Source organism: Arenimonas terrae, from assembly GCF_006265115.1.
Lineage (GTDB): Bacteria > Pseudomonadota > Gammaproteobacteria > Xanthomonadales > Xanthomonadaceae > Arenimonas > Arenimonas terrae.
Genome location: NZ_SMDR01000001.1, coordinates 1 through 56,790, shown reverse-complemented (window position 1 = coordinate 56,790; position 56,790 = coordinate 1). Strand labels below are relative to the sequence as shown.

51 protein-coding genes are annotated in these 56,790 nt (G+C 69.8%); 35 read left to right on the top strand and 16 right to left on the bottom strand.

Translation table 11 applies throughout. The features are described 5' to 3' along the window. Positions 1-37: 37 nt before the first annotated feature. Positions 38-736, bottom strand: coding sequence for an AIM24 family protein (locus E1B00_RS00255; RefSeq protein WP_176693069.1), 699 nt, complete (start codon positions 734-736; stop codon positions 38-40). 91 nt (positions 737-827) lie between these two features. Between E1B00_RS00255 and E1B00_RS00250 the strand changes: the two genes are divergently transcribed. The 21 genes from E1B00_RS00250 (at position 828) to E1B00_RS00150 (ending at position 22,999) form a co-directional block, all read left to right on the top strand. After that, positions 828-1,187: a cupin domain-containing protein gene (locus E1B00_RS00250; protein WP_139444669.1), complete on the top strand. Its 360-nt coding sequence runs from the start codon at positions 828-830 to the stop codon at positions 1,185-1,187. Positions 1,188-1,269: 82 nt separating this feature from the next. Next, positions 1,270-1,992, top strand: coding sequence for a UMP kinase (gene pyrH / locus E1B00_RS00245; protein ID WP_139444668.1), 723 nt, complete (start codon positions 1,270-1,272; stop codon positions 1,990-1,992). 60 nt (positions 1,993-2,052) lie between these two features. Then, complete coding sequence (gene frr, locus E1B00_RS00240) at positions 2,053-2,610, top strand: ribosome recycling factor (protein ID WP_139444667.1); 558 nt, start codon at positions 2,053-2,055, stop codon at positions 2,608-2,610. Positions 2,611-2,624: 14 nt separating this feature from the next. Next, entirely contained in the window at positions 2,625-3,371 is a 747-nt protein-coding gene (uppS, locus tag E1B00_RS00235; RefSeq protein WP_139444666.1) for a polyprenyl diphosphate synthase, read from the top strand. Next, on the top strand, positions 3,368-4,195 hold the full coding sequence (locus tag E1B00_RS00230; RefSeq protein WP_139444665.1) for a phosphatidate cytidylyltransferase: 828 nt from the start codon (positions 3,368-3,370) through the stop codon (positions 4,193-4,195). Before uppS ends, E1B00_RS00230 begins: the two co-directional genes overlap by 4 nt. After that, positions 4,180-5,364, top strand: coding sequence for a 1-deoxy-D-xylulose-5-phosphate reductoisomerase (locus E1B00_RS00225; protein WP_139444664.1), 1,185 nt, complete (start codon positions 4,180-4,182; stop codon positions 5,362-5,364). Before E1B00_RS00230 ends, E1B00_RS00225 begins: the two co-directional genes overlap by 16 nt. Then, positions 5,361-6,710, top strand: a complete 1,350-nt coding sequence (gene rseP / locus E1B00_RS00220; RefSeq protein WP_139444663.1) for an RIP metalloprotease RseP — start codon at positions 5,361-5,363, stop codon at positions 6,708-6,710. The genes E1B00_RS00225 and rseP overlap by 4 nt, the downstream gene beginning before the upstream one ends. Before the next feature lie 50 nt (positions 6,711-6,760). After that, entirely contained in the window at positions 6,761-9,259 is a 2,499-nt protein-coding gene (bamA, locus tag E1B00_RS00215; protein ID WP_139444662.1) for an outer membrane protein assembly factor BamA, read from the top strand. A 10-nt stretch (positions 9,260-9,269) separates the two neighbouring features. Next, the gene (gene lpxD / locus E1B00_RS00210; RefSeq protein ID WP_139444661.1) at positions 9,270-10,292 is read left to right on the top strand and encodes a UDP-3-O-(3-hydroxymyristoyl)glucosamine N-acyltransferase; all 1,023 of its coding nucleotides are present in this window, start codon (positions 9,270-9,272) and stop codon (positions 10,290-10,292) included. Positions 10,293-10,309: 17 nt separating this feature from the next. Continuing rightward, complete coding sequence (fabZ, locus tag E1B00_RS00205; RefSeq protein ID WP_139444660.1) at positions 10,310-10,774, top strand: 3-hydroxyacyl-ACP dehydratase FabZ; 465 nt, start codon at positions 10,310-10,312, stop codon at positions 10,772-10,774. Between the two features lies 1 nt (position 10,775). After that, positions 10,776-11,546, top strand: a complete 771-nt coding sequence (lpxA, locus tag E1B00_RS00200) for an acyl-ACP--UDP-N-acetylglucosamine O-acyltransferase (protein ID WP_139444659.1) — start codon at positions 10,776-10,778, stop codon at positions 11,544-11,546. A 16-nt stretch (positions 11,547-11,562) separates the two neighbouring features. Then, positions 11,563-12,759 carry a lipid-A-disaccharide synthase gene (lpxB, locus tag E1B00_RS00195; protein WP_139444658.1) on the top strand — a complete coding sequence of 399 codons (1,197 nt, stop codon included), beginning with the start codon at positions 11,563-11,565 and terminating at the stop codon, positions 12,757-12,759. Further along, a complete protein-coding gene (gene rnhB / locus E1B00_RS00190; protein WP_139444657.1) occupies positions 12,756-13,343 on the top strand; it encodes a ribonuclease HII in 588 nt (195 codons plus the stop codon). Before lpxB ends, rnhB begins: the two co-directional genes overlap by 4 nt. Before the next feature lie 131 nt (positions 13,344-13,474). Beyond that, a complete protein-coding gene (locus E1B00_RS00185) occupies positions 13,475-14,095 on the top strand; it encodes a YkvA family protein (protein WP_139444656.1) in 621 nt (206 codons plus the stop codon). Positions 14,096-14,260: 165 nt separating this feature from the next. Then, positions 14,261-14,884 carry a YkvA family protein gene (locus E1B00_RS00180; RefSeq protein ID WP_139444655.1) on the top strand — a complete coding sequence of 208 codons (624 nt, stop codon included), beginning with the start codon at positions 14,261-14,263 and terminating at the stop codon, positions 14,882-14,884. A gap of 105 nt (positions 14,885-14,989) precedes the next feature. Then, on the top strand, positions 14,990-18,508 hold the full coding sequence (gene dnaE, locus E1B00_RS00175) for a DNA polymerase III subunit alpha (RefSeq protein WP_139444654.1): 3,519 nt from the start codon (positions 14,990-14,992) through the stop codon (positions 18,506-18,508). Between the two features lie 685 nt (positions 18,509-19,193). Next, positions 19,194-20,153: an acetyl-CoA carboxylase carboxyltransferase subunit alpha gene (locus E1B00_RS00170; protein ID WP_139444653.1), complete on the top strand. Its 960-nt coding sequence runs from the start codon at positions 19,194-19,196 to the stop codon at positions 20,151-20,153. Between the two features lie 58 nt (positions 20,154-20,211). After that, the gene (locus E1B00_RS00165) at positions 20,212-20,520 is read left to right on the top strand and encodes a hypothetical protein (protein ID WP_139444652.1); all 309 of its coding nucleotides are present in this window, start codon (positions 20,212-20,214) and stop codon (positions 20,518-20,520) included. 40 nt (positions 20,521-20,560) lie between these two features. Further along, on the top strand, positions 20,561-21,841 hold the full coding sequence (gene tilS, locus E1B00_RS00160; RefSeq protein WP_139444651.1) for a tRNA lysidine(34) synthetase TilS: 1,281 nt from the start codon (positions 20,561-20,563) through the stop codon (positions 21,839-21,841). Positions 21,842-21,873: 32 nt separating this feature from the next. Continuing rightward, positions 21,874-22,131 carry an exodeoxyribonuclease VII small subunit gene (locus E1B00_RS00155; protein WP_139444650.1) on the top strand — a complete coding sequence of 86 codons (258 nt, stop codon included), beginning with the start codon at positions 21,874-21,876 and terminating at the stop codon, positions 22,129-22,131. Beyond that, positions 22,121-22,999 (top strand): polyprenyl synthetase family protein, encoded by an 879-nt coding sequence (locus tag E1B00_RS00150; protein WP_139444649.1) that lies wholly within the window; start codon positions 22,121-22,123, stop codon positions 22,997-22,999. Before E1B00_RS00155 ends, E1B00_RS00150 begins: the two co-directional genes overlap by 11 nt. A gap of 19 nt (positions 23,000-23,018) precedes the next feature. Here the strand turns inward: E1B00_RS00150 and E1B00_RS00145 are convergent, their stop codons facing one another. Together E1B00_RS00145 and pmbA are read right to left on the bottom strand one after the other, a co-directional pair. Next, positions 23,019-23,360 (bottom strand): DUF4870 domain-containing protein, encoded by a 342-nt coding sequence (locus E1B00_RS00145; protein ID WP_139444648.1) that lies wholly within the window; start codon positions 23,358-23,360, stop codon positions 23,019-23,021. A gap of 92 nt (positions 23,361-23,452) precedes the next feature. Continuing rightward, positions 23,453-24,811 carry a metalloprotease PmbA gene (gene pmbA, locus E1B00_RS00140; RefSeq protein WP_139444647.1) on the bottom strand — a complete coding sequence of 453 codons (1,359 nt, stop codon included), beginning with the start codon at positions 24,809-24,811 and terminating at the stop codon, positions 23,453-23,455. A 35-nt stretch (positions 24,812-24,846) separates the two neighbouring features. Here pmbA and yjgA point away from each other — a divergent pair, with 35 nt between their 5' ends. Further along, the gene (yjgA, locus tag E1B00_RS00135; protein WP_139444646.1) at positions 24,847-25,473 is read left to right on the top strand and encodes a ribosome biogenesis factor YjgA; all 627 of its coding nucleotides are present in this window, start codon (positions 24,847-24,849) and stop codon (positions 25,471-25,473) included. 2 nt (positions 25,474-25,475) lie between these two features. Here the strand turns inward: yjgA and tldD are convergent, their stop codons facing one another. The 10 genes from tldD to leuS form a co-directional block, all read right to left on the bottom strand. Beyond that, on the bottom strand, positions 25,476-26,918 hold the full coding sequence (gene tldD / locus E1B00_RS00130; protein WP_139444645.1) for a metalloprotease TldD: 1,443 nt from the start codon (positions 26,916-26,918) through the stop codon (positions 25,476-25,478). 185 nt (positions 26,919-27,103) lie between these two features. Further along, positions 27,104-30,937 carry a YhdP family protein gene (locus tag E1B00_RS00125; RefSeq protein ID WP_139444644.1) on the bottom strand — a complete coding sequence of 1,278 codons (3,834 nt, stop codon included), beginning with the start codon at positions 30,935-30,937 and terminating at the stop codon, positions 27,104-27,106. 7 nt (positions 30,938-30,944) lie between these two features. Beyond that, the gene (gene rng / locus E1B00_RS00120) at positions 30,945-32,429 is read right to left on the bottom strand and encodes a ribonuclease G (protein ID WP_139444643.1); all 1,485 of its coding nucleotides are present in this window, start codon (positions 32,427-32,429) and stop codon (positions 30,945-30,947) included. 12 nt (positions 32,430-32,441) lie between these two features. Next, positions 32,442-33,011: a Maf family protein gene (locus E1B00_RS00115; RefSeq protein ID WP_139444642.1), complete on the bottom strand. Its 570-nt coding sequence runs from the start codon at positions 33,009-33,011 to the stop codon at positions 32,442-32,444. A 64-nt stretch (positions 33,012-33,075) separates the two neighbouring features. Continuing rightward, entirely contained in the window at positions 33,076-33,546 is a 471-nt protein-coding gene (rlmH, locus tag E1B00_RS00110) for a 23S rRNA (pseudouridine(1915)-N(3))-methyltransferase RlmH (protein WP_139444641.1), read from the bottom strand. Next, positions 33,543-33,932 (bottom strand): ribosome silencing factor, encoded by a 390-nt coding sequence (gene rsfS, locus E1B00_RS00105; RefSeq protein WP_139444640.1) that lies wholly within the window; start codon positions 33,930-33,932, stop codon positions 33,543-33,545. The genes rlmH and rsfS overlap by 4 nt, the downstream gene beginning before the upstream one ends. Before the next feature lie 30 nt (positions 33,933-33,962). Beyond that, positions 33,963-34,622 carry a nicotinate-nucleotide adenylyltransferase gene (gene nadD, locus E1B00_RS00100; protein ID WP_139444639.1) on the bottom strand — a complete coding sequence of 220 codons (660 nt, stop codon included), beginning with the start codon at positions 34,620-34,622 and terminating at the stop codon, positions 33,963-33,965. Further along, the gene (holA, locus tag E1B00_RS00095; RefSeq protein ID WP_139444638.1) at positions 34,619-35,665 is read right to left on the bottom strand and encodes a DNA polymerase III subunit delta; all 1,047 of its coding nucleotides are present in this window, start codon (positions 35,663-35,665) and stop codon (positions 34,619-34,621) included. The genes nadD and holA overlap by 4 nt, the downstream gene beginning before the upstream one ends. Continuing rightward, the gene (locus E1B00_RS00090) at positions 35,665-36,156 is read right to left on the bottom strand and encodes an LPS-assembly lipoprotein LptE (protein ID WP_139444637.1); all 492 of its coding nucleotides are present in this window, start codon (positions 36,154-36,156) and stop codon (positions 35,665-35,667) included. Before E1B00_RS00090 ends, holA begins: the two co-directional genes overlap by 1 nt. A 13-nt stretch (positions 36,157-36,169) precedes the next feature. Continuing rightward, positions 36,170-38,788 carry a leucine--tRNA ligase gene (leuS, locus tag E1B00_RS00085; protein WP_139444636.1) on the bottom strand — a complete coding sequence of 873 codons (2,619 nt, stop codon included), beginning with the start codon at positions 38,786-38,788 and terminating at the stop codon, positions 36,170-36,172. Positions 38,789-38,902: 114 nt separating this feature from the next. Here leuS and E1B00_RS00080 point away from each other — a divergent pair, with 114 nt between their 5' ends. From E1B00_RS00080 to E1B00_RS00070, 3 genes are all read left to right on the top strand, one after another. Further along, positions 38,903-40,201, top strand: a complete 1,299-nt coding sequence (locus E1B00_RS00080) for a metal-dependent hydrolase family protein (RefSeq protein WP_139444635.1) — start codon at positions 38,903-38,905, stop codon at positions 40,199-40,201. A gap of 84 nt (positions 40,202-40,285) precedes the next feature. Continuing rightward, positions 40,286-41,203, top strand: coding sequence for an ABC transporter ATP-binding protein (locus tag E1B00_RS00075; protein WP_139444634.1), 918 nt, complete (start codon positions 40,286-40,288; stop codon positions 41,201-41,203). Further along, positions 41,200-41,997: an ABC transporter permease gene (locus E1B00_RS00070; RefSeq protein WP_139444633.1), complete on the top strand. Its 798-nt coding sequence runs from the start codon at positions 41,200-41,202 to the stop codon at positions 41,995-41,997. The genes E1B00_RS00075 and E1B00_RS00070 overlap by 4 nt, the downstream gene beginning before the upstream one ends. 21 nt (positions 41,998-42,018) lie before the next feature. On the opposite strand, the gene E1B00_RS00065 is transcribed toward E1B00_RS00070, so the two are convergent. Then, positions 42,019-42,231 (bottom strand): helix-turn-helix transcriptional regulator, encoded by a 213-nt coding sequence (locus tag E1B00_RS00065; protein WP_139444632.1) that lies wholly within the window; start codon positions 42,229-42,231, stop codon positions 42,019-42,021. Then, complete coding sequence (locus E1B00_RS00060; RefSeq protein WP_139444631.1) at positions 42,228-42,854, bottom strand: hypothetical protein; 627 nt, start codon at positions 42,852-42,854, stop codon at positions 42,228-42,230. Before E1B00_RS00060 ends, E1B00_RS00065 begins: the two co-directional genes overlap by 4 nt. Before the next feature lie 139 nt (positions 42,855-42,993). Here E1B00_RS00060 and trxA point away from each other — a divergent pair, with 139 nt between their 5' ends. Beyond that, positions 42,994-43,860, top strand: coding sequence for a thioredoxin (trxA, locus tag E1B00_RS00055; protein WP_139444630.1), 867 nt, complete (start codon positions 42,994-42,996; stop codon positions 43,858-43,860). A gap of 1 nt (position 43,861) precedes the next feature. Here the strand turns inward: trxA and E1B00_RS00050 are convergent, their stop codons facing one another. Next, positions 43,862-44,746: a DUF3667 domain-containing protein gene (locus tag E1B00_RS00050; protein ID WP_139444629.1), complete on the bottom strand. Its 885-nt coding sequence runs from the start codon at positions 44,744-44,746 to the stop codon at positions 43,862-43,864. Positions 44,747-44,792: 46 nt separating this feature from the next. Between E1B00_RS00050 and E1B00_RS00045 the strand changes: the two genes are divergently transcribed. The 9 genes from E1B00_RS00045 to E1B00_RS15490 all read left to right on the top strand — a co-directional run bounded on the left by E1B00_RS00045 (position 44,793) and on the right by E1B00_RS15490 (position 52,351). Then, complete coding sequence (locus tag E1B00_RS00045; protein WP_139444628.1) at positions 44,793-45,257, top strand: DUF4442 domain-containing protein; 465 nt, start codon at positions 44,793-44,795, stop codon at positions 45,255-45,257. Positions 45,258-45,383: 126 nt separating this feature from the next. Further along, positions 45,384-47,669, top strand: a complete 2,286-nt coding sequence (locus E1B00_RS00040; RefSeq protein ID WP_176693068.1) for a bifunctional serine/threonine-protein kinase/formylglycine-generating enzyme family protein — start codon at positions 45,384-45,386, stop codon at positions 47,667-47,669. An 18-nt stretch (positions 47,670-47,687) separates the two neighbouring features. Then, positions 47,688-48,338 (top strand): DUF502 domain-containing protein, encoded by a 651-nt coding sequence (locus tag E1B00_RS00035; protein ID WP_139444626.1) that lies wholly within the window; start codon positions 47,688-47,690, stop codon positions 48,336-48,338. After that, on the top strand, positions 48,335-49,099 hold the full coding sequence (locus E1B00_RS00030) for a queuosine precursor transporter (protein WP_139444625.1): 765 nt from the start codon (positions 48,335-48,337) through the stop codon (positions 49,097-49,099). Before E1B00_RS00035 ends, E1B00_RS00030 begins: the two co-directional genes overlap by 4 nt. 20 nt (positions 49,100-49,119) lie before the next feature. After that, positions 49,120-49,377 carry a hypothetical protein gene (locus E1B00_RS00025; RefSeq protein ID WP_139444624.1) on the top strand — a complete coding sequence of 86 codons (258 nt, stop codon included), beginning with the start codon at positions 49,120-49,122 and terminating at the stop codon, positions 49,375-49,377. A 94-nt stretch (positions 49,378-49,471) separates the two neighbouring features. Continuing rightward, positions 49,472-51,274, top strand: coding sequence for a DUF885 domain-containing protein (locus E1B00_RS00020; RefSeq protein WP_246048440.1), 1,803 nt, complete (start codon positions 49,472-49,474; stop codon positions 51,272-51,274). A gap of 37 nt (positions 51,275-51,311) precedes the next feature. Further along, a complete protein-coding gene (locus E1B00_RS00015) occupies positions 51,312-51,554 on the top strand; it encodes a hypothetical protein (protein WP_139444622.1) in 243 nt (80 codons plus the stop codon). Beyond that, a complete protein-coding gene (locus E1B00_RS00010) occupies positions 51,544-52,173 on the top strand; it encodes an HAD family hydrolase (protein ID WP_139444621.1) in 630 nt (209 codons plus the stop codon). Before E1B00_RS00015 ends, E1B00_RS00010 begins: the two co-directional genes overlap by 11 nt. Before the next feature lie 13 nt (positions 52,174-52,186). Continuing rightward, positions 52,187-52,351, top strand: a complete 165-nt coding sequence (locus E1B00_RS15490) for a hypothetical protein (RefSeq protein ID WP_176693067.1) — start codon at positions 52,187-52,189, stop codon at positions 52,349-52,351. Positions 52,352-56,790 lie beyond the last annotated feature (4,439 nt).

The window sequence follows — 56,790 nt, the reverse complement described above, 5'->3', positions numbered from 1 at the left end:
GATCGTGAAGCAGGCCCTCGCCGGGAGCAAGGGCGGCTCAGCCGCCGCGCTGCTGGAAGTAGACCTCTTCGTAGGGCTGGACGACCACCCAGCCTTCGCCGTGGAACTTGAGCTGGATACTTTCGCCCGAGCCGCGGCCGAACAGCGTGCCGAGCGTGATGTCGGTCGCCACTTCCGGGCGCAGGCCGCCGGACCAGGCCACGGTGGCGTTGGGGTCGGTGAAGATCGGGCCGTCCTTGCGCGAGACCCGCAGCGTCAGCGGCTCGTAGTGCGACGTGATCGCCACCAGGCCGCTGCCGCTCAGGCGCACGTTGAACAGCCCGCCGGACATCATGCCGGCCATGCGCTTCATCATGGTGATCTCGGACTCGATGCCGTCCTCGAAGGCCAGCACGTCGTTGCCGTTGACGAAGATGGTGTCGCCCTGCAAACGCAGCAGCGTGACCTTCTTGCCGGAATCGGCGACGTAGACCCGGCCCTTGCCCTCGGCCTTCATCAGCCGCATGCCCTCGCCGCTCACCGCCTTCTTCAGCAGCGTCGCCAGGCCCTGCTCGGCCAGCCCCTGGCGGGTGAAGCGCACGTCGCCGTGGTAGGCCACCATGGCCCCCGCCTTGGTCCAGACCCGGCCGGCGAGGCGGACCTCGAGCATGCGCGGATTCTCGAGCTCGAAGGCGTCGGGCGAGGCGTCCTTCTGGGCGGATTCGGCGAGGAACTGGTCGAGCGTCTTGATGGCCAAGGGCGGAACTCCGGCGGCGGGAAGTCCGAACACTAGGCCAGGGCCGCGCGCGGCGGCAATATCGCCGGGAACCCGAAGAGGATGCCCGACCATGACCGCACTGACCCGGATCGCTCCCGCCGGCGACATCGCCCTGGCGCCGGCGGTCGCCGCCGACCGCCTGCTCGCCGGCGACCCGCGCCAGGGCGTGGCCAATGCCTATTCCGACGCGTCCGGGCAGTTTCATGCCGGCGTCTGGGCCGCCGAGCCGGCGACCTGGCGGGTGCACTACACCGAACACGAGTACTGCGAGATCCTCGAGGGCCGCATCCGCATGCGCCACGAGGACGGCACCGTCGAAGAAGTCGGCCCCGGCGACCGCTTCGTGGTTCCGGCGGGGTGGATCGGCACCTGGGAGGTGCTCGAACGGGCGCGCAAGGTCTACGTGATCTTCGAGCCGGCGCTGCGCTGAGCGCCGCGCGCGGCGCACGCGCGCCACGGCAGGCGGCCCGATCGGCTAGAATTCCGGCGTTTGCCCGCCTCCGGAGAGCCCCATGAGCGACACCCCCCTGAAGTACCGCCGCGTCCTGCTCAAGCTCTCCGGCGAGGCCCTGATGGGGAACGTGGACTACGGCATCGACCCGGCGGTGATCAAGGCCCTGGCCATCGAGATCGTCGAGGCCCAGCGCGCCGGCGCCGAGATCGGCCTGGTGATCGGCGGCGGCAACATCTTCCGCGGCGCCGGCCTGGCCGCGGCCGGCATGGACCGGGTCACCGGCGACCACATGGGCATGCTGGCCACCGTCATCAACGCCCTGGCCATGGCCGACGCGCTGGAGAAGCAGGGCGGTTTCGCCCGGGTGATGAGCGCGATCAAGATCAACGAGGTCTGCGAGGACTACATTCGCCGCCGCGCCATCCGGCACATGGAGAAGGGCCGCATCGCCCTGTTCGCGGCCGGCACCGGCAATCCCTTCTTCACCACCGACTCGGCCGCGGCCCTGCGCGCCAGCGAGATCGGCGCCGACCTGCTGCTCAAGGCCACCAAGGTGGACGGCATCTACGACGCCGACCCGAAGAAGTTCCCCCATGCCAAGCGTTTCGAGCGCCTGAGCTACGACGAGGTGATCGCCCGCAACCTGCAGGTGATGGACACCGCCGCCTTCGCCCTGTGCCGCGACAACCAGGTGCCGCTGCGCATCTACGACATGATGCAGCCCGGCGCGCTGATGCGGATCCTCAAGGGCGAAGCCCTGGGCACCCTGGTCGCCGCCTGAGCGGCCCTGCCGCCCTGCCCCTATAATGCCCGACTGCCTGGAATCGACGCGGAGCCCGCGATGCTGAACGACATCAAGAAAGACGCCACCACCCGGATGAACAAGAGCGTGGAGGCCTTCCGCCAGGATCTCACCAAGCTGCGCACCGGCCGCGCCACCACCGCCCTGGTCGACCACCTGAAGGTGAACTACTACGGTTCGGACATGCCGCTGACCCAGGTCGCCTCGGTCGCCATCGCCGACGCGCGCTCGCTGACGATCACGCCCTGGGAAAAGGGCATGGTCGCCGCCGTCGAGAAGGCCATCCTGGCCTCGGACCTGGGCCTGACCCCGAACACCGCCGGCACCGTGATCCGCATCAACCTGCCGCCGCTGACCGAGGAGCGCCGCAAGGAGCTCACCAAGCACGTGCACGCCGAGGGCGAGAACGCCAAGATCGCGATCCGCAACGTGCGCCGCGACGCGATCCAGCACGTCAAGGAACTGCTCAAGGACAAGAAGGTGACCGAGGACGACGCCCGCCGCAGCGAGGACGAGATCCAGAAGCTCACCGACAAGCACGTCAAGGACGTGGACGACGTGGTCAAGGCCAAGGAACAGGAACTGATGGCGGTTTGAACCTCGCCGCCGCAATGTCCGCCTCCCCGCCCGCCGCCCGCATCCCGCGCCACCTGGCCATCATCATGGACGGCAACGGCCGCTGGGCAGAACGCCGCCAGCGTCCGCGCACGCTCGGGCACCGCGCCGGGGCCAAGGCGGTGCAGGTCTGCGTCGAGTTCTGCCTGGCCCGCCGCATCGAGGCCCTGACCCTGTTCGCCTTCTCCAGCGAGAACTGGAACCGGCCGCAGGAGGAAGTGGGCGCGCTGATGAAGCTGTTCCTGCGCATGCTCAACCTGGAAGTCGACGAACTCGACCGCCGCGGGGTGCGCCTGGCCTTCATCGGCGACCGCAGCGGCTTTCCCGAGGCGATCCGCCTCAAGATGGCAGAAGCCGAGACCCGGACCGCGCACCACCGCACCCTGGCGCTGACCATCGCCGCCGGTTACGGCGGCCGCTGGGACATCACCCAGGCCTGCCGGCACCTGGCCGCCGAGGCCGCGGCCGGCCGCCTGGACCCTCAGGCCATCGACGACGCCATGGTCGAACGCCAGCTCGGCCTGGCCGGGCTGCCGGCTCCCGACCTGTTCCTGCGCACCGGCGGCGACCTGCGCATCAGCAACTTCCTGCTCTGGCAGCTCGCGTACACCGAACTCTGGTTCACCGAGACGCTGTGGCCGGACCTGGACGAAACGGTGCTGCAGATGGCCATCGACGACTTTGCCGAACGCGAGCGCCGCTTCGGCCTCACCAGCGCCCAGGTCGCCGGGGGCGCCGCATGAGCCGGCGCCAGCGCATCACCACCGCCCTGGTGCTGGCGCCGCTGCCGATCGCCGCGGTGCTGTGGCTGCCCACGCCCTGGCTGGCCGCCGCGGTGGCCATCGTGCTGCTGGCCGGCCTGTGGGAGTGGACCGCCTTCGCCGGCATCGACGAAACCCTGCCGCGCACCCTGTTCCTGACCGCCAACGCCCTGCTGATGGCCGCCCTGGTCTGGGGCGGCGGGCCCAGCCTGTTCACGCTCAAGCTCGCCAGCCTGATCGGCGTGCTGTGGTGGGCCTTCGTGCTGCTGTGGCTGTCGCGGCCGGCCTTCGGCTCTGGCGACACCCAGGCCGCGCGCGGCCTGAAGCTGCTGGCGGCCAGCCTGTGCGTGGTGCCGGCCTGGTGCGCACTGGGCTGGCTGCATGCCGAGGACCCGCTGGGCCCGCGCTGGACCCTATTCGCGATCGCGCTGTGCTGGGCCGCCGACAGCGGCGCCTATTTCGCCGGCTCCAAGTTCGGCAGGCGCAAGCTGGCGCCGGCGATCAGCCCGGGCAAGACCTGGGAAGGCGTCTGGGGCGGCCTGGCCACCGCGGTGCTGCTGGCCGTCATCGCCCTGCCCCTGCTCGGCCTGGGCTGGGGCTCGCTGCCGGCCCTGGTGCTGCTGACCGTAGTCACCGCCGCGATCTCGGTGGTCGGAGACCTGTTCGAGAGCCTGATGAAGCGGCATTCGGGCGTGAAGGACTCCGGCGCGCTGTTCCCCGGCCACGGTGGCCTGATGGACCGGCTCGACAGCCTGCTGGCTGCATTGCCGGTGTTCGTGGTGGGCAAGGCATGGCTGGGCCTCTGAAGACCATCGCCCTGCTGGGTGCGACCGGGTCGATCGGCGGGTCCACGCTCGACGTCGTCGCCCGCCATCCCGACCGCTTCCGCATCGGCGCGCTCAGCGCCCACGGCCGTGTGGACGAACTGCTGGCGCTGTGCGAGCGCTTCCATCCCGATGCCGCCGTGCTGGCCGACCCGGCCGGCCATGCCGCCCTGCGCGACGGCCTGGAGGCCCGCGGCCTGCGCACGCGCGCCCTGTCCGGCCCGGCTGCACTGGACGAGATCGCCGCCGACCCGGCCAACGACACCGTGGTCGCCGCCATCGTCGGTGCCGCCGGCGTCGCCTCCACGCTGGCGGCCGCGCGTGCCGGCAAACGCCTGCTGCTGGCGAACAAGGAATCGGTGGTCGTGGCCGGCCAGCTGCTGATGCAGGCGGTGCGCGAGGGCGGCGCGACCGTGCTGCCGGTGGACAGCGAACACAACGCCATCTACCAGTGCCTGCCCGCCGACGGAGGCCGCCGTGGCGTACGCCGCCTGCTGCTGACCGCCTCCGGCGGGCCCTTCCGCGGCCGCCGCCGCGAGGACCTGGCCGGCATCACGCCCGACCAGGCCTGCGCGCACCCGAACTGGGTAATGGGCCGCAAGATCTCGGTCGATTCGGCCACGCTCATGAACAAGGGCCTGGAGGTGATCGAGGCCTGCCACCTGTTCGGCCTGCCCGCCGAGCGCATCGAAGTGGTGGTGCACCCGCAGAGCGTGGTGCACTCGCTGGTGGACTACGTGGACGGCTCGGTGCTGGCCCAGCTCGGCAACCCGGACATGCGCACCGCCCTGGCCTACGGCCTGGCCTGGCCCGAACGCATCGATTCGGGCGTGCCGCCGCTCGACCTGGCGGCCCTGGCCCGCTTCGATTTCGAGCGCCCCGACCTGGAGACCTTCCCCTGCCTGGCCCTGGCCTATCGCGCCCTGGCGGCCGGCGGCGGCGCCCCGGCGGTGCTCAACGCGGCCAACGAAGTCGCGGTTTCAGCCTTTCTTCAGGGCGAACTGGGTTTCCTAGGCATCCCGGACCTGATCCAGGCCTGCCTCGACGCCCTCCCCGGCGGCCCGGCCGACTCGCTGGAGCAGTTGATGGACACCGACGCCGCGGCCCGGCGCATGGCCCATACCCTGGTCCCGAGGATGCGGCGGCGATGACGGAATTCTTCGGCTCGGTGTGGTGGCTGATCGTCAGCCTCGGCATCCTCGTCACCTTCCACGAGTTCGGCCACTACTGGGTGGCCCGCCGCTGCGGCGTGCGCGTGCTGCGCTTCTCGGTGGGCTTCGGCCGGCCGCTGTGGACCCGGGTGGGCAAGGACGGCACCGAATACGTGGTGGCCATGCTGCCCCTGGGCGGCTACGTGAAGATGCTCGACGAGCGCGAGGTCGAAGTGGCCCCGCACGAGCGCCACGAAAGCTTCAACGCCAAGTCGGTCTACCAGCGCATCGCCATCGTCGCCGCCGGCCCGGCCGCCAACCTGCTGCTGTGCATCGGCCTGCTGTGGCTGATGTTCGTGGTCGGCAAGCCCGACTTCCAGCCCGACATCGGCCGCGCGGAGGGCCTGGCCGCCGAGGCCGGGTTCCAGGCCGGCGACCGCCTGCTCGATGTGGACGGCCGCCCGATCCGGACCTTGACCGAGGCCGGCACGGTGTTCGCCGCCGCGGCGATCGACCGCGAGCCGCTGGCCGTGCGGGTCCGCACCGCCGACGGCGACGAGCGGGTCCGCACCCTGCCGCTGGACCGCCCCGGCCTGGTGCTCGATGAAAAGAGCCCCTTCGCCAGCCTGGGCCTGATGCCGGCGCAGTTCATGTTCCCGCCGGTGGTCGGCGACGTCGCCCCCGGCAGCGCCGCCGAGGGCCGGTTGAGCCCCGGCGACCGCATCCTGGCGATGGACGGACGGGCGATCGGACGCTTCGAAGAGGTCGGGCCGCTGCTTCAGGACCTGGCCCGAAACGGCGAGCCTGTCCGAATCCGGATCGAGCGGGCCGGCGCCACGCGGGAAGTCCTGGTGGACCCGAAACTGGCCGGCGACGGCGACCGCAAGCGCTGGGTCCTGGGCATCCTGCCGGCGGCAGCGACCGCCCAACCTGATGCCTTGCTGCGTTTCGGCCCCCTGCAGGCCATTCCGGCGGCCCTGTCGGAGACCCGCCAGATGACCGGCGACACCCTGGGCATGCTCTGGCGCATGGTCAGCGGCAAGGCCTCGCTGGACAACATCTCGGGCCCGATCACCATCGCCCGGGTGGCCAACGGCAGCGCCGGGCTGGGCCTGGCCTGGTTCCTGAATTTCCTCGCGATCCTGTCGCTCAGCCTCTGCATAATGAACCTTCTGCCCATTCCCGTCTTGGATGGGGGGCACCTGCTGTATTACCTTATCGAGCTGGTCAAAGGCAGCCCGGTCGGCGAGCGTGCGCTCGTGGCGGGCCAGTACGTCGGTCTGGTGCTGCTCGCCGGCCTGATGGGGCTGGCCTTCTACAACGACATCTTCCGGCCCAGCTTCTGACACCCACCCTCTTCGCGGGCGCCCCGGCGTCCGTCACCAACGGATTGATGATGACGCGACCCACTGTTCGCCGCTGCCTCCTGAGCCTCGCCCTCGCCGCCGCCCTGGCCGGCCCGGCCCAGGCCCAGAATTACGAGCCCTTCACCGTCGCCGACATCCGCGTCGAGGGCCTGCAGCGCATCTCCGCCGGCACCGTTTTCACCTACCTGCCGGTGGAAAAGGGCGACACGCTCGACCGCAGCCGCTCGTCCGAGGCGATCCGCGCCCTGTTCAAGACCGGCTTCTTCAGCGACGTGCGCTTCGAGCGCCAGGGCGAGATCCTGGTGGTGACGGTGACCGAACGCCCCGCCATCAACACCATCACCCTGACCGGCAACAAGGACATCGAGACCGAGGACCTGCTCAACGGCCTCAAGGGCATCGGTCTGACCCAGGGCGAGACCTTCAATCCTCTGAACCTGGACCGCGTCACCCAGGAGCTGATCCGCCAGTACAACAACCGCGGCAAGTACAACGTCTCGATCACGCCGACGGTGACCAACCTCGACCGCAACCGCGTCGACATCACCATCGCGATCGCCGAGGGCAAGGCGGCCCGCATCCGCGACATCAACCTGGTCGGCAACACCACCTATGTCGAGGACGACATCCGCCGCAGCTGGGAATCGAATACCAGCAACTGGCTGTCCTGGTACAAGCGCGACGACCAGTATTCGCGCGAGAAGCTCTCGGGCGACCTCGAGAAGCTGACCAACTACTACCTCGACCGCGGCTACGTCGACTTCAACGTCGAATCCACCCAGGTGGCGATCAGTCCGGACAAGCGCGACATCTTCGTCACCGCCAACATCGCCGAGGGCGAGGTCTACACGATCTCCTCGGTGAAGGTGTCGGGCGACACCGTGCTCCCGCAGGAAGACGTCGAGAAGCTGGTGCTGGTCAAGGAAGGCGACACCTTCTCGCGCGGCATGATCGAGCTGACCTCCGACACCATCATCGCCACGCTCGGCAACATCGGCTACGCGTTCGCGCAGGTGAACCCGGTGCCGGAGATCGACCGCGAGAAGCGCACCGTCGGCCTGAACTTCTTCGTCGACCCGGGCCCGCGCGTGCAGGTCCGCCGCATCAGCTTCAAGGGCAACACCAGCACCGCCGACGAGGTGATGCGCCGCGAGATGCGCCAGTTCGAAGGCGCGTGGTTCTCGCAGGCCGCGGTGGACCGCTCCAAGATCCGCCTGCAGCGCCTGGGTTACTTCGACACCGTCGAGATCGAGACGCCGGAAGTGGCGGGCCAGCCCGACCAGGTCGACGTCGTGGTCAACGTCAAGGAGCGCAACTCCGGCCAGTTCACCTTCGGCCTGGGCTACCAGCAGAGCTACGGCCTGATCACCAGCGTGCAGCTGAGCCAGTCCAACTTCCTGGGCACCGGCAACCGCTTCAACCTGGCGGTGCAGAACAACAGCTACTCCAAGCAGTTCTCGTTCGGCATGACCGACCCGTACTGGACCGACAACGGCGTCAGCCTGGGCTTCAACATCAGCTACACCGACTTCGACTACTCGGACCGCGACGCCAACCTGGCGCAGTTCGACAACGCGGTGTCGTCGGGCGAGATCCTGCTCGGCATCCCGCTGACCGAGACCGACAGCATCAGCATGTCGCTGGGCATCGACCGCAACCAGATCACCACCGACGACTTCAACACCCCGCCGCTGCTGATCGACTACCTGGTCGATGCGCTCGGCGACCGCGCGCGCTTCCCGCAGTACCACGTCGACAACGACCGCGACGAAGACACGCCGATCGAGGACGACGACGGCACGCCCGGCACCGACCCGCTGACCCTGGGCCCGTACCGCAAGTGGAACGTCAACGCCTGGCGCCTGCAGGCCGGCTGGCAGCGCGACTCGCGCAACGACTTCCTGATGCCGACCCGCGGCCTGTACCACCGCATCGGCGCCGAGATCGTGCTGCCGGGCAGCGACCTCGAGTACTACCGGGTCAACTACAACTTCGAGCATTACTGGCTGATCCGCCCGTGGCTGGGCCTGAAGTCGGCGGCCGAACTCGGCTACGGCGACGCCTACGGCGTCACCAAGGACCAGACCTGCCGCGTGTACGACGACTTCGGCGCCATCGTGCCCGGCCAGAGCACGGACTGCGGCCTGCCCTTCTTCCGCAACTACTACGTCGGCGGCCCGAACTCGGTGCGCGGCTTCGAGTCCAACTCGATCGGTCCGTTCTACCGCTACTCCGACGACTTCCGCCAGCCGATCGGCGGTTCGTTCAAGACCGTGGGCACCTTCGAGCTGTACTTCCCGACGCTGTTCGACAGCCGCGGCACGCGCCTGTCGGCCTTCTTCGACTACGGCAACGTCTACCGCTCGGTGGACTCGTGGGAAGCCAAGACGCTGCGCCTGTCGGCCGGCATGTCGCTGCAGTGGCAGTCGCCGATGGGTCCGATCTCGATCAGCTACGCCATCCCGCTGCAGTACGAGCGTCATGACCAGATCGAGCGCCTGCAGTTCACCTTCGGCGGCACGTTCTAAGGCGGCCTGATTGGCCGGCCAGGAAAAGCAATTCACGCTGGCCGGGCTGGCCGAGACCTTCGGCCTGGTCCTTCAGGGTGACGGTTCGGTCGTCGTGCACGGTGTCGGCACCCTGGCCGGCGCCGGACCGGGGCAGCTGAGTTTCCTGGCCAATCCGCGCTACCGCCGGGAGCTGGCGGCCACCCGCGCCGGCGCCGTCGTGCTGTCTGCCGACGACGCCGGAGATTCGCCGGTGCCCTGCCTGGTCGCGAAATCGCCCTACGTCGCCTTCGCGAAGATCTCCGCCCTGTTCGAACCGGCGCCGGCACCCGCGCCCGGCATCCACGCCAGCGCCGTGGTCGCCGATGATGCCCTGGTCGACCCGGGCGCGCAGATCGGCCCCTTCGTCAGCATCGGCGCGCGTAGCCGCATCGGCGCCGGCGCGGTGATCGGGCCGGGCTGCGTGATCGGCGACGACTGCGAGGTCGGCCCCGGCAGCGTGCTGGTGGCGCGCGTGACCCTGGTCACCCGCGTTCGCCTGGGCGCCCGCGTGCGCGTGCATCCCGGCGCGGTGCTCGGCGCCGACGGTTTCGGCCTGGCCATGGACGCCGGGCGCTGGATCAAGGTGCCCCAGGTCGGCGGCGTGGTGGTCGGCGACGACTGCGAGATCGGCGCCAACACCTGCATCGACCGCGGCGCCATCGAGGACACCGTGCTCGAGGAGGACGTACGCCTCGACAACCAGATCCAGATCGGCCACAACGTCCGCATCGGTGCCCACACCGCCGTGGCCGGCTGCGTGGCGGTGGCCGGTTCGGCCCGGATCGGCCGCTACTGCCTGATCGGCGGCGCCGCCGGCATCACCGGCCACCTGGAGATCTGCGACAAGGTCACCATCACGGCCATGAGCCTGGTGACCCAGTCCATCACCGAACCCGGCGAGTACTCCTCGGGCATGGCGGTGCAGGACAGCCGTTCCTGGCGCCGGAATGCCGCCCGTTTCAGGCAATTGGACCAGCTGGCGCGTAGAATGGGCGCCCTGACCAAGGATTGAACCTGAAGGACCGAAGGATGAGCGAAGACGCCATCAAGCTTCCCGTGGATGTCTCCTGCATCCTGCACCTGCTCCCGCACCGCTACCCCTTCCTGCTGGTGGACCGGGTGATCGAGCTGGAGCCGCACCAGCGCATCCGCGCGATCAAGAACGTCACCTTCAACGAACCCTTCTTCCAGGGCCACTTCCCGGGCCGGCCGGTGATGCCCGGCGTGCTGGTGATCGAGGCGATGGCCCAGGCCGGCGGCCTGCTCACCCAGCTCTCGGCCAGCAAGGACAGCCACAAGGAAGGCCAGCTGTTCTACCTGGTGAAGGTCGACAACTGCCGCTTCAACCGCATGGTGGTGCCGGGCGACCAGCTCGACATCGAGGTCAAGGTCAAGCGCCTGATCCGCAACATGGCGCTGTACGAATGCGTCGCGCGCGTGGACGGCAAGGACGTCGCCAGCGCCGAGATCCTCTGTGCCGAGGGCAAGGGCTGACATGGTCCATCCGAGCGCGCAGATCGACCCGGGCGCCACGCTCGGCGCCAACGTCCATGTCGGCGCCTATGCCGTCATCGGGCCCGACGTCGAGATCGGCGACGACACCCGGATCGGCCCGCACTGCGTGCTCACCGGCCCGACGCGCATCGGCCGCGGCAACGTCATCCACGCCCACGCCACCGTCGGCAACGACCCGCAGGACAAGAAGTTCCGCGGCGAGCGCACCGAGCTGGTGATCGGCGAGCGCAACACCATCTTCGAGTTCACCACGATCAGCCGCGGCACCGCCGACGGCGGGGGCGTCACCCGCATCGGCGACGACAACTGGATCATGGCCTACGTGCACATCGCCCACGACTGCGTGGTCGGCAACCAGTGCATCCTGGCCAACAACGCGACCCTGGCCGGCCATGCCGTGCTGGGCGACTGGGTGATCCTGGGCGGCTTCGCCGGCATCCACCAGTTCTGCAAGATCGGCGCCCACGCCTTCGTCGGCATGGGCAGCCTGGTCAATGCCGACGTGCCGCCCTTCGTCATGGTGGCCGACAAATACGCCGAGCCACGCGGCATCAACAGCGAAGGCCTCAAGCGCCGCGGCTTCGACGCCGAGCGCATCGCCGCCATCAAGCGCGCGTACCGCGCCCTGTACATGTCCGGCAAGCCGATGGCCGAGGTGCGCGAGCAGCTGGCCACGAGCGCCGACCAATCGCAGGACGTGCGGCTGATGCTCGAGTTCATCGAGCGCAGCGAGCGCGGGCTGCTGCGCTGAACCCGGGCGCCCGGCCGTGTCCGGAATCCGCCTGACCCCGTCCCTGGAACTGGCCATCGCCGCCGGCAAGCGCCTGCGCGTGGCCGTGGTCGCCGGCGAGGCCTCGGGCGACCTGCTGGGCTCGGGCCTGGTTCGCGAGCTGCGCCTGCGCTTCCCGGAAGCCGAGTTCGCCGGCGTCGGCGGCGAACACCTGCGCGCTGCCGGCGTGGACTGCTGGCACGACAGTTCGGAGCTGGCGGTGATGGGCCTGGCCGAAGTGCTGCGGCACCTGCCGCGCCTGCTGCGCCTGCGCGCCGCCCTGCACCGCCGCCTGCTCGACTGGAAGCCCGACGTCTTCATCGGCATCGACGCGCCCGACTTCAACCTGGGCCTGGAGCGCCGGCTCAAGCAGGCCGGCATCCGCACCGTGCACTACGTCAGCCCCTCGGTCTGGGCCTGGCGCGAGGGCCGCGCCGCCAAGATCGGCCGCAGCGCCGACCTGGTGCTGTGCCTGTTCCCGATGGAACCGCCGATCTACCAGCGCCACGGCGTGGACGCGCGCTTCGTCGGCCACCCGCTGGCCGACGCCTTCCCGCTGGAGCCCGACCGCGAGGCTGCGCGCGAGCAGCTGGAGTTGCCGGAGCAGGCGCCGGTGCTGGCCCTGCTGCCCGGCAGCCGCCTGGGCGAGATCCAGCGCCTGCTGCCGACCTTCCTCGAGGCCGCGCGCCTGGTCACCGCGCAGGTGCCGGGCCTGGCCGTCGCCATTCCCGCCGCGACCCCGGAATGCCGGACCGCGATCGAAGCGCTGCTGCACCGCTCGTCGCTGGCCAATGCGGTGGTGTTCAACGGCCGCGCGCACGCGACCCTGGTCGCCGCGGACGTGGTGCTGCTGGCCTCGGGCACCGCCGCACTGGAGGCGATGCTGGCCAAGCGGCCGATGGTGGTGGGCTACCGCATCTCGGCGCTCACCTACCGCATCGTCATGGCCCTGGGCCTGATGAGGGTCAACCGCTACAGCCTGCCCAACGTATTGGCCAACGAGCCGATCGTGCCCGAGCTGATGCAGCGCGACTGCACGCCGGAAAACCTGGCGTCGGCGGTGATGCACTGGTTCAACCTGCCGGACGCGCGCGCCGCGCTGCTGCCGCGCTACCTGCACATCCACCACAAGCTGCGCCAGGACGCGTCCTCCAGCGCCGCCGACGCCGTCGCCGAACTGCTGGCGCGTCCATGACCCTGCGGCGCATCGCCGGCGTGGACGAAGCCGGGCGCGGTCCGCTGGCCGGCCCGGTGGCGGTGGCGGCGGTGATTCTCGACCCGGCGCGGCCGATCGCCGGCCTGGGCGACTCGAAGGCACTGAGCGAAGCCCGCCGCGGGATGCTCGAGCCGCTGATCCGGGAACGCGCCCTGGCCTGGCACGTGGTGCTGGTCAGCGCCGCCGAGATCGACCGGCTCAACATCCTGCGCGCGACACTGGAAGGCATGGCGCGCGCCGTGCATGCGCTCGCGCCGTCGGCCGAACACGCCCTGGTCGACGGCAACCGCCTGCCGCCCGGCCTGCCCTGCCCGGCCGAAGCGCTGGTGAAGGGCGATGCGCGCGAACCGGCGATCATGGCCGCCTCGATCCTGGCCAAGGTGGCGCGCGACCGATGGATGCGCGAACTCGACGCCCTGCACCCGGGTTACGGCTTCGCCGTGCACAAGGGTTACCCGACCCCGGAGCACCTGGAAAACCTGCGCCGGCTGGGCCCCTGCAGCGAGCATCGGCGCAGTTTCGCGCCGGTCCGCGCCTGCCTGGAAGCGGGCACGCCAGGCTGAACGACGGGGCATTTGACACGGTGTTTTTGCAGGCGTAGACCAAGGCCTGCATCCCGGCAGATGCGGCTGCGTGCCTCCCGCGCCGACCAGTCGCCCGCAGTCCCCTCACCTGGCCGGCAGCGAGCACTGCCATGCGCCACAACACCCCCCTTCCGGCGGAATCCGCCCTCCCCCTGCATGCCGTGCGCCACGAACCACCCGGTTCGCCGATGCCGTTCGACGGCGCCGCCATCGCCGATTTCAATTCGCTGCTGCACGAGCTGCATCCCGATGCGCCGCACGTGGACGCCTATGCGGTGTCGAGCGTGGCGCGCTGGCTGGTCGAACTGCCGACGGCGCAGGCCGAGTCCCTGCTGCAGGCGCGCCTGGGCCGGCTGCAGGAAATCAAGGCCATGGCCGCAGACCGCGACTGGGCCCTCGACGCGGCGCTGGCCAAGCGCATCTACCGCCTGCTGGACTACGTCGACCAGGCGCGCGACCTGATCCCGGACGACGTGCCCCTGGTCGGCCGCCTCGACGATGCCCTGCTGGTCGAACTGGCCTGGCCGATGGTCGCCGAGGAGCTCGAGGACTATCGCGATTTCTGCCGCTTCCGCGAAGAATCCGGCGCCGGTTTCGGCGGCCACCCGGGCCGCGACGACTGGCTGCGCGTACGCCTGGACGAAGGCGCGCTGTGGGAACAGCTGCACCGCGTTCGGCACCAGCACTACGTCGATTACGGCCCGCTCGAAGGAGGACTGCGCGTGGTGTGATGCGCGCACGAAACTGTCGGAAGCCTGAATTAGCCCGAAGGTCACTGGCACTTCAGGCCTTCGACGCAGGCGGTGCAACGCTTCAAGCTGGCGGCGCATCCCAAGGGATGTGCGCGGGATCCGGAATCGTTCCGTCCCCCGACGCGCCGCCAGCCGAGAGCCGCCATGAACGCCCGCCTGCAAGATCGACTCGCCCTCCACCTGCCGCCGGAATCCGGCGACTCCCGCCGCCGCCAGGTCGGCCCGGTCGCCCTGCACGACGCGGCCGTGCGCCGCTTCAACGCGGTGCTGGCCCAGCTGGACCCGAACGCGCCGCCGGTCAGCGCCGATCAGGTGGTCACGCTCGCCCGCTGGCTGCAGGACCAGCCGCGCGACCAGGCGGTGGCGGTGCTGTCGGAACGGCTGGGCCGCGCCGAACAGCTGCGCCGCATGCTCAACGACAGCGACTGGGACGTGTGCGTGGACACGCGCGAACGCGCCCGCATGCTGATCAGCTACCTGCAGGAAGTGAACGACCTCATCCCCGACGACCTGCCCCTGGTCGGCCATCTCGACGATGCGCTGCTGGTGGAGCTGTCGTGGTCCGCCTTCGCGGACCAGGCCCAGGACTACGGCGACTACTGCCGCTACCGCGCCGCCGAACGGCCGCGGGGCACGCCGGCCGAACGCCGCCTGGCCTGGGAAACCGCCTGCCTGGCCGAAGCCGCGCTGATCCAGCAGCGGCGCCAGGTGCGCGGCCGGCACTACGCGATGGCACCGGCGCTTCCGGACCGGTTCCGCATCGTCTGACGTCTCTCCAACGGGGCGGGCGGCAGGGTTTGGCAACAGGGACTGTCAAGCCTTGTCCGCCCCCACCCTCGGGGTAAACTGCGGGTCCGCCCCGCGGTCCCCGGCATGACGCCCCGTTTCGTCCACCTGCACCTGCACAGCGAGTATTCGCTCACCGACTCCACCGTCCGCATCCCGGAGCTGGTGGGGCGCTGCGCCGCGCTCGGGCTGCCGGCCGTGGCGGTCACCGACACCAGCAACCTGTTCGCGCTGGTGAAGTTCTACAAGGCGGCCGAGCCCGCGGGCCTCAAGCCCATCGCCGGCGCCGACCTGTGGATCTCCGCCGACGGCGCCGCCCCCAGCCGGCTGACCCTGCTGTGCCAGAACCGCGACGGCTACCTGGCGCTGTCGCGGCTGATCTCGCGCGCCTTCCTCGAAGGCCACGCCGGCGACTACGTCGCCATCGAACCGGGCTGGCTGTACGCCGACAACGCCGGCCTGATCGCCATCGCCGGGCGCGAGAGCGCGCTGGGCCCGCTGCTGGCCGGCGGACGCAGCGAACAGGCCGAACGCGTGCTGGCCGACTGGCGCGCCGCCTTCCCCGACCGGCTGTACCTGGAGCTGACCCGCACCGGCCGCGATGGCGAGGAAGCCTTCAACACCGCCGCGGTCGCGCTGGCGGCGCGCCACGACCTGCCGCTGCTGGCCAGCAACGACGTGCGTTTCCTGTCGCGCGACGACTTCGAGGCGCACGAGGCCCGCGTCTGCATCGCCACCGGCCGGGTGCTCGACGACCCCAAGCGCCCGCGCGAGTACTCGCGCGAGCAGTACCTCAAGTCGCCCGAGGAAATGGCCGAGCTGTTCGCCGACCTGCCCGAGGCGCTGGAAAACACCGTCGAGCTGGCCAAGCGCTGCAACCTGGAGCTGAGCCTGGGCAAGTACTACCTGCCCGACTTCCCGGTGCCCGAGGGCCACACGCTCGACAGCTGGATCCGCGAAGAATCGCACCGCGGCCTCGACGGCCGCCTGCAGAAGTTCGACGTGGCGCCGGGCCACGACCAGGCCGCCTACCGCGCGCGCCTGGACATCGAGCTCGACGTGATCTGCAAGATGGGCTTCCCGGGCTACTTCCTGATCGTCGCGGACTTCATCAACTGGTCCAAGCGCAACGACATCCCGGTCGGCCCGGGCCGCGGTTCCGGCGCCGGCTCGCTGGTGGCCTGGGCGCTGGGCATCACCGACCTGGACCCGATCCGCTACGACCTGCTGTTCGAGCGGTTCCTGAATCCCGAACGTGTGTCGATGCCCGACTTCGACATCGACTTCTGCATGGACCGCCGCGACGAGGTGATCGACTACGTCGGCCGCAAGTACGGGCGCGACAAGGTCAGCCAGATCATCACCTACGGCACGATGGCGGCGAAGGCGGCGATCCGCGACTGCGGCCGCGTGCTGGGCCATCCCTACGGTTTCGTCGATTCGGTCGCCAAGCTCATCCCGCTGACGCTGGGCGTCACGCTGGAGGACGCGCTGGGCCTGAGCGAGGCCGCGCGCAAGAATTCCGACCTGGCCTCGTCCGAGCTGATCCAGCGCTACCGCGACGAGGACGACGTGCGCGACCTCGTCGACCTGGCGCGCAGCCTGGAAGACCTCACCCGCAACGCCGGCAAGCACGCCGGCGGCGTGGTGATCGCGCCGACGCCGCTGACCGACTTCAGCCCGCTGTTCGCCGAACACGTGGCCAAGGGCGAGACCGCCAAGTCGGTGGTGACACAGTTCGACAAGGACGACGTCGAGGCCGTCGGCCTGGTGAAGTTCGACTTCCTCGGCCTGCGCACGCTGACGATCATCGACTGGGCGGTGAAGGCGATCAACGCCCGCCGCCGCCGCGCGCAGATTCCCGACCTCGAGATCCTGGCCCTGCCGCTGGACGACCCGGACACCTACGCGCTGCTGTCGAAGGGCCAGACCACCGCGGTGTTCCAGTTCGAATCGCGCGGCATGAAGGACTACATCCGCAAGCTGCAGCCCTCGAACTTCGAGGACCTGATCGCGCTGGCGGCGCTGTACCGTCCCGGCCCGCTGGGCGCGGGCATGGTCGACGACTTCATCGACCGCCGGCACGGCCGCGCCCAGGTCAGCTACCCGCATCCGCTGCTCGAGCCGATCCTCAAGCCCACCTACGGCGTCATCGTCTACCAGGAACAGGTGATGCAGATCGCCCAGGTCCTGGCCGGCTATTCGCTGGGCGGCGCCGACCTGCTGCGCCGCGCGATGGGCAAGAAGAAGCCCGAGGAGATGGCCAAGGAGCGCGTGAAGTTCGAGGCCGGCGCGGAGCAGCAGGGCATCGCGGCCAGCGTCGCCAGCCCGATCTTCGACCTGATGGAGAAATTCGCCGACTACGGCTTCAACAAGTCGCACTCGGCGGCCTACGCCCTGGTCGCCTACCAGACCGCCTGGCTCAAGGCGCACCACCCGGCCGAATTCATGGCCGCGACCATGTCCTCGGACATGGACAACACCGACAAGGTGGTGACCTTCCTGGACGAGGCGCGCGAGATCGGCCTGACCGTGCTGCCGCCGGACGTCAACAGCTCCGACTACATGTTCGTCGCGCTCGATCCGAAAACCGTGCGTTACGGCCTGGGCGCGGTGAAGGGCGTCGGCCGCGGCGCCTGCGAATCGATCGTCGAGGCGCGGCGCAGCGGTGGCGAGTTCCGCGACCTGCTCGATTTCTGCCAGCGCGTGGACATGGGCAAGCTCAACCGCCGCGTGCTCGAGGCCCTGGTGCATGCCGGCGCGCTCGACGCGCTGGGCGCCAACCGCGCCTCGCTGATGCTGCAGCTGCCCGAAGTGATCAAGGCCACCGAACAGCTGGCGCGCGAACGCGCCGCCGGCCAGGTGTCGCTGTTCGGCGGCATGGGCGACGCGCCCGCGATCCACATCGAACTTCCGGAGGCGCCCGACTGGCCGCTGGAAACCAAGCTGCTGGGCGAACGCGAGACCCTGGGCCACTACCTCAGCGGCCATCCGCTCGACCCCTGGCGCGGCGAGCTGCAGGCCCTGGTCGGCGCCACCCTCGCCGACCTCGACCACCTGTGGAGTTCGAAGAAGGACCGGCGCGGCGAAGCGGCCGTGGTGCTTGCCGGCATCGTCTCGGCGGTGCGGCGGCGCGGCGACTCGATGGCCTTCGCGCGCATCGAGGACGGCCGCGGCCAGCTCGAGATCGCCTTCTTCCGCGAGGCCTTCGCCGAATCGGGCCATCTGCTCTCGCGCGACCGCATCCTGCTGGTCGAGGGCAACCTGGCCGAGGACCAGTACAGCGGCGGCTTCGTGCTGCGCGCGCGGCAATGCTGGGACTTCCGCGCGCTCTGCGCCCAGCACGCGCGGCGCCTGGCCCTGACGGTGGACCTGCGCGCGCACGGCGCCTGGGACCGTCTGCAGCAGCTGCTGGCCGGTTACCGCCCCGGCGCCACGCCGCTGCGTCTGGACCTGCTGACCTCGGCCAAGGCCCGGGGCACGGTCGACATCAACGGCAGCCAGGGCGTGCGCACCGACCCCGAGCTGATCAGCCAGCTGCGCGCCCTGCCCGGCATCAGCCAGGTCAGCCTGGCCCTGCACCGGCCCTGGTCCCAGGGCGGCTGACCGCCGTTTGTCCGGCTTCCTTGGCGCCTTCCTTGGCCGGGATCGTTCGAGGCGATAGGCCGCCGTACGTGAGGTCTTTTTCTGCGGACGCCGTGAATCCATCCATGGAGGCTCTTCGAAAACGTCCCTGTTTTCGAAGCCGCAGAAAAAGACCTCACGCACGACGACCTGCGGACCATCAGGGCCGGGAAATCGATTTCAGGCAAGCGCTCGCTTGTCCTGGATTCTGGCAAGTGTCCAGCAACGGACTTGGAGCTGCGCCCAGGGGGCAACGCAGCGGCGGGCTCGCCCAGCTCTTCGAGTTCGACAGTCCGGCCCTGGTCGACCACAGGCCGTCGTGCGAGGGAACTTTTCCGGACCTTCAGCGACATGGACGTCGCTGAAGAGCCTACATGGACGTATTCACGGCGTGTCCGGGAAAGTTCCCTCGTGCGGCGGCCTATCGCCTCGAACGAGCCCGGCAACGAGACCTAACGTACGGCGACCTGTCGCCCCGAACGAGCCCGGCACCGAAACCTCCACGTGGGGCGTCCAATCGCCAGGACCGGGCCCGGCCCCAGACCCAGCCGGGTCCCCAAATCCCGGCCGCCTACAGAAATGCCCCCAAGCCCTATAGAATCGCCGGCCTAGATCCTTTGCTCTAGACCGCCGGCCCCAGGCTGGCGCGTCTGAACCGAGTAACCCCATGAATCCGAACTTCCTCGATTTCGAACAGCCGATCGCCGAACTGGACGCCAAGATCCAGGAACTGCGCCGGGCCAGCACCGGCCCCGCCGTCAATATCGAAACCGAGGTCAACGGCCTGCAGGAGAAACTGCGCGCCCGCACCGCGGAGATCTTCAAGGCCCTGACGCCCTGGCAGATCTCGCAGCTGGCGCGGCACCCGCAGCGGCCCTACACCAACGACTACCTGGGCCTGATGTTCGACGAGTTCCATGAGCTCGCCGGCGACCGCGCCTTCGCCGACGACGCCGCCATCGTCGGCGGCCTGGCCCGGATGGACGGCCGCAGCGTGATGGTGATCGGCCAGCAGAAGGGCCGCGACACCAAGGCCAAGATCAAGCGCAACTTCGGCATGCCGCGCCCCGAGGGTTACCGCAAGGCCCTGCGCCTGATGAAGATGGCCGAACGCTTCAAGCTGCCGCTGCTGACCTTCATCGACACACCGGGCGCCTACCCCGGCGTCGGCGCCGAGGAGCGCGGCCAGTCCGAGGCCATCGCCCGCAACCTGCTGGAGATGGCCGAGCTGAAGGTGCCGATCATCTGCACCGTGATCGGCGAAGGCGGCTCCGGCGGCGCGCTCGCCATCGGCGTCGGCGACCGCACCCTGATGCTCGAATACAGCACCTACTCGGTGATCTCGCCGGAAGGCTGCGCGTCGATCCTGTGGAAGTCGGCCGAGAAGGCCCGCGATGCGGCCGAGGCCCTGGGCCTGACCGCCAAGCGCCTGCTCGAACACGGACTGATCGACCACATCGTGCCCGAACCGCTGGGCGGCGCCCACCGCGACCCGGCCGCGATGGCCACCACGCTCAAGCGCACGATCCAGGACGAACTGGCCAAGCTCGACGCGCTGGACACCGCCGACCTGCTCGAGCGGCGCTACCGCCGCCTGCGCAGCTACGGGGCCTACGAGGCGGCGTGAACGATCGCATCATCGCCCGGACGCAATCCTGCGGCCGGCGTTCGAAGGGGAGATCGACATGGTGATCCGCAAGATTGGCGTGCTGTCGCTCGGCAAGCTGATGGCCGTGATGTACGCCGGCATCGGCCTGCTGTTCGGCATCCTGTACGCGCTGTTCGCCGTGATCGGCGGCGGCGCGATGATGGCCATGGGCGGCGAGGAGAATGCGGCGCTGGGCGGCGGCATGATGATGGGCATGGGCCTGGCGGCCGTGGTCGTGCTGCCGATCCTCTACGGCGTATTCGGCTTCATTGGCGGCGTCATCTCGGCGTTCTTCTTCAACCTGGCCGCGAAATACGTCGGCGGCCTGGAACTCGAGGTCCAGTAATGCGCAGCGGCCAGCGTGCCGCCGCGATCGCGGAGGCAGCATGCCGCTGAGTTTGCCCCCGGCCCCCGGCACCGGCCCGGTCGCCGTCGCGTTTAGCGGCGGCCAGGATTCGACGGTGCTGCTGCACCTGCTGGCCGACGATCCGGCGATCCGCGCCCGCGGTCTGCGTGCGCTGCATGTCGACCATGGCCTGCATGCGGACTCGGCCCGCTGGGCGGAAACCTGTGCGTCGGCCTGCGCGGCGCTCGGCGTCGACTTCGCCTCGCGCCGCGTCGCCGTGCGCGACAGCGGCCACGGCCTGGAAGCGGCCGCGCGCGCCGCGCGGCACCGGGCCCTGCTCGACTGGCAACTCGATGGCGAGCTGATCGCGCTGGCGCACCACCGCGACGACCAGGCCGAGACGGTGCTGCTGCGCCTGCTGCGCGGTTCCGGCGACGGCCTGTCGGCGATGCGGTCGCAGCGTGCGTTCGGGCGCGGCTGGCTGTGGCGGCCGCTGCTGGCCGTGCCGCGCGCCGAACTGCAGCGGTTCGCCGAAAGCCGGGGCCTGGCCTGGATCGAGGACCCCTCCAATGCCAGCGAGCGCCACGACCGCAATTTCCTGCGCCACCGCGTGCTGCCGCTGCTCGGCGAACGCTGGCCGCAGGCGCCCGTCGCATTGGCGCGCAGCGCGGCGCTGCTGGCGACCCAGGCTGACCTGCTCGCCGGCGAGGACGCGCGGCGCCTGGCCATGCTGCAGGGCCTGGACCCGGCGCGGCTCGACCTGCCCGGCCTGATGGCGCAGCCCGCGGCCTGGCGCGACCGCCTGCTGCGTGCCTGGGTCCGCGCGCTGCAGCTGCCGCCGCTGCCCGGCGACGCCACCCGCACGATCGACGCCGAACTGTTGGCCGAACGCGACGAGAGCCGCGGCGAATTCCGCTGGGCCGGTGCGGTGATCCGGCGCTGGCGCGACGGCCTGCATGCCGGCCGCGTGCAGGCGCCGCTGCCTCCGGTCTGGCAGGCGGAATGGGATGGCCTGGCGCCGCTGGCCCTGCCCGGCGGCGGCACCCTTGCACTGGAGCCCGCGGGCGGTTTCGAAGGGCCGGTGTCGGTACGCGCGCGCGCCGGTGGTGAACGCCTCGTGCTGCCCGGTCGCGGCCACTCCAGCGAGCTCAAGCAGGTGCTGCAGGACCTCGGCCTGCCGCCCTGGGAGCGCGAACGGCTGCCGCTGCTGTTCGCCGACGACGGCGAGCTGCTGGCCGCCGGCGACGTGGTGGTCTCGGCGCGGCTGTCGGCCTGGCTGCAGGCCGGTGCGCGGCGCCTGCGGCACACGCCCGCCGATTGACCGCCCCGGCCCCGCCCGCGCAAACTTCCGCCATGGCCGCCAAGACCCCCGCACCGCCGCCGTCCCCCGTCGCCCAGTTCGAAACCTCGCTCGACGAGCTCGAACAGCTGGTGCAGAAGATGGAGAAGGGCGATCTCTCGCTGGACGATTCGCTCGCCGCCTACGAACGCGGCGTCGGTCTGTACCGCCAGTGCCAGAGCGCGCTGGAACAGGCCGAACTGCGCGTGCGCCTGCTCAGCGATCCGGCTGATCCCGACAGCGCCCAGCCCTTCCAGCCCGATGCTTCCTGAGCCGCGCCTCGCGCGCTGGCTGCAGCGCGTCGAGACCCGCCTGGAGGCTGCGCTGCCGGCGCCCGACCAGTCCCCGCAACACCTGCACCGGGCCATGCGCCACGCCGTGCTCGGCGGCGGCAAGCGCCTGCGGCCGCTGCTGGTCTACGCCGCCGGCGAAGCGACCGGCGCCGGCGAGATCCTGCTCGACGCGCCGGCCGCCGCCGTCGAACTGGTGCACGCGTTTTCGCTGGTGCACGACGACCTGCCGGCGATGGACGACGACTCCCTGCGCCGCGGCCGCCCGACCGTACACGTAGCCTTCGACGAAGCCACCGCCATCCTCGCCGGCGACGCGCTGCAGGCCCTGGCCTTCAGCGTGCTGGCCGAATCGCCGGCCGACCCGGCGCTGCGCGTGGCCTGGCTGCAGTCGCTGGCGCAGGCCACCGGCGCACGCGGCATGTGCGGCGGCCAGGCGCTGGACATGGCCGGCACCGGCGCCGCGCTCGACCTGGCCGGGCTCGAACGCCTGCATGCGCTCAAGACCGGCGCGCTGATCCGTTCCGCGGTGCGCATGGGCGCGCTGGCCGGCGGCGCCGACACGGCGACGCTGGCCCGCCTGGACGAATACGCGGCGGCCCTGGGCCTGGCCTTCCAGATCCGCGACGACATCCTCGACATCGAGGCCGACAGCGCCCAGCTCGGCAAGACCGCCGGCAAGGACCAGGCGCAGGAAAAATCCACCTATCCGGCCCTGCTGGGCATGGACGGCGCCAAGGCGCGGCTGCACGAGCAGGCGGAAAAAACAAAAGCGGCCCTGGGGCCGCTTGGCGGGCGCGCCGACGCCTTGCGTCGGCTCGCCGAGTTCGCGGTGGCGCGGGCCAGCTGACCCGCGCCGCCGGCTCCGCTTATTTGATCAGGCGGATCGCGAACGGATAGCGGTAGTCCACGCCTTCGTTGGCCTTGATGCCGGCGAGGATGCACAGCACCAGGGCGCCGATGCCGACCAGCATGGGCATGAAGAACAGCAGGCCCAGCGAGACGATGGTCAGGATGATGGCGGCGATCATGGCCAGGATGACCGTGATCTGGAAGTTCAGCGCTTCCTTGGCCTGGCCGGTGATCCAGCCCTTGTCGGCCTTGTCCTTGTTGATCAGCCAGATCACCAGCGGGCCGATGAAGCCGGTGATGATGCCGCTGAGGTGGGCGATCAGGCCCATGGTCCGGTCTTCCTGCGCAACGTCGCTCATTTCTCTCCCCTTCTTGTTGTGAAACGACGCTGCGGGCGTCGCGGTGGCGCTAATGTCCGGCCTGGTGAAGGGGCTGTCAAGGCAACGGGGAATCAGGCCTCCCCGGCCACCATCAGGCGCCCGACCAGGACCGAACCGATGCCCACGTGCGAGCGCCGGTCGACGTCGGCGCCGACCGCTTCGATCGCCAGGAACAGGTCCTGCAGGCGGCCGGCGATGGTCAGCTCGTCGACCGGGTGCACGATCTCGCCGTTTTCGACCCAGAAGCCGCTGGCGCCCCGCGAATAGTCGCCGGTGACCGTGTTGGCGCCCTGCCCCATCAGCTCGGTCACCAGCAGGCCGGTGCCCATGCCGCGCAGCATCTCGTCCAGGCCGGCGGCATTGGCCGTGGTCTCGAGGTTGTGCACGCCTCCGGCATTGCCGGTGCTCTCCAGGCCGAGCTTGCGGGCCGAATAGCTGCCCAGCAGGTAGCGCTGCAGCACACCGTCGCGCACCACGTCCGAATCCACCGTCGCCACGCCTTCGGCGTCGAAGGCGGCCGAGCGCAGCCCGCGCTTGAGGTGCGGGCGTTCGACCAGGCTGAACCAGGACGGCAGCACCGGCTTGCCGACGTGGTCGAGCAGGAAGCTGGCGCGCCGGTACAGCGCGCCGCCCGAGATCGCGCCCAGCAGGTGGCCGACCAGGCTTCGGGCCATTTCCGGCGCGAACAACACCGGGTATTCGCCGGTCCGGATCGGGCGCGGATCGAGCCGGGCGACGGTGCGCTCGGCGGCACGGCGGCCGACCGCGGCCGGTGCCTCCAGGTCTTCGGGCGCCAGGCCGCTGGTGTACCAGTACTCGCGCTGCATGGCGTCGCCGCGGCCCGCGATCAGGGAGACGCTGAGCGAGTGGCTGGTGCCGCGCTCGGCGCCGGTGAAGCCGTGGCTGTTGGCGTACACCGAGACGCTGTCGCCGGTGTAGGCCGAGGCGCCGTCGGAGTTGGCGATGCGCGGATCCGCCGCCAGGCCGGCAGCCTCGGCCTGCTGGGCCAGTGCGATGGCCTGGTCGGCGTCCAGGGCCCAGGGCGACCAGCTGTCGAACTCGCGCAGGTCGGTGGCCATGCGGTGGGCGTCGGCGAGGCCGGAGGCCGGATCGGGCTCGGTGAAGCGGGCGATCGCGCAGGCCTGCTCGACCGTGGCCTCCAGACTGCCCGGCTGCAGGTCGGCGGTGCTCGCGCTACCCTTGCGCTGGCCGAAATAGACGGTCAGGGCGACACCGCGGTCCCGGGTGCGCTCGACCGTCTCGACTTCGCCCATGCGCAGGTTCACCGACAGGCCGCGGTCCTCGTTCAGGGCGACCTCGGCCTGGCTGGCGCCGCGGGCCGCGCACAGGCGCAGCACCTCGCCCGCCAGGCCGGACAGGCGGTCCATCCGCTCCCGGGAATCGTCGGAGGCTGGGGTCAGGGCGTGCATGGGCGTATCCTTTCGCTCCGGAACGGTGGTGGACGATGCATAACAGCGACGAGTTCGAACAGGAAGAGGATTTCGGCCCGAGCCGCAGCGAACAGCGGCGCGAGGCCCTGGGCGTGCTGGCGCTGGCCCTGCAGTTGATGGAGCAGTCCGACGCGCGCATCGGCCAGATCCCGATGGACGAGGACCTGCGCAACCTGGTGCTGGCGTCCAAGAAGATCACCGCCCAGATCGCCCGCAAGCGGCAGGCGCAGTACCTGGCCAAGATCATGCGCCGGCAGGACGACGACGCCCTGCAGGCGATCCGCGCCGCGCTCGACCACGACAAGGTCGAAGGCCGGCGCGAGGCCCAGGCCCTGCACCAGGTCGAATACTGGCGCGACCGGCTGATCGCCGACGGCGACGGCGCGCTGTCGGAGCTGCTGGCCCTGCATCCGCACGCCGACCGCCAGCACCTGCGCCAGCTGGCGCGCAACGCGCACCAGGAAAAGCTCAAGAACAAGCCGCCGCACGCCTACCGCGAACTGTTCCGCGAACTGCGCGACCTGCTGGCCGAAGCGCCGGTGCCGGACGAAGCCGACGAGCTCGAGATCGAGATCGACACCGTCGACGAATCCGACTACATCGCGCCGGACGACTTCGATTTCGACAGCGGCCGCGGCTGAGCTCACGCGCGGGTGCCGCCGACCGTCATCGCGTCGATCTTCAGGCTGGGCTGGCCCACGCCCACCGGCACGCTCTGGCCATCCTTGCCGCAGACGCCGACGCCGGCGTCGAGCTGCAGGTCGCGGCCGACCATGGACACGCGGGTCATCGCCTCCGGGCCGTTGCCGATCAGGGTGGCGCCCTTCACCGGCCGGGTGATCCTGCCGTCTTCGATCAGGTAGGCCTCGGTGGCCGAGAACACGAACTTGCCGCTGGTGATGTCGACCTGGCCGCCGCCGAAGTTGGGCGCGTACAGGCCCTTCTTCACCGAGGCGATGATTTCGGCCGGATCGTAGTTGCCGGCCAGCATGTAGGTATTGGTCATGCGCGGCATCGGCAGGTGGGCGAAGGACTCGCGACGGCCGTTGCCGGTCGGCGCCACGCCCATCAGGCGGGCGTTGAGCGTGTCCTGCAGGTAGCCGCGCAGGATGCCGTCCTCGATCAGCGTGGTGCACTGGGTCGGCGTGCCTTCGTCGTCGATGTTGAGCGAGCCGCGCCGCGAAGCGAGCGTGCCGTCGTCGACGATGGTGACGCCCGGCGCCGCCACGCGCTCGCCGATGCGGCCGGCGTACACGGAGGTGCCCTTGCGGTTGAAGTCGCCCTCCAGGCCGTGGCCGACCGCTTCGTGCAGCAGCACGCCCGGCCAGCCCGGGCCGAGCACGACCGGCAGCGTGCCAGCCGGCGCGTCGATCGCGTCCAGGTTCACCAGCGCCTGGCGCAGGGCCTCGCGCGCGACCTCGCGCGGCTTGCCGCCGGCGAAGAGTTCCTCGTAGGAATAGCGGCCGCCGGCGCCGGCATAGCCCTGCTCGCGGCGCCCGTCCTGTTCGACGATCACCTGCACGTTGAAGCGCACCAGCGGCCGCACGTCCGAGGCCAGCACGCCGTCGCTGCGCGCCACCAGCACGGTATCGACGCCGCCGGCCAGGCTGACGATGACCTGGCGCACGCGCGGGTCCTGGTCGCGCAGCCAGTGGTCGACGGCGCGCAGCGCGGCGATCTTGCCGTCCGCGTCCATGCCCTCGATCGGGTCCAGCGGCGCGTACAGCGCGCGGCCCGGCACGACGATGCGCTGGCCGCCGCCGTGGCTGGCGCCGCTGCGGCTGATCGCGCGGGCGGCGCCGGCGGATTCGAGCAGCGCGTCGGCGCGGATGTCGTCGGAATACGCGAAACCGGTCTTCTCGCCGCTGACCGCGCGTACACCGACGCCCTGCTCGATCGCGTGCGAGCCGTCCTTGACGATGCCGTCCTCCAGGCTCCAGCTCTCGCGCCGGCTGTGCTGGAAATACAGGTCGCCGAAGTCCACGCCCGGGCCCATCAGGCGCGAGAACGCCGCGTCCAGCCCGTCCAGGCCGAGGCCACCGGGCGTGAGCAGGCGCGATTGGGCGAGTTGCAGGGTGTCGGTCATGCGCTGGGCCTGGAAACGGTGGGTTACAGGGTGACAGATGCGGGTGGCGGGACGAAGGATCAAGGGACGCCGCCGGGCGGGAGGCAGGAAGTAGGAAGTAGGAAGCAGGAAGTAGGAAGTAGGAAGTAGGAAGTAGGAAGTAGAGTCGACGTAACCGGCGCCCGCACCAGGCTTTTCTCTACTTCCTACTTCCTCCTCTCTACTTCCTGGCTTTCGGCTTCCCGGTTCACCGGCGGCGGACCCTTCTCGATCACCTCGATCTTCGGATCCTTCCACGGCCCGGTGATCCGGTAGACCGTACGTGCGGCCTGCTTGAGCGGCTTCTGCAGCACGGCCTGCGCCATCGCGCCCACGGCCGCGCCGACCGGGCCACCGGCCACCAGGCCGATCGCCGGCAGCACGCCGCCCGCCTTGGGCAGCACCTCGATGCGCTGGTCGTATTCCTGCCGGCGCAGATCGGTGGAGCCGCTGACGCGGATCTCGGCCGCGGGGCCGTTGATCTGCAGCAGGTCGGTACGGGCGTAACCGTCGGCGAAGACGAACTCGCCGCTCATGGTGTTGAAGGCGAAGCCCTTGTTGAAGAAGTCGCTGAAGTCCAGGCTCAGGCGGCGCGGGATTTCGGCCAGGCTGATCAGGCCGAGCACGCGGCCGCTGCCGCCGGGTTCGACCTCCAGCAGGTGGCCTTCGCCGACGTCGGCCTTCAGGCGTCCGGTGAAGCGGGCCAGGGCGAAATTGCCGGGCGATCCGGCCCAGCTGCCGTCGAGCCGGCCGCGGGTCTCGCCGTCGTCCACCATGCCGGCCAGGCCAAAAGCATCGAGCAGCTCGCCCAGGCTGCTGGCGGTGAACTCGACTTCGAAGCGCGAGCGCGCCCTGCCTTCGCCCGCGTGCTGCCACTCGCCGCTGGCCAGCAGCTCCAGGCTGGGCGAGCGGGTGCTGAAACGTTCGATGCGCAGACCTTCGGGCACCGGCACCGCCAGCAGTTCCGATTTGCCCAGCGCCAGGCTGCCCATGCGCAGGTCCTCGACGCCGAAACGCAGCGGCGGCAGCCTGCGCGGGTCGTCGCTGAGGCCGGCGTCGGCCGCCGCGATCTGTTCCAGCGTCGGCTCGGGTTTCTGCGGCCAGTGCAGGCGGCTGAAGCTGCCCTGCACGCCGAGCGAGAGTTCCGAGGGAATGTCCACGCGCCCGGAGATCGCCGGTCCCTCCAGCGACACGCGCGTGGTCGCCGCCTCGCGCCGCAGCTGCAGACGCGTGTCGGCGAAGGGCGAACCCAGCAGGTCCAGCGTCGCCACCCGCAGGTCGACCTCGCGCAGCGCGCCGGCGCCTTCGCCCTTGGCGGCGAAGCCGATCCAGCCGGCGGCATCCAGGCTTTCGCTGACGCCGCGCACGACCAGGCCCCGGTCGGGCAGCGCACCAGGCTCGCCGGGACCAAAATGGATCAGGCCGGTCATGGCCTCGTCGGCGCCGACGCGGCCGCGCATCCGCATCACCTCGCCCAGGCGCAGCTGCACCTCGCCGGCGCCGACCGGCAGCGGCGCCTGCAGGCTCAGCGGCAGCGACGTGCCCGCGGCCTTGGCCAGCGGCGCCGGCAGGCCCACGGCGGTGCCGACCAGGTCGGTGGTGATGTTGAGCTGGGCCGGCGGCGTGGTCTGGCCCGGCAGCGCCTGCGGGATGCGCACGTCCACGGTCCAGGCGCTGCTGCCCTGCAGCCAGGGGTCGAGCCAGGCCAGCGGCGGATGCCGCGCCAGCAGCACCTGCGGCGGCAGCTCGCCGACCAGGGTGGCGCGCGCCGCCAGGGCCGGCTCGCCGGTGAAGCTGCCGACCAGCAGGCTGAAGGTGGCCGGCTTGCCTTCGAACTCGACCGCCAGCTGTTCGGCGGCGAAACCCTGGTCGCTGAAGCGCGTTCGGCCGCTGACCTGGCTGAAGTCGATCTTCCAGCGCGGGTCCGAAAGCTGCGCCTTCTCCAGGTCCAGCGTGCCCTCGATGCGCCGGCCGCCCAGGCGCGCGGCCAGCGGCAGGTCCAGGTCCAGCGCGACCGTGGCCGGGCCGCGGATGCGGGCGTTGCGCAGGTGTTCTTCGTAGCGCTGGCGCAGTGGACTGGCCAGCATCAGCGCCTGCAGCGACTCGCCGTTGGCCGGTGAGTCGATGTCCAGCAGCAGCCGCGGGTCCTTGAAGTCGGCAATGCCGCCGGCGACGCGGCGCACCCGGTTGCCCTGGATCATGCCCTCGCCTTCCAGCGCCATGCCCGGCCCGTCGAAGCTCACATCCAGGTCCAGCGCTTCGGCCGGCGGCCACTCGGGATTGAAGGCGACGCGCGCCTGGCGCACCCGCGCGCGCGCGTCGAAGCGGCCCTGGCGCTCGCGGAACGGCCAATCGTCGAGGTCGCCGGCCAGCACCGCCCGGCCCTTTTCGACGCGGCCGTCCCGCAGCGCGTTGTCGAGCCAGTCGATGGTGGCGGGCGGCATCTTCCCGACCACCCAGAACTTGTGCGAGGTCACGACGGCGGACTCGTCCACGTCCGCGGCCAGGTCCAGGCGCGGACGGGTGCCGTCGCCGGGGAACTGCAGTTCGGCGCGCACCGTGGCGCCGAAGTCGGCGCCGCGAACGCGCAGGCCGCCGGCACCGGCGGTCCACTGCCCGCCGTCGCGCCACCAGCCGAGCGTGCCGTCCATGCGCAGGTCCAGCGGCTGCCGGAAACGCGGCCAGTCGAAGCGCGCCGACCCGTCGGCCAGCCGCAGCACGCCGCCGCCCTCGTCGAAGGCGGCATCGCCGCTCAGGCCCTGCAGACCGGGGCTGTCGCCATAGGGGCTCCAGCCGACCGCGTCGAAGCGCGCCGACCCGCTCCACTCGCCCTCGCGCCCGCGCACGTCGAGCCAGCGCAGTTCGCCGTCGGGCGCGGCTTCGTGCAGCCAGCGGCGCAGGCCGGCGGGCACGGCCGGGCTGAGCGTGGCCAGCGCACGCGCCGGCGCCAGGTCCAGGCGCGGCGCCTGCAGCGCGAAACGCTTGCCGCCGGCCAGCCACAGGCCGTCGAAACTGCGTGGCTCGCGCCGGCCGGTTTCGTGGAAGTCCAGCTGCGGCACGTGCAGCTGCCAGCCGTTGTCGTCCACCTGCCAGCGCGCCAGCAGGTTGGCGCGTTCGAAAGCGACCGGCGGCGATTCCAGCCGACCGTCGCCGCGGTCGCGCCAGGGCTGGCGCGCGCCCAGCGCCAGGGGCGAAAACTCGGCGCGGCTGCGCACGTCCATCACCCGCTGGGCCTGGATGCGCGCCCACAGGTCCAGGTCGCCGGCGCCGGCGAAGACCAGACCGGTGTCGGCCAGCAGCGGCGACCATTCGTCCAGGCGCAGCTTCCTGCCACCGGCCCAGAGCTGGCCCGACCACTCGCCGCGCTCCAGGTCCACCACCGCGTTGAGCGGCGTGCCGGCGCGATCGGCCCAGGCGCGCAGGCCGGCCCTGACGGTCGAACCGCTGACGCGCAGGCGCAGGTCCACCCGCGGCAGGCGAAGCTCGGAGCGCAGCGCCGGCGAACTCACGGTCAGGCGCGCGCGTTCGACCTGCAGCTCGCCCAGGGCTTCGAGCGTGTCCAGCGGATCCACGCCGGGCTGCGGTTCGAAGGGCAGGCCGGCCAGGCGCCAGCGCCGGTCCTCGCCCTGCTCCAGGCGCAGCGACAGCTCGCGCACCTTCAGCTCGGTCAGGTTGCCGCCCGGCAGCAGACCCGAATACACCGCCACCAGCAGTTCGGCGCGGCCGATGTCGAGGCTGCGGCCGCCGGCACCGATGCGCAGGCCGTCGAGCGTGAAGCGCGGCCCGCGCCGGGTCCATTCGCCGACCGCGCGGGTGAAGCTGACCGGCTCGCCGATGCGATCGCTCAGCCAGGCCGCGACCTTGTCCGGATGGCGCTCGACCAGCGGCAGCAGCTGGTTGAGGCCGCCGACCAGGGTGGCGGCCAGGATCAGCAGGACGAGCGCGCCGTAGCCGAGGAAACGGCGGGCATGGCGGATCCGGCGGCGCAGCGGGCTGGTCATCGACCGGTCAGAGCAGGACCACGTCGTACTGTTCCTGCGCGTACTGCTCGTCGGCCTGGAAGCGGATCGTCTTGCCGAGGAATTCCTCCAGCTCGGCCACCGCCGCCGACTCCTCCTCGGTGATCTTGGTGACGACCTTGGGCGAGGCGATCACCAGCAGCTGCGAGGCCTCGAACTGGCGCACCGCGCGGGTGATCTCGCGGAAGATCTCGTAGGTCAGCGTCTCGGCGGTCTTGAGCGTGCCGCGACCGCCGCATTCGTGGCAGGGCTCGCAGAGCTGGCGCTCGAGGCTGTCGGTGGTGCGCTTGCGCGTCATCTCGACCAGGCCCAGCGGCGAGAACTCGTGCACCGAGGTGCGGGCGTGGTCGTGCGACAGGCCCTTCTCGAGCGTGCGCAGCACCTGGCGGCGGTGCTCGTCGTCGGTCATGTCGATGAAGTCGATGATGATGATGCCGCCCAGGTTGCGCAGCCGCAGCTGGCGCGCCACTGCCTGCGCGGCCTCGAGATTGGTGCGGTACACCGTCTCCTCGAGGTTGCGCTGGCCGAGGAAGCTGCCGGTGTTGACGTCCACCGTCGCCATCGCCTCGGTCTGGTCGATGATCAGGTAACCGCCGGACTTGAGCGGCACCTCCTTCTGCATGGCGCGCAGGATCTCGTCCTCGACGCCGTAGAGGTCGAAGATCGGCCGCTCGCCGGAGTAGTGCTCGATGCGCTCGGCCAGGGCCGGCATGAACTGCGCGGCGAAGGCGCTGAGCCGGTCGAAGGCCTCGCGCGAATCCACCCGGACCTTGTCCACGTCCTTGCGCATCAGGTCGCGCACCGCGCGCAGCGGCAGCGCCAGGTCCTCGTAGATGCGCTGGCCGACCTTGGTGGTGGCGCTGGCGCTGCGGATCACGTCCCAGGCGCGGCGCAGGTAGGCCACGTCCTCGGCCAGGGCCTCGTCGGGCTGGCCTTCGGCATTGGTGCGCACGATGTAGCCCTGGCCGCTGCCGTTGGCCAGCTCGGCCATCAGGGTCTTCAGGCGCGCGCGCTCGGTTTCGTCCTCGATGCGCGCCGACACGCCCAGCACGCGCGAATGCGGCAGGAACACCAGGTAGCGCGACGGGATCGAGATCTGCGTGGTCAGGCGCGCGCCCTTGCTGCCGATCGGGTCCTTGACCACCTGCACCACGATCTCCTGGCCCTCATGCACCAGCGCATTGATCGCCGGCGGCGGGCCGGACGGCGGCGGCGGTTCGTCGCCCTCGCCGGTCTGCACCTGCGGCACCTTCAGGATGTCGGAGGCGTGCAGGAAGGCGGCGCGGTCCAGGCCGATCTCGACGAAGGCCGCCTGCATGCCGGGCATCACCCGCTGCACCCGCCCCTTGTAGATGTTGCCGACCACCCCCCGGCGCGAGGTGCGCTCGATGTGCAGCTCCTGCAGCATGCCGTTCTCGACCACGGCCACGCGGGTCTCGCGCGGAGTGACGTTGATCAGGATTTCCTCGGACACGCGCTTCCCCGGTCAGTCGAGCAGGCCGAACCCGCGCAGCAGGCGGGCGGTCTCGTGCAGCGGCAGGCCCATCACGCCGGTGAAGCTGCCGGAGAGATGGGAAACGAAGGCGCCGGCGCGGCCCTGGATGGCATAGGCGCCGGCCTTGCCGGACCACTCGCCGGTGGCGAGATAGGCGGCGACGCGCGCGTCGGTCAGCGGTTCGAAGCTCACCTCGGACACGCTGGTGGCGTGCAGTTCGCGGCCGGCGCTGACCAGCCACACCGTCGACAGCACGCGGTGGGTGCGCCCCGAAAGCCGCATCAGCATGCGGGTGGCGTCGTCGGCGTCCGCCGGTTTGCCGAACACCTCGTCGTCCAGCACCACTTCGGTGTCGGCGCCGAGCACCACGGCACTGGGATTGGCGACCACCGCCAGCAGGCCGGCGCCGGCCTTCTCGCGGGCGACGCGGCTGACGTAGGTTTCCGGCGGTTCGCCGGGCAGGCGCTGTTCCGGCACGTCCACGTCCAGCAGGCCGAAGGACAGGCCGAGTTGTCCCAGAAGGTCACGGCGTCGGGGCGATTGCGAGGCGAGATAGAGCATCGGCCAAGCATAGCCGTTGCGGCTGAATCCCGGCACCCGGCGCGGCTGCCGGACCCCCGGGGATTCAGGCCCGGTGGTAGGGGTGGTTGGCGAGCAGGCTGGCGGCGCGGTAGAGCTGTTCGGCCAGCACCAGGCGCACCAGCATGTGCGGCAGGGTCAGCGGTCCGAGCGACCAGCTTTCATGGGCCGCGGCGATCACTTCCGGTGCGTGCCCCTCGGGGCCGCCGATCAGGAAGGCGAGGTCGCGGCCCTGCTGGCGCCAGTGCTCCAGGCGCTGCGCGAGCTGTTCGGACGAGTACGGCTTGCCGCGCCCGTCCAGGCTGACCACGTGCGGATTGCGCGGCACCGCGGCCAGCACGCGCGCGCCTTCGTCGGACATGGCGCGGGCGGCGTCGCGGCCCTTGCCGCGCAGGCCGGGCGCGACTTCGACCAGCTCCAGCGGCAGCCAGTGCGAGAGGCGCTTCTGGTATTCGGAAAACCCGGCGGCGACCCAGTCGGGCGCGCGTTCGCCGACGGCGATGAGCCGTGCCTTCACTCTTCCGGCGGCTGGTCGCCGACGGTCCAGAGGCGCTCGAGCGCGTAGAACTCGCGCACGCGCGGCAGCATCACGTGCACGATCACGTCGCCCAGGTCCACCAGCACCCACTCGGCCTCGCGCTCGCCTTCCACGCCCAGCGGCATCACGCCGCACTTCTTGGCGAAGCGCACCACTTCGTCGGCGACCGACTTCACGTGGCGGGTCGAGGTGCCGGACACCACCACCAGGTAGTCGGCGATGCTGGTCTTGCCGCGCACGTCGATCTCGACCGCGTCCTTGGCTTTCATCTCCTCGAGGGCCAGATGGACCTGCTTGAGGATCGCCTCCGGCGAGGGGGCCGGGTCGGGCATCTGGGTCTTGATGACGTGGGCTTGGGTGGTCAACGGGGTGCTCGGCGGGAAAGACGGCCCGGATTATACGCCGCCGGGACGGCCCTGGCCCGCGTAAAGACTGCGCACCGCGATGTAATCCCTTACCGCCGGCGCCAGCCAGCCGCCGTCGCCCTGCCCGTCCCGCAGGCGCTGGCGCAGCTCGGTGGCCGAGGCCGGGTGCAGGGGCATGTCGAGCCTGAACAGCGCGCCGGCCGGCGCGGCGCGAAGGGCGGCCGGGTCCTCGGTCCAGCGCCCGGCGCAGGCGGCCTCGAGGTCGGGCGGCAGCGCCTCGAGGTCGTGGCCCGGCCGCACCGCGACGACAAAATGGGCCAGCGCCAGCAGTTCGGACCAGTCGTGCCAGGTCGGCAGGCCGCGGAAGGCGTCGGCCCCGACCAGCCAGGCCAGGGGCGCGTCCGGACCGATTTGTGCGCGCAGCCCGCGCAGGGTCTCGACCGTGTAGGACGGGCCGGCTCGCTCCAGCTCGCGCCGGTCGACCCGGAGGCCCGGTTCGCCGGTGATGGCCAGGTCGAGCATGCGGGCCCGCTGCAGCGCGGAGGCGCCCGGGGGCGGCCGGTGCGGCGGGTCGGCGGCGGGCAGGAAGGCCACGTCGGCGCCCAGCGCCGCGCGCGCCGCCCGCGCCACCGCGAGGTGGCCGGCGTGGACCGGGTCGAAGGTGCCGCCGTAGAGCAGCGTCAGGCTCATGACGCCAGCAGCTTGCGTCCGCGCGCCTCGGCAATCGCCACCAGCAGGCGTTCGAGCAGCAGCCAGGGATCGCCGTCTCCGCGGCCCTTGGCGGCGCGGTCGATGCGGCCGCATTCGGCGGCGAAACTTTCCCAGCGCGAGGCCGGGTGCCGCTCCAGCGCGCGCCGGTAGATCGCCTGCTTGCTTTCCCAGATGCGCGCGTCGCGCATCGCGCTCATCACGTTGCCCGATTCCGCGGCGCGGGCCAGGCCGCACAGCGACAGCACTTCGCGGGCGACCATCGGCATCAGTCCGGCGACCTGCTCGCCCTCGCCGCGCAGCGCCGCCAGCATGCGCACCGCGCGCACCGGCTCGCCGGCCAGGGCCGCGTCGACCAGCTTGAACACGTCGAAACGCGAGGAATCGGCGACCAGGCGCTCCATCTGCTCGACGTCGATCGCCTCGGCCGACGGCCCACGGGCGCCGCCGCCGACCAGCAGGGCCAGCTTGTCCACTTCCTGGGCCGCGGCCAGCAGGTTGCCCTCGACGCGGTCGGCCAGGCGGCGCACGGCGTCGGGCGTGGCGACCAGGCCACGGCTGCGCAGGCGGCGCAGCAGCCACTCGCCCAGCTCGTGGGTCTTGAGCGGATACACCGGCACCAGGTGCCCGGCCCTGGCGATCGCCTCGCTCCACTTGCCGGCGTGCGATTTGCTCCAGTCCTGGGCGGTGATCAGCAGCACGGTGTCGGGCGGCGACATCTCGCAGAATTCGCGCAGGGCCTCGCTGCCGTCCTTGCCGGGCTTGCCGGTGGGCAGGCGCAGGTCGAACAAGCGGCGGGTGGCGAACAGGCTCAGCGAAGCGATGCCCTGGGTGAGCGTGTTCCAGTCGAAGCGGGCGTCGACGTCGTAGACCTCGCGTTCGGTATAGCCCTCTTCGCGGGCCCGGGCGCGGATCGCGTCCGCGGCCTCCTGCACCAGCAGCGGTTCGGCGCCCGCGACCAGGTAGACCGGGCGCAGCGGTTCGCCGGCGAGCTGGCGCTCCAGGCGGTCGGGGCGCAGCTCCATTATTTCGCGCGCAGCACCGCGTCCAGGCGACGCAGGATCGCCGCCTGCATGTCGCGGCGCAGCTCGTCCTCGATCAGCCGCTGCTCGGCCGGGCTGCCGGCCTGGGCGAAGGCGTCGTAGGTGAATTCGCGGGTGAGCTCGATGGTCTGTTCGGGCAGGCGGCGCTTGCCGTCGGCGCCGATCAGGTCGAAGCGCACGCGGTAGAGCGTCTCGTACTCGCGCACCAGGGCGCGACGGTCCACGGTCAGCGGCCGCGTGGACAGCCGTTCCGAGCGCACCCGCAGCGTGGCCGAAGGCTGGCCCTCGACCGCGGCCTGCACGCCGGCGCGGGTCAGGGCCACCGAGAGGCCCTGGGCCAGGGTGCTGTAGGGATCGGCGGTCTGGACCTTCACCGGCCCCAGGTCCTCGGCCAGCACCAGGGTGCCGCGCGGATGGAAGCCGCAGGCCCCGAGGGCCAGGACCAGGCAAGCCAGGAGCAGTACACGAGACATCCTATTCACCCGATCACCCCGCGACGATGTTGACGATCTTGCCCGGCACCACGATGACCTTGCGCACCGACATGCCTTCCATGAACTTTTGCACGTTCGGCTCCGCCAAGGCCAGCGCTTCGATGGTTTCCTTGCCGGCATTGACCGAAACCTCGATGGTCGCGCGCAGCTTGCCGTTGACCTGGACCGCCAGCACGGCCGCCTCGCGGACCAGGGCGGCGGGGTCGGCCTCGGGGAAACGCTGGTCCTCCAGCGTGGCCTCCGGATGGCCCAGCAGCTGCCAGAGCGCGTGCGAGGTGTGCGGGGTGATCGGATTGAGCAGCAGCGTGACCGCCTCGAAGCACTCCTGGCGCAGGGCGCGGCCCTGGTCGCCGTGGTCGTCGAACTTCGAGATCGCGTTCATCAGCTCCATCACCGCGGCGATGGCGGTATTGAAGGTGTGGCGGCGCGCGTAGTCGTCGCCGACCTTCTGGATGGTCTCGTGCAGCTGCCGGCGCAGGGCCTTCTGCGCCGCGTCGAGCGTGGCCACGTCCAGCGCCGGCGCCTTGCCTGCCGCCACGTGCCGGTGCACCTGCGCCCACAGCCGGCGCAGGAAGCGCGCCATGCCTTCGACGCCGGCCTCGTTCCATTCCAGGCTCTGGTCCGGCGGCGCGGCGAACATCGAGAACAGGCGCACGGTGTCGGCGCCGTACTTGTCCACCATGGTCTGCGGGTCGACGCCGTTGTTCTTCGACTTCGCCATCTTCTCGGTGCCGCCGATGTGCACCGGCTTGCCATCGGCGCGCAGCACCGCACCGGTGGCGTGGCCCTTGGCGTCGCGCACCACGTCCACGTCGGCGGGGTTGAACCAGTCGTTGGGCGCGCCCGGGTTCTCGCGGTAGAAGGTGTCGGCGACCACCATGCCCTGGCACAGGAGATTCGTGGCCGGTTCGTCCGTCTTCACCAGCCCCGCGTCGCGCATGAGCTTGTGATAGAAGCGGAAATACATCAGGTGCATGATCGCGTGCTCGATGCCGCCGATGTACTGGTCGACCGGCAGCCAGTAGTTCGCACGCTCATCCACCAGGTCGTTGGCGCCCGGCGAGGTGTAGCGCGCGTAATACCAGCTCGACTCCATGAAGGTGTCGAAGGTGTCGGTCTCGCGTTCGGCCGCGCCGCCGCAGTGCGGGCAGGTGGTCTTGCGCCATTGCGGGTCGGCCTTGATCGGCGAGGCCACGCCGGTGAAGGCGACGTCCTCGGGCAACACCACCGGCAGCTGGTCCTCGGGCACCGGCAGCGCGCCGCATTTTTCGCAGTAAACCACCGGGATCGGGCAGCCCCAGTAGCGCTGGCGGCTGACACCCCAGTCGCGCAGACGGAAGTTCACCCGGCGCTGGCCCTGGTGCCTGGCGGCGAGCTGCTCGGCCAGCGCGTCGAACGCCGCCTGGTAGCCGAGGTTGTCGATGGCGCCGGAGTTGACCACGCGCAGGCGCGGGTCGGCCTTGTCGCCGTACCAGTCCTGCCAGGCCGCCGCGTCGTAGGTCTCGCCTTCCATCGCGATCACCTGCTTGATCGGCAGGCCGTACTTGTGCGCGAACTCGAAGTCGCGCTGGTCGTGGCCGGGCACGGCCATCACCGCACCGGTGCCGTAGCCCATCAGCACGAAGTTGGCGACCCACACCGGCACCTTCTCGCCCGACACCGGGTGGATGGCGTACAGGCCGGTGAAGATGCCGCGCTTCTCCTGCGTCTCGAGCTCGGCTTCGGAGACGCCGCCGCGGCGGCAGTCGTCGACGAAGGCCTTGACCTCGGCGTTGCCCGACGCCGCCCACAGCGCCACCGGGTGTTCGGCGGCGACGGCGACGTAGGTCACGCCCATCAGCGTGTCGGGGCGCGTGGTGAACACGGTCAGCGGCTCGGCCAGCGCTTCCATCGCGAAGCTGATCTCGAGGCCTTCGCTGCGGCCGATCCAGTTGCGCTGCATGGTCTTGACCGCCTCGGGCCAGCCCGACAGCGTGTCCAGGCCGTCGAGCAGCTCCTGCGCGTAGTCGGTGATCTTGAGGAACCACTGCGGGATCTCGCGCTTTTCCACCAGCGCGCCGGAACGCCAGCCGCGGCCGTCGATCACCTGCTCGTTGGCGAGCACGGTGTGGTCCACCGGATCCCAGTTCACTACCGAGTTCTTGCGGTAGACCAGGCCCTTCTTCATCAGGCGCGTGAACATCAGCTGCTCCCACCGGTAGTACTCCGGCGTGCAGGTGGCGAACTCGCGGCTCCAGTCGTAGGCGAAGCCCAGGCGCTGCAGCTGGGCGCGCATGTGCTCGATGTTCCTGTAGGTCCACTTCGCCGGCGCGGTCTGGTTCTTGATCGCGGCGTTTTCGGCCGGCAGGCCGAAGGCGTCCCAGCCCATCGGCTGCAGCACGTTGTAGCCCTTCATGCGCCGATGCCGGCTGATCACGTCGCCGATGGTGTAGTTGCGCACGTGGCCCATGTGCAGCGCGCCCGAGGGATAGGGCAGCATCGAGAGGCAGTAGTACTTCGGGCGCGAGGTGTCTTCGGTCACCCGGAATGCGCCGGTGGCCTGCCAATGGGACTGCGCGGCGGTTTCCACCGCCTTCGGATCGTAGGCGTTGGGGTCTTGGATGTCGGACATGGGGTTGGGACAGGAAAAAACAGGCCGCCAGCGTAACAAATCGGGGCCGGGCTTGGCTCCCACGGCGGGCGCGGGGGATGGTTATGATCGGGCCTTCGCCCCGGAGACCCACCCATGCAACCGACCCGCTGCCTCGGACTGACCTCGCTCGCCCTCGCACTCGCCCTGCCCGCCGCCGCCCGGGCCGAGACCCTGGCCCTGCACTGCGGCCAGCTGTTCGACGCAGCCGCGGGGCGCAGCCTGTCCGAGCAGACCGTGGTGGTGGCCGAGGGCAAGGTGCGCGAGATCCGCGCCGGGCACGGAGCCGTGGACGGCGCCCGGTCGGTGGACCTCAAGGGCCACACCTGCAGCCCGGGCTGGATCGACCTGCACGTGCACCTGCGTGGCGAATCCAACCCGCAGGCCTATTCCGAAGGGTTCCGTCTCAACCCCGAGTTCACCGTGCTGCGCTCGGTCGGTTACGCCCGCAAGACGCTCGACGCCGGTTTCACCACCGTGCGCGACCTCGGCGGCGAGACCACCCTGGCCCTGCGCGACGCGATCAACCAGGGCCTGGTGCCGGGTCCGCGCATCTACGCCGCCGGCAAGGGCATCGCCACCACCGGCGGCCACGGCGACCCGACCAATGGCCTGAGCCACCTGCTGGCCGACGCGATCGGCACGCCCGGCCCGTCCGAGGGCGTGGTCAACAGCCCGGACGAGGCCCGACAGGCGGTGCGCCAGCGCTACAAGGACGGCGCCGACGTGATCAAGATCACCGCCACCGGCGGCGTGCTCAGCTATGCCCGCAGCGGCGACGCGCCGCAGTTCACCGTCGACGAGGTCGCGGCCGTGGTGCAGACCGCCCACGACTACGGCTACCGCGTCGCCGCGCACGCGCATGGCAAGGAAGGCATCCGCCGGGCGATCCTGGGCGGCGTGGACTCGATCGAACACGGCACCTACATGGACGACGAGATCTTCGCCCTGATGAAAAAACACGGCACCTGGTACGTGCCGACCATCTCGGCTGGCCGCTTCGTCGCCGAGAAGGCCAAGATCGACGGCTATTACCCGGCGGTGGTGCGGCCCAAGGCCGCGCGCATCGGCGCCCTGATCCAGGACACCTTCGCCCAGGCCTGGCGCGCGGGTGTGAAGATCGGCTTCGGCACCGACGCCGGCGTGAGCCTGCACGGCGACAACGCCGACGAGTTCCTGTTCATGGTCGAGGCCGGCCTGCCGCCGGCGCGGGCGCTGCAGACCGCCACCGTGAACGCCGCCCAGGTGCTGGGCGTGGCCGACATCGGCCAGCTGGCGCCGGGTTTCCGCGCCGACGTGGTGGCGATGCCCGGCGATCCGCTGAGCGACATCAAGGCCGTGAAGCGCGTGGACTTCGTGATGAAGGACGGCGTGATCGTGCGCCAGCCCGACTAGGCCCAAAGGCACCGGCACCACCGGCACGCGGCAGCCGGCGGCCGCGGCCGGCAGGCTGCCCGCTCCTTCCGCTCCCGGCCCGCCATGACCCTCGCGATCCAGACCACGGCCCTCACCCGCCAGTTCGCCGGCGGGCACGGCATCCGCGACGTCGCGCTGGCGGTGCCGGCCGGCAGCATCTACGGCTTCCTCGGCCCCAACGGCGCCGGCAAGACCACGACCATCCGCCTGCTGTTGGACCTGATCCAGCCCGACCGCGGCGAGATCCTGCTGCTGGGCCAAACGCTGCGCCGCGACCGGCGCGCCGCGCTCGCCGAGGTCGGCGCGCTGGTGGAGTCGCCCTCGCTCTATCCGCACCTGAGCGGCTGGGAGAACCTGGAGATCGCCCGGCGCCTGCTGGCCCTGCCGGTGGAACGCATCATCGAGGTGCTGGCGCGCGTGGACCTGGCCGACGCCGCGCACCGGCGCGTGCGCGACTACTCGCTGGGCATGCGCCAGCGCCTGGGCATCGCCCTGGCCCTGCTGCCGCGGCCGAAACTGCTGGTGCTGGACGAACCGGGCAACGGCCTGGACCCGGCCGGCCTGCAGGACCTGCGACGCATGCTGCGCGAGTTCGCGCGCCGCGACGGCATCACCGTGCTGGTGTCGAGCCACCAGCTGGCCGAGGTCGAACAGGTCGCCACCCACGTCGGCGTGCTCACCGCCGGGCGCCTGCGTTTCCAGGGCACGCTGGCCCAGCTGCGCGAACGCGCGCGGCCGCAGCTGCTGCTGCGCTGCGACCAGCCGGCGCGCGCCCGGCAGCTGCTGCTGGAGATGGGCGAACAGGCCGCGTTCGCCAGCGACGACACCCTGCGCCTGGCCTCGACGCTGCCGGCCGAAGAAATCAACCGCCGGCTGGTCGGCCAGGGCATCGGCATCCGCCACCTGGCGCACGAAGACGTGACGCTGGAATCGCTGTTCTTCGCCCTGACCGGCGACGACGCCGTGGAGCAGGCCGCATGAGCGGCGCCGGTCCGGCCGGCGCGCCGGCGACACCGCCGTTCCCGGTCGCGCTGTGGCGCACCCTGCACGCCGAACGCCTGAAGCTGCGCGGCACCCTGGCGCTGTGGATGTGCGTGGTGGCGCCGGCGCTGGTGGTGGCGGTGGTGGTGCTGCAGCTGGTGTTTTCCGAGCTGGGCCGGCCGCTGCCGCCCGAGCAGGCCTGGACGCGGCTGTCGATGGGCGTGCTGGCGCTGTGGTCCTTCCTGATGCTGCCGCTGTTCGTGACCCTGGAAGCGGCCCTGCTGGCCCAGCTCGAACACGGCGGCAACCAGTGGCGGCGCCTGCTGGCGCTGCCGCTGCCGCGCGAGGTGCACTACCTCGCCAAACTGATCGCCCTGTTCGGCCTGCTGGCCGCGGCGCAGGCCGTGGTCGTGGTCCTGATCCCGGTGGCCGGCGCCGTGCTGATGCTGTGCAAACCCGGGCTGGGCCTGGCCGGCGCGGCGCCGTGGCCGCTGCTGCTCGCCGTCGCGGCCAAGGGCCTGCTGGCCTCGCTGCTGGTGGTCGCCCTGCACACCTGGATCGCGCTGCGCTGGCGCAGTTTCGCCGTGGCCTGCGGCACCGGCATGGGCGCGACCGTGATGGGTTTCCTGATCGGCCAGTCGCCGCGCTACGGCAGCTGGTATCCGTGGTCGCTGCCGGTGCAGACGATGGGCGAAGGCAGCGACGTCGGCCGCATCCTGGCCTTCAGCGCGATCGCGGCCGTGCTGGTGACCCTGGCCGGCCTGTGGGAATTCCGCCGCAGCGACCACGACTGATCCGCGGCCGCGGCGCCCGCCTCAGGCCGGCCACTGGAACACGTCCTCCACGCCCGCGCCGAAGGCCCGGGCGATGCGGAAGGCCAGCTCCAGCGAGGGCGCGTACTTGCCGGCTTCGAGCGCGATGATGGTCTGGCGGGTCACGCCGGCCTGCCTGGCCAGCGCTTCCTGGGTCATCTCGCCGTGCTCGAAGCGCAGGCGGCGGATGTGGTTGACGATCGGCGTGGCGGTCACGGCCGGCGGTCCCGCCAGTACGACAGCGCGGTGACGGCGTATTCGACCAGGCTGTGCCAGACCAGGGCGAACACCAGCAGGTGCGCCAGCATGATCGGCGTCGCCCAGGCCAGGTGCGCGGCCGGCGTCAGCCCCAGGGTGACGGCGATGCCGATCACGCAGAAAACCAGGGCGCAGCGGGCCCAGCCGGCGGCGCGCACCTCGATCTCGCGGTCGCGCTCGTCCTCGAGCACCTTGCCCTTCCAGCGCCACTGCAGCACCTGCCCGACCACCGCCCAGGTGATCAGCAGCAGCACGATGTTGCGGCCGATCCTGCCGACGTCGCGCAGGTCCCCGGCGCCGGCGATCACGTCGGCCTTGGCCAGCAGGTAGGCCATCACCCCGAGGGTGAAACCGACGCCGATCCAGGCCCGCCACTCACCCGGCGACACCGCCTCGTCCAGTTCGGTGCGCGGCGCCGCGGAAATGCCGTGCACGGCGGCCCAGGCCACCAGCACCAGCAGCCCGAAACCGAAACCGCCCGGGTCCACGCCGAAGACCTCTTTCGGGCCGGCCAGCAGCAGCCAGAACGCCACGCCCGCCAGCACCACCACTCCCGCCAAACCCCATTTCGGCCACCGCATGGTCTTCTCCACCTGACTTGATGTCCGGTGCAGATTACATTCTCATCGGGAAATGTCAAGCAAACATTACATTGGCTTGTTTGCGCGCCCGGCTGGCACCATCTGCCGGGTCTGCCGCCCCTTTCCGGATACCCCCGTCATGAATGCCGCCGCGCCCGCCCATGTCTTCGACGCCAGCCTGCCCGCCTTCGAGCAGGACGTCCTGCTCAAGTCGAAGGAGGTGCCGGTGCTGGTGGACTTCTGGGCGACCTGGTGCGGGCCCTGCAAGACGCTCGGCCCGATCCTGGAAAAGCTGGCGGCCGAGTTCAACGGCGGTTTCCTGCTGGCCAAGGTCGACGTGGACAAGGAACAGCAGCTCGCCGGCTACTTCCAGATCAAGTCGGTGCCGACGGTGATGCTGGTCAAGGACGGGCAAATCGTCGACGGGTTCCCGGGCGCCCTGCCCGAGGGCCAGCTGCGCCAGTTCCTGGCCCACCACGGCGTGGTGCCGCGCGAAGCCGTCGAAGAGGCCGCGCCGGCCGAAGCCGCGCCGCTGGATCCGCACGAGGAAGTCGTGCGCCTGCGCGCCGCCGTGCACGCCGAGCCGGAGCAGGACGAACTCAAGCTCGACCTGGCCCTGGCCCTGCTCAAGACCGGCGCGGTCGCCGAGGCGGAAAAACTGCTCGATGCCCTGCCCGCCAACCTCGCCCAGGACGACCGCGCCCTGCGCGGCCGCGCGCGCCTGGGCTTCGCCGCCCTGCTCAAGGACGCGCCGCCGGCGGAAGTGCTGCAGGCCGCGATCGCCGCCGATCCGGGCGACCTGCGCGCGCGCCATCTTCTGGGCGCGCGCGCGATCGTCGAAGGCGAGTCCCAGGCCGGGCTCGAACAGTTCCTGGAAATGCTGCGCCGCGACCGCGGCTTCGCCGAGGGCCTGCCGCGCAAGGCCCTGATCGACGCTTTCCGCGTGATCGAGGACGAAGACCTGGTCGGTGCCTACCGCCGCAAGATGGCCTCGGTGCTGTTCTGAGCTAGGTCAGCCAGAAGGTCAGCAGGAACTGCAGCGTGCGGTACAGGTAGAGGTTGCCCAGCATCATCACCGTGATCAGCACGAAGGGCGCCAGCAGCGACACCCAGCGCGCCGGCGCATAGACCCGGCGCACCGCCCGCTCGTAGTGCAGGCCCATCAGGGCCAGGGTCGCCAGCACCAGCCCGGTCGCCAGCGCGCCGTCGACACGCCCAATCTTGTCCAGCAGCCAACCCAGCGGCAGCAGCACCAGCTGGATGTAGAACAGGGTGAAGGTGAACAGGTGCGTGGCCACCACCGCGTGCTCGGCGAAGTACAACCGCCGGCGCCGGAACATCAACGCCAGACCCGCGGCCACGAATGGGATGTGCACGATGATCAGCGCCTTGCCGACATTGCCTGCCTGCGCACCGTAGTCGCGGGCGTAGTCGGCCATCGTGTAGCGCGCGGGCGCAGCGGAACGACGCGCTTCGGGCAGGGCGGCACGGCGCGCCTGCAGGGCGCGGTCGCGCTCGGCGATGCGCTGCATCACCCAGGGATTGGTGATTCGGCTGTGCACCTGCGACATCTGGTCGGCCAGCGGCAGGTTGAAATCGGTCAGCGTGCCGGGCGAAAGGAAATACAGCACGTTCGCCAGCAGGAACAGCGTCATCGGCGCCAGCCAGTGCCGACGGCGGCCGTCGAGGTAATCGCGCGAGAGCCGGCCGGGCTGGAACAGCAGCGCCCGCAGGCTGCGCCAGAACCGCCCGTCCAGGTCGGTGGCCGCGGCGAACAGCTGGCCCAGCAGGTGGCCCAGGCGGCGGTCGCCGTCGACCAGACGCTTCTGCCCGCAACCGTGGCAGTACGCACCGCGCAGGATTTCGCCACAATTGCCGCAGGCTTCGGCCATCGATGTCCCCTTACCCTGCCCCGATTAGAGCCCAGCGCGCATCCGCATGAAAGCCTCCCGTCTCCGCCGCGTCTTCAGTTTCTGGCCGCCCTTCCTGTTCGCGGGCATCCGCGTCACGCAGATCAGCGACGACTTCCGCTACGCGCGGGTCGAGCTGCGCATGCGCTGGTACAACCGCAACTATGTCGGCACCCATTTCGGCGGCAGCCTGTTCTCGATGACCGACCCGTTCTGGATGATCCTGATGCTGCGGCGCCTCGGCCCGGACTACCTGGTCTGGGACCAGGCCGGCGAGATCCAGTTCCTCAAGCCGGGCAAGGGCACCGTGGTGGCCGAGTTCCGGCTCGACGACGCAGTGGTGGACGAGGTCCGCGGCGCCGCCGCCGGCGGCGAGAAGGTGCTGCGCTGGTTCGAGGTGGACGTCCGCAACGCCGAGGGCGAGGTCGTCGCCCGGGTCCGCAAGCAGCTGTACGTGAGGCGCAAGCGCGACCGCCCCGCCGGCCCCGCCTGAGCCGCCCCGGGTGGCGCCCGGCCCCCTGGAATGTGACCCGCTTCACATATTCACAAATGGCTTGCCAGCCCGGCCGGCTGCCGTATGCTGGCCGTCCCGACCCCCCGTCCGCCCGACCCCCGCGCCATGCAGCAGGAAGAAGAACTTTCCCCTGACGAACTGACCGCGCTGCTCTCCAGCTACATGCCGGAGATCCCGGGCTACCGGGTGCTGCGCCGGATCGGCAAGGGCGGCATGTCCCAGGTCTACCTGGGCGTGCAGGAGTCGCTGGACCGCCAGGTCGCGGTCAAGGTCATGTCGCCGGCGGCGCTGACCGACGAAATCTCCAAGCAGCGCTTCGAACACGAGGCGCGCACGATCGCGAAACTCGAGCACCCCTGCATCGTCGGCATCCACGAGGTCGGACGCACGCGCCAGGGCCTGCTGTATTACGTGCTGCCCTACCTGGCCAAGGGCCACCTGGGCCAGCGCGACTTCACCCACGACGAGCACCGCATCGTCGAAGTGCTGCGTTCGCTGCTGTCGGCGCTGGAATACGCGCACGCGCGCGGCATCGTGCACCGCGACGTGAAGGCCGAGAACGTCCTGTTCGACAACGCCGACCGGCCGCTGCTCACCGACTTCGGCATCGCCCTGTCCAAGCGCGACCAGACCCGCATCACCACCGCCGGCCTTGCGGTCGGCAGCGGCGGCTACATGGCGCCCGAACAGGCCCGCGGCGAAGTGGTGGACGGCCGCGCCGACCTCTACAGCGTCGGCGTGCTGGCCTACGAACTGCTGATGGGCCGCCTGCCCTACCAGGCCGCCGACCCGCTGGCCCTGGCGCTGATGCACGCCCAGGACCCGGTACCGCGCCTGCCGGCCGACAAGAAGCACTGGCAGCCCTTCCTCGACCGGGCGATGGCCAAGTCGCCCGACAACCGCTACCGCAACGCCCAGCAGATGCTGGGTGCGCTCAACCAGATCGCCGCCGGCAAGCCGCCGGAGCCGAAGATCGACCCGGCCAAGCTGCGCGACGCCGCGCAGCGCTACTGGAAACCCGCGGCCGGCGCCCTGGCCGGCGTGCTGATCGCGCTCGCCGCCATCGCCTGGCTGCAGCGCGAACCCGACACCGCGCCGGAAACCGACTTCTTCACCGTCGAAGACGCCGCGCCCGCGGCCGAGCCGGCGGCCCCGACGGCCGAACCGGCCCCCGCGCCGGCGCCGGTGGACGCCGCCCTGGCCCAGGCGGCGCAGGCACCGCCGGAAGCCGCCACGTCGCCCTTCGCCAACGTCAGCGCCGAAGTCGCCGTGTTCGCGCTCGACTACGACCCCACCCGTGCCGGCGCCCGCGAACTGGCCGCCGCGCGCCGCCAGATCGACCGCAACCGCCTGAGCCTGCCCGCCGGCGACAACGCCATGGAATCGCTGCGCGCCGCCCGCGGCCTGGCGCCGCGCGAACCGGCGCTGTACCGCCTTTCGGACGAAGTGATCGCCTACTACGCGCCCAAGGTGCTCGAGGCGGTGAACGCCGGCAAGGACGAGGAAGCGCAGGAAACCTACGCCCGCATCGCGCCTTTCGTGGCCGAGATGGAGCGCGGCCAGGGCAAGCCCTGGATCGCGCTGCGCGAAGGCTTGACGCCGGCCCTGCTGGCCCGGCTGCAGGACGGGCTGAAGAAGGTCGACGGCGTCAGCGTCGCCCGCACCAAGGCGCTGGCGACGGCGCTCGAGGTTCCCTCCGACCAGCTCGAACCGGCCTGGTCGCAGGCGATCGAACTGCCCAAGCCCGGCGACGCGCTCAAGGACAACGGCGTCGCGATGGTCCTGGTCGGCCTGCCGCGCGGCGAACGCGCCGGCCTGGCGGCGATGCGCAACGAAGTCACCCGCAGCGAATACGCCGCCTTCGCCTCCGGCAGCGGCCGCCCGGCGGCGCGCTGCCGCAACCGCCTCGCGCCGATCACGCTCAAGAAGCGCACCTGGGACGATCCCGGCTTCAATCAGGGCGGCAACCACCCCGCCGTCTGCGTCAGCTACGACGACGCCCGCGCCTACGCGCAGTGGCTCAGCCGCCGCACCGGCCAGGACTACCGCCTGCCCACCACCAGCGAATGGCGCCAGCTGGCCGACTACCGCGCCAGCGGCAACGCCTGCCGCGACGGCCGCATCAGCTGCGGCAGCGAAGGCACGGCCGCGGCCTCGCAGGGACCGGCCAGCCCGACCGGGCTCAACGGCCTGCGCGGCAACGCCCGCGAGTGGCTGTCGGACTGCGGTGCCCGCGGCTGCGGACGGCGTTTGGCCGCCGGCCTGGGCTGGCGCGACACGGCCCGCACGCCGGCCACGCACGTGGACGATTTCGACGCCGACACCGGCTTCGACGACATCGGCTTCCGCCTGGTGCGCGCGGTCAGCGCCGAGGAACTGGGCGCGCGCTAGTTGCCCTACAATCGGCGCATGCGAAGACTCCGCGCCTATTTTTTCACCGGCCTGCTGACCCTGCTGCCGATCTGGCTGGTCTGGATCGTCTTCAAGTTCGTGCTGGCCCTGCTGTCGGACATCAGCCAGCCCTGGGTCGGGCCGATCTCGGCCAACCTTGCCGCCGCGCACCCCGAGATGCTGGGCTGGATGGACGACCCCTGGGCGCAGTCGGCCTTCGCGGTCGCCGGCACCGTGCTGGTGATTGTCGCGGTTGGCGCGCTGGCGCGGCGCGTGGTCGGCCAGCGCCTGCTCGCCTGGTTCGAGGGCCTGATCCAGCGCATCCCGCTGATGAAGACCGTGTACGGCAGCGCGCGCAAACTGCTCGACCTGCTGCAGACCAAACCCGACGGCACCCAGCGCGTGGTGCTGATCGACTTCCCGCACCGCGACATGAAGTGCGTGGGCTTCGTCACCCGCATCGTGCGCGAACAGGGCACCGGCCGCGAGCTGGCCGCGGTGTACGTGCCGACCACGCCCAACCCGACCTCGGGCTACCTGGAGATCGTGCCCGTGGACAAACTCACCCCGACCGACTGGACCGTGGACGAGGCCATGACCTTCATCATCTCCGGCGGCGCCGTCAGCCCCGACACCATGCCCTTCGAACGCCCGGAGCCGCGCGCGTGACCGGGCAGGAGCGCGCCAGCCGGCTGTTCCTGGTGCTGGCGGTGTTCTTCGTCGGCAATGCCCTGCTGGCGGAACTGATCGGCGTGAAGATCTTCGCGCTCGAGGACACCCTGGGCCTGTCGCCCTTCGAGTGGAACCTGTTCGGCCAGACCGGCTCGCTGAACTTCACCGCCGGCACCCTGCTGTGGCCGATCGTGTTCGTGATGACCGACGTCATCAACGAGTTCTACGGCAAGCGCGGCGTGCGCTTCATCAGCTGGCTGGCGGTGGGCGTGATCGTGTACGGCTTCGTGTTCGCCTACCTGGCCATCGGCCTGGCGCCCGCCAGCTGGTGGGTGGGCGTGGCGGCCGACCAGGGCGTTCCGGATTACCAGAAGGCCTTCGCCGCGGTGTTCGGCCAGGGCATGTGGACGATCGGCGGTTCGCTGACGGCCTTCCTGCTCGGCCAGCTGATCGATGTCAGTGTGTTCCACCGCATCCGCCGCGCGACCGGCGAGAAGATGGTGTGGCTGCGCGCCACCGGCTCGACCGCGGTGTCGCAGCTGGTGGACAGCTTCATCGTGCTCTACATCGCCTTCGTGCTCGGCCCGCAGCAGTGGGGCATGGACCTGTTCCTGGCCGTGGGCACGCTCAACTACGCCTACAAGATGGCGGCGGCGATCGCGCTGATCCCGCTGCTGTACGTCGTGCGCCGCGCGATCACCGGTTTCCTTGGCCGCGACCAGGCCGGGCAGCTGCGCGCCAGCGCGGCGCGGCAGTGACCCTTCGACGGAGCGCCTGAATGCCGGTGCTCGCCCTGGGTTCGTTGCTCTCCGGCTGGGCGCTGCTCGCGCTGCTGTTCATGACGCGCGCATTGTCCTGGGACAACCCGTGGATGTGGGGGCCGCCGATCCTGTTCGTCCTGTCCAGCATCCTGGGCGGCGAAGTCGCGATGTCCGACGAAGAAAACCGCGGCACGGGGCTGATTTTCCTGCTGCTGGGCATCGGCAGCGCGATGGTGCACGGGGTGGTCTGGTTCTTCGCCTTCGGGCTCGTCTGAGGCGCGCTTTCGGCGCAATCGTGACCTATGGCCTAGGCGGTGCGACGCCGCAGCGGCGATGCTGCGCCCTTCCCCACGCCGCCCGGAACCCACCATGACCCTGCGTCCGCTCGCCCTCGCCCTGGCCCTCGCGCTGGCCGCCTGCCAACCCGCCGCCGAAGCGCCCGTCGCCGAAGCCGCGCCCACCGTGCAGCCGGCCGAACGCGCCGCGCAGTTGAACGCGCTGTACGCGGACTTCTGGGAAGCCTCGCTCAAGCTCAATCCGCTGCAGGCCACCTTCGTCGGCGACGCGCGCTACAACGACCAGATGCCGGACTTCTTCAGCGCCGAGTACCGCGCCAAGGGCGAGGCCTTCAACCGCGAATGGCTGGCCAAGGCCCAGGCGATCGGCAGCGAGGGCCTGAGCGGCCAGGACCTGCTGAGCTACGAGATCTTCGTGCGCGACCTGCAGTTCGAAATCGACGGCGAGCGTTTCCCGGGCTGGCAGATCCCGCTCAACCAGTTCACCAACCTCACCGGTACGATCGCCCAGCTCGGCTCGGGCACCAGCGCCCAGCCCTTCAAGACCGTGCAGGACTACGACAACTGGCTCAAGCGCGCCGCCGGCGTGCCGCAGCTGCTGGCGACCATGCAGGCCAACATGCGCGAAGGCATGGCCGCGGGCGTGGTGCAGCCGAAGGTGCTGATGGTGAAGGTGATCCCGCAGATCGACGCGCTGGTGAAGGACAAGCCGGAAGACACGCTGTTCTGGCAGCCGATCGCCAACCTGCCCGCCGACTTCAGCGACGCCGACAAGACCCGCCTGACCGAAGCCTACCGCGCCCTGATCGCCGACCAGCTGATGCCGGCCTACCGCGACCTGCGCACCTTCGTGAACGACGAATACCTGCCGGCCAGCCGCGACACCGTGTCGCTGAGCGCCCTGCCCGACGGCGAGGCCTGGTACGCGTTCCGCGCCAAGCAGTTCACCACCACCGACCTGACGCCGGCGCAGATCCACGACATCGGCCTGGCCGAAGTGGCGCGCATCCACGCCGAGATGGACGGCGTGATGCAGCAGACCGGCTTCAAGGGCACGCGCGCCGAGTTCTTCGAGTTCGTGACCAAGGACAAGCAGTTCGAGTTCGGCAGCGAGGACGAGCTGCTGACCGCCTACCGCGCCCTGGAAGCCAAGATCAACGCGCGCGTGGACGAGCTGTTCTCGCTCAAGCCCAAGGCGCCGTTCGAGATCCGCCCGGTCGAACCCTTCCGCGCGCAGTCGGCCGCCGGCGGCAGCTACATGCGCCCCAGCGAGGACGGCACGCGCCCGGGCATCTTCTACGTCAACACCTACGACCTGCCGACCCGAAAGCGCTGGGACAGCGAAAGCCTGTTCCTGCATGAAGCGATCCCGGGCCACCACTTCCAGATCGCGCTGCAGCAGGAGCTGGGCGACCTGCCGAAGTTCCGCCGCTTCGGCGGCGAGACCGCCTTCGCCGAAGGCTGGGGCCTGTACGCCGAATCGCTGGGCAAGGAACTGGGCGTCTACACCGACCCCTACCAGTATTTCGGCCGCCTGCAGGCCGAGATGTGGCGCGCGATCCGCCTGGTGGTGGACACCGGCCTGCACAGCAAGGGCTGGACCCGCGAACAGGTGATCGACTACATGAAGGCCAACTCGGCCACCAGCGACACCGAGGCCGTGGCCGAGACCGAGCGCTACATCGCCATCGCCGGCCAGGCGCTGGCGTACAAGATCGGCGAGCTCAAGATCAAGGAACTGCGCGCCCGCGCCGAGGCCGAACTGGGCGACAAGTTCGACATCCGCGGCTTCCACGCCGAAGTGCTGCAGGACGGCTCGGTGCCGCTGGCCGTGCTCGAGGCCAAGGTCGATCGCTGGATCGCCTCGCGCAAGTGATGTGCCGAACCGCCGGTCAAAATCGCGGCAGGCCGGGATGACGGCAGACGACGAAGACTGGGCGCTGTCCGACCTGGACATCGCCCTCGCCTGCCCGGCCTGCGGGCGCGAGATGGTGCACGACCCCGACAGCCTGGCCCTGGCCTACGACCGCGACTGGGCCCTGCTGGAATGCGGCGGCTGCAGCCATGTCTCGAAGTGGCAGTGGACCCTGGCGCCGTTCGTGGCCTGGGAAGTTCCGCACGGGGTCAAGATCGTGCCACGCCGCGATGTCCACTGACGCCCCGCACCGCCGCGACCTCGCCCTCTTCGATTTCGACGGCACGCTGACCACCCGCGAGATGCTGCCCGACTTCTTCCGGCGCGCCATCCCGCGACCGCGGCGATGGCTGGGCACGATGCTGCTGGCGCCACTGATCGTGGGCTACCGCCTGGGCTGGGTGCCCGGCACCGTGGTGCGGGCCGCCATCGTGCGCGTGGGCATGGCCGGTCTGCCGCTGGCCGACTACCGCCGCCACGGCGAGGCCTTCGCCGCCGACGTGCTGCCGGGCGTGCTGCGCCCCGAGGCCATGGCCCGCCTGCGCTGGCACCAGGCCCGCGGCGACACCGTGGTGGTGGTCTCGGGCGCCTTCGACGTGTACCTGGAGCCCTGGGGCCGGCAGCACGGCGTGGACGTGATCTGCTCCTCCCTGGCGCACGACGGCCGCCACCTGACCGGCCGCTACCAGGGGCCGCAGTGCGTGCGCGCGGACAAGCCCGCCCGCGTGCTGGCCCGCTACGACCTGTCGGCCTTCCACTGCGTGCACGCCTACGGCGACACCGTCGAGGACCTCGACTTGCTGGCCCTCGCCCACCACCGCCACTATCGTGGGCGGGAACTGACCGGACCCGCCCCCTGAGCTGGAGGCACGCATGCCCGACGATTTCGTCGACCTGATCGCCACCGCTGCACTGGACGCCGCCGCCCACCGGGCCACGCGGCGCCACCGGTGGGTGCGGATCGCCGGCGCGGTGATGCGCGGCCTCCTGGTGTTGCTGCTGGTCGCCGTGATCGTGGTGACGTTCGCGTACTGGTAGCGGCTGCCCCGACGGCGCCGGGAAACTACGCCGGATGAACAACACGCCCGCCGCGCGACCCATTCGACCCGCACGATTTCGTTCCGGCTCAACAACCTGCCGGCCGTTTGTGAGGCAAGCAAACCCCTCGCCCCCGCTCCAATAACCAGATATCCCTCGCCTGCGCTCCATAACGCCGAATGCGCCGGCGACCGCCCCCCGGACGGAGGTGGCGCAAGGCATTGGCGCCGGAACGGATTTCCGCTTGACGCCCCCGCCCGAACAGGAGAACCATACGGTGATATGCCTCACTTTCGAGGCCTAATAGGCGTTAGGTCCCTCATGACGTTTCTAAAGCACCTAGCGAAAACAGAGGCAGTGGCAACTTTTTCGCTTCTCGCAGTCGCTGCTGCGCTAGCAGTTCTCTTTGCAGTTCAGGCAGCCATTCAAAGTGACCCTTCTAGCTCTATTGGCGTCGCTCTCGTGGTTTTTGCATACACCATGGCAATCGGCTGCATTCCCGTCGCAGCCTTCGGCGCACCGCTTTACGCTTGGCTGCTTTCCCATGGCCGAGCCTCTTGGGTTTCTGCTATTGCTATCGGCGTCATCCCCGGCTTGGTGCTTCTTCTAGTAGCGATAGACCTTGGGCTTTGGTCAATCGGGTGCGGTGCGGTAGTGGCGCTAAAAACTCATGTCATCTGTCGGCCGGGCCCTAACCAATCATTCAAGCCGACGCCTTCGGCGCGGCTTAACTAGGGCGTTAGGCCTTAAACAGCACGGCCTTCTCCGTTCAAGCAGCTCTCGGCATCTCTGCTCCGGCCAAGCGTCAGAGCAATCCTTGCCGGCCCGGGCCAACCTTCAAGCGCACCTCGGCCTCGCCGGCCGGATCGGTCTCGGCACCAATCCATTGTCCAGGGTGGCTCGGCGTTGGCGTCCGGTGCGCCTTGCCCCGGGCCACAGCCTCCACGCGCTTGCAACCACGCAGCCCGCGGCTTAGCGTTGGCCTAACCACGTGCTCAAGCGGACGCCGGTCCGTCTATCTGGCACAAATGACTGCCGCGGCCGGCGCCGCTTAGCTTAGGCGTTAGGCTCCAATGGCAGAAGGCATCACTCACGAAGAGTATGTTCTGTCGGTCCGTCGCAGGGCCGCCGAGATCGCGGCCGGCGTCATCTCTGGAGACGTGCCAGTTTTAGAGGCTTGCCATTCTTTGGCGGCACTTCGCCGCGAAGCGGAGATTGACGAGCGTGACCCAGATTTTGTTACCTTCGCCGTAATTTCCTCCGAGACTGATGCGCTCCCTGTGGGGTCAGTTCGGCTTCACTGGGCGCAAGAAGCTCTTGCGCGCATCGAGCCTGAGATTCAGTCAGCTATTTCTTGGGCAACACCGCAAGCGCTTCGGGCCTGCCGGTCTGTGGTGCAGCGGTTCGGGGCCTAACCAAACATTCAAGCCGACGCCTTCGGCGCGGCTTAACTAGGGCGTTAGGCGGCAATGGAGCATTCTGCGCAAATTGGGCGTTGGAGCATTCGCTTTGATCCGGAGGCAACGCGGAAACTTTATGCGGAGGCACAAACGATTGCCTGTGAGTGCACGGACTGCGCCAATTTTCGGGCCGCAGGCGAGGCAGCGTTCTCTCGGCCGTTCCTGCATTTGCTCAGGGAGCTCGGAATCGATCCAGGCAAGCCGGCAGAGCTGTGTCACTACGGCAGCAGCGGCGAGCCCATGCCAACGCAGGGCTGGTTTCACTTCATCGGCCACCTTGAGGGTGGCGCGGACGCGTGGCGCCAAGTCAGCGAAACCGCCCACAACCTCGACCCTGAGCCCTACCCAGGCATGACGAGCATCGGGTTCACCTCCCGCTTGTCCCAAGTTCCGGAGGCGTTTGAGGGGCAGCCGTTGGTCCAGCTAGAGTTCGAAGCCACTGTTCCGTGGGTAACGGCGGTTCCGTCTGCGTAATGGGAAGGTTGCCGCCTAACCAATCATTCAAGCCGACGCCTTCGGCGCGGCTTAACTAGGGCGTTAGGCCGCTAAGAAGCAGTCCAAGAGACTCATGGCTACATACTCTGAGGAGCGTGAAATTTGGTACGAGCGCGACCTGCGAAACAACGCTTATCGCGCTCGTGTCGTGTTGGAAGTTGAGGCTGACACCGTGTTTCTTGTTGCAGATGGCAAGCGCGAGCTACTGTGCAGGCCAGAGATTGCAAAGCGCTTTTGGTACGAGACGTGGCTTGCCTTTACCAAGCGCTACGCAGGCACGCCGGGCTTCCGGCCCTACGGGGCTGGAGGCGCGGCCTAACTAATCATTCAAGCCGACGTCGCTCCGCGACGCGGCTTAACTTAGGCGTTAGCTGCCAATGGGGTTCAGTCGCACTCAAAAGGCTTGGTTGATGACTGGGCCGCTACTCCTGGCGGTTAGCGTCATCCTCGTCCTGGCCTTGTCCGCTGCTCTCGGGCCTCGTCAAGTTGCTCTTTACGGCGCATTTGGCGCCGGTGCGTCTGCTTTCGTCTCTCTCGTTTCGGCACTGGTCGCAGTAACCGAGAGCTGGGGTAACCTCAAGTCCATGCCAAGAGTGGACCATGCCCTGCTTTTCGCGGGGGCTCTGCCAGCAGCATTGGGAATTGCGGTTGCCGCTTACGCGGCATACTCGGTAGCCGCTAACTAATCATTCAAGCCGACGCCTACGGCGCGGCTTAACTAAGGCGTTAGGCTTCATGACAATCCGCCGCACGCGACCAGTTTGTTTCTATTTTGGCCTCCCAGTTTTGCTGGTGGCTATGGTCGGGTGCAGTGGCGCCCCGGCTAGAACAGTGCCCCCGCCGCCAGCCGAACCTGAAGTAATATTTGATGATCCAGACTGCATTTGCTGTACGCCCGATCCGTCTAGCGATGAGGGCGAGGACGCCGGGTCGGATGAATTCGCTTGATTCGGCGTCAGAGTACTGGGTGGCGCTGTAGCTAGCCGCCTAACTAAACATTCAAGCCGACGCCTTCGGCGCGGCTTAACTTAGGCGTTAGGCCTCATGCGAGAAATTGCGTTACTCGAAGCAAAGTGCGCAGACTGTGGCAACACATTTAGCCACCCAAGCCTCGGCGACTTTGCATACGGAGAAGTGGTGTTATTCACCGCTGACGGCAAGAATTACGCCACTGCGGATGGCTTTAGTGACTTTGCACAGCGCCTAAAGACCGTGGCTACTTCCTGTTCGCCAGGCGGATTCTGGCGGCTAATCGCATCGTTCGCTGATCCAATAGCTGGCCAGCAACTGACAGCTTCTATCCATTGCCCCCAGTGCACTTCCAGTAGTCTGGAATATTGGGGCGGCAAAGAAACTGGCACAACTAGCGTACCGGCTGCTACCTTTTTATCGGCATCGCAGCTTAGCCTTGAGGCGCTTGCAAGCGCAGCCAGGGCTTTCGGCTGTGAGGCCTAACAGTTTATTCAAGCCGACGCCTTCGGCGCGGCTTAACTCAGGCGTTAGGCCTTCAACAGCTCGGCCTTCTGCGTTCAAGCGGCGCTCCGCATTTCTGTTCCTGCTCAGCATCAGAGCAGTCCTTGCCGGCCCGGCCGCTCCATCAAGCGCATCTCGGCCTCGGCGGCCGGTTCGGCTCCAGCGCAATCCCACTTCCTAGGGCGGCCTGCCGTCAGCGTCCGGTGCCGCTGGCCCCGGGGCCACTACCTCCACGCGCTTGCAACCATGCAGCCCGCGGCTTAGCGTTGGCCTAACCACGTGCTCAAGCGGACGCCGGTCCGTCTATCTGGCACAAATGACTGCCGCGGCCGGCGCCGCTTAGCTTAGGCGTTAGGCTCAAATGCGACATCGCAACGCTCACCGAGTACTGGCCACGTTGTTCTTCCTCGGGGGAGTCTGGGCTTGCGGGGTCTCAAACTTAATAATCGCGTTGAGTTCCTTCGACTTCGATCAAGGATTGGGGCCGATTGCCGGAGTCATAGCCCTCACGATGTGCGCAGCCGGCGTCATTTGGTTCTTCCGGCCCGTACTTGGAATGGTGCTAGCAGCTGCAACGCTGATCCCACAAGCATTCTCGTTCGCGGGAGGCTCCATCGCATACGCGCTTCACTTTTGGCCGAACTGCCGGATAGAGATCAATGTTCCGGGGGCCGGCGACAAAATACTTAGCTTCTTCATCCATCCGTTTAGCCTGTCTCCCTCGTGGCGGCTGAGGACTGATGCAGCGTACATAGGCTTCGGCATCGGAATAGAGATCGTTTGCTTAACGATCCTTGTCGCGCTCGCGGTCGCACTCATCGTAATCCGGCGCACCAGCAATGCGCCTAACTAATCATTCAAGCCGACGCCTTCGGCGCGGCTTAACTTAGGCGTTAGGCCTTCATCCGCTTCAGTTGCTTCGGCCCGTTCGCGGGCCGATGTCGTCTCTGGCTTCGGGAAGTTCCAGTGCGGGTCTTGGTCGCCCGCTTCCAGCCATTTCGCGTGTGGTCG

Bases quoted from the DNA above. Each gene is read 5' to 3' on its own strand.
- E1B00_RS00250 (WP_139444669.1), top strand. From the start codon at position 828: ATGACCGCACTGACCCGGATCGCTCCCGCCGGCGACATCGCCCTGGCG.
- pyrH (WP_139444668.1), top strand. From the start codon at position 1,270: ATGAGCGACACCCCCCTGAAGTACCGCCGCGTCCTGCTCAAGCTCTCC.
- frr (WP_139444667.1), top strand. From the start codon at position 2,053: ATGCTGAACGACATCAAGAAAGACGCCACCACCCGGATGAACAAGAGC.
- uppS (WP_139444666.1), top strand. From the start codon at position 2,625: ATGTCCGCCTCCCCGCCCGCCGCCCGCATCCCGCGCCACCTGGCCATC.
- E1B00_RS00230 (WP_139444665.1), top strand. From the start codon at position 3,368: ATGAGCCGGCGCCAGCGCATCACCACCGCCCTGGTGCTGGCGCCGCTG.
- E1B00_RS00225 (WP_139444664.1), top strand. From the start codon at position 4,180: ATGGCTGGGCCTCTGAAGACCATCGCCCTGCTGGGTGCGACCGGGTCG.
- rseP (WP_139444663.1), top strand. From the start codon at position 5,361: ATGACGGAATTCTTCGGCTCGGTGTGGTGGCTGATCGTCAGCCTCGGC.
- bamA (WP_139444662.1), top strand. From the start codon at position 6,761: ATGACGCGACCCACTGTTCGCCGCTGCCTCCTGAGCCTCGCCCTCGCC.
- fabZ (WP_139444660.1), top strand. From the start codon at position 10,310: ATGAGCGAAGACGCCATCAAGCTTCCCGTGGATGTCTCCTGCATCCTG.
- lpxA (WP_139444659.1), top strand. From the start codon at position 10,776: ATGGTCCATCCGAGCGCGCAGATCGACCCGGGCGCCACGCTCGGCGCC.
- rnhB (WP_139444657.1), top strand. From the start codon at position 12,756: ATGACCCTGCGGCGCATCGCCGGCGTGGACGAAGCCGGGCGCGGTCCG.
- E1B00_RS00185 (WP_139444656.1), top strand. From the start codon at position 13,475: ATGCGCCACAACACCCCCCTTCCGGCGGAATCCGCCCTCCCCCTGCAT.
- E1B00_RS00180 (WP_139444655.1), top strand. From the start codon at position 14,261: ATGAACGCCCGCCTGCAAGATCGACTCGCCCTCCACCTGCCGCCGGAA.
- dnaE (WP_139444654.1), top strand. From the start codon at position 14,990: ATGACGCCCCGTTTCGTCCACCTGCACCTGCACAGCGAGTATTCGCTC.
- E1B00_RS00170 (WP_139444653.1), top strand. From the start codon at position 19,194: ATGAATCCGAACTTCCTCGATTTCGAACAGCCGATCGCCGAACTGGAC.
- E1B00_RS00165 (WP_139444652.1), top strand. From the start codon at position 20,212: ATGGTGATCCGCAAGATTGGCGTGCTGTCGCTCGGCAAGCTGATGGCC.
- tilS (WP_139444651.1), top strand. From the start codon at position 20,561: ATGCCGCTGAGTTTGCCCCCGGCCCCCGGCACCGGCCCGGTCGCCGTC.
- E1B00_RS00155 (WP_139444650.1), top strand. From the start codon at position 21,874: ATGGCCGCCAAGACCCCCGCACCGCCGCCGTCCCCCGTCGCCCAGTTC.
- E1B00_RS00150 (WP_139444649.1), top strand. From the start codon at position 22,121: ATGCTTCCTGAGCCGCGCCTCGCGCGCTGGCTGCAGCGCGTCGAGACC.
- E1B00_RS00145 (WP_139444648.1), bottom strand. From the start codon at position 23,360: ATGAGCGACGTTGCGCAGGAAGACCGGACCATGGGCCTGATCGCCCAC.
- pmbA (WP_139444647.1), bottom strand. From the start codon at position 24,811: ATGCACGCCCTGACCCCAGCCTCCGACGATTCCCGGGAGCGGATGGAC.
- yjgA (WP_139444646.1), top strand. From the start codon at position 24,847: ATGCATAACAGCGACGAGTTCGAACAGGAAGAGGATTTCGGCCCGAGC.
- tldD (WP_139444645.1), bottom strand. From the start codon at position 26,918: ATGACCGACACCCTGCAACTCGCCCAATCGCGCCTGCTCACGCCCGGT.
- E1B00_RS00125 (WP_139444644.1), bottom strand. From the start codon at position 30,937: ATGACCAGCCCGCTGCGCCGCCGGATCCGCCATGCCCGCCGTTTCCTC.
- E1B00_RS00115 (WP_139444642.1), bottom strand. From the start codon at position 33,011: ATGCTCTATCTCGCCTCGCAATCGCCCCGACGCCGTGACCTTCTGGGA.
- nadD (WP_139444639.1), bottom strand. From the start codon at position 34,622: ATGAGCCTGACGCTGCTCTACGGCGGCACCTTCGACCCGGTCCACGCC.
- holA (WP_139444638.1), bottom strand. From the start codon at position 35,665: ATGGAGCTGCGCCCCGACCGCCTGGAGCGCCAGCTCGCCGGCGAACCG.
- E1B00_RS00090 (WP_139444637.1), bottom strand. From the start codon at position 36,156: ATGTCTCGTGTACTGCTCCTGGCTTGCCTGGTCCTGGCCCTCGGGGCC.
- leuS (WP_139444636.1), bottom strand. From the start codon at position 38,788: ATGTCCGACATCCAAGACCCCAACGCCTACGATCCGAAGGCGGTGGAA.
- E1B00_RS00080 (WP_139444635.1), top strand. From the start codon at position 38,903: ATGCAACCGACCCGCTGCCTCGGACTGACCTCGCTCGCCCTCGCACTC.
- E1B00_RS00075 (WP_139444634.1), top strand. From the start codon at position 40,286: ATGACCCTCGCGATCCAGACCACGGCCCTCACCCGCCAGTTCGCCGGC.
- E1B00_RS00070 (WP_139444633.1), top strand. From the start codon at position 41,200: ATGAGCGGCGCCGGTCCGGCCGGCGCGCCGGCGACACCGCCGTTCCCG.
- E1B00_RS00060 (WP_139444631.1), bottom strand. From the start codon at position 42,854: ATGCGGTGGCCGAAATGGGGTTTGGCGGGAGTGGTGGTGCTGGCGGGC.
- trxA (WP_139444630.1), top strand. From the start codon at position 42,994: ATGAATGCCGCCGCGCCCGCCCATGTCTTCGACGCCAGCCTGCCCGCC.
- E1B00_RS00050 (WP_139444629.1), bottom strand. From the start codon at position 44,746: ATGGCCGAAGCCTGCGGCAATTGTGGCGAAATCCTGCGCGGTGCGTAC.
- E1B00_RS00045 (WP_139444628.1), top strand. From the start codon at position 44,793: ATGAAAGCCTCCCGTCTCCGCCGCGTCTTCAGTTTCTGGCCGCCCTTC.
- E1B00_RS00040 (WP_176693068.1), top strand. From the start codon at position 45,384: ATGCAGCAGGAAGAAGAACTTTCCCCTGACGAACTGACCGCGCTGCTC.
- E1B00_RS00035 (WP_139444626.1), top strand. From the start codon at position 47,688: ATGCGAAGACTCCGCGCCTATTTTTTCACCGGCCTGCTGACCCTGCTG.
- E1B00_RS00025 (WP_139444624.1), top strand. From the start codon at position 49,120: ATGCCGGTGCTCGCCCTGGGTTCGTTGCTCTCCGGCTGGGCGCTGCTC.
- E1B00_RS00020 (WP_246048440.1), top strand. From the start codon at position 49,472: ATGACCCTGCGTCCGCTCGCCCTCGCCCTGGCCCTCGCGCTGGCCGCC.
- E1B00_RS00015 (WP_139444622.1), top strand. From the start codon at position 51,312: ATGACGGCAGACGACGAAGACTGGGCGCTGTCCGACCTGGACATCGCC.
- E1B00_RS00010 (WP_139444621.1), top strand. From the start codon at position 51,544: ATGTCCACTGACGCCCCGCACCGCCGCGACCTCGCCCTCTTCGATTTC.
- E1B00_RS15490 (WP_176693067.1), top strand. From the start codon at position 52,187: ATGCCCGACGATTTCGTCGACCTGATCGCCACCGCTGCACTGGACGCC.